General features: G+C 27.7%; 52 protein-coding genes (2 of these 52 cut by a window edge). 43 read left to right on the top strand and 9 right to left on the bottom strand.

The features are described 5' to 3' along the window. The 5 genes from ACYUDJ_RS05770 to ACYUDJ_RS05750 form a co-directional block, all read left to right on the top strand. A protein-coding gene (locus tag ACYUDJ_RS05770; protein WP_003489261.1) for an ABC transporter permease crosses the window boundary here: on the top strand, positions 1 to 793 show its 3' portion. Its footprint begins 227 nt before the window's first position; the window shows 793 of its 1020 coding nt (coding positions 228-1020); its start codon lies off the left edge, out of view; it ends in the stop codon at positions 791 to 793. A gap of 20 nt (positions 794 to 813) precedes the next feature. Further along, on the top strand, positions 814 to 1701 hold the full coding sequence (locus ACYUDJ_RS05765; protein ID WP_042386360.1) for an ABC transporter ATP-binding protein: 888 nt from the start codon (positions 814 to 816) through the stop codon (positions 1699 to 1701). A gap of 3 nt (positions 1702 to 1704) precedes the next feature. Continuing rightward, a complete protein-coding gene (locus ACYUDJ_RS05760; protein WP_003489265.1) occupies positions 1705 to 2481 on the top strand; it encodes an ABC transporter permease in 777 nt (258 codons plus the stop codon). Between the two features lie 469 nt (positions 2482 to 2950). Continuing rightward, a complete protein-coding gene (locus tag ACYUDJ_RS05755; protein ID WP_003489267.1) occupies positions 2951 to 3673 on the top strand; it encodes a response regulator transcription factor in 723 nt (240 codons plus the stop codon). Beyond that, a complete protein-coding gene (locus tag ACYUDJ_RS05750; protein WP_003489268.1) occupies positions 3663 to 5084 on the top strand; it encodes a sensor histidine kinase in 1422 nt (473 codons plus the stop codon). The genes ACYUDJ_RS05755 and ACYUDJ_RS05750 overlap by 11 nt, the downstream gene beginning before the upstream one ends. A 523-nt stretch (positions 5085 to 5607) precedes the next feature. On the opposite strand, the gene ACYUDJ_RS05745 is transcribed toward ACYUDJ_RS05750, so the two are convergent. From ACYUDJ_RS05745 to ACYUDJ_RS05720, 6 genes are all read right to left on the bottom strand, one after another. Continuing rightward, entirely contained in the window at positions 5608 to 6378 is a 771-nt protein-coding gene (locus ACYUDJ_RS05745; RefSeq protein ID WP_003489270.1) for an ABC transporter ATP-binding protein, read from the bottom strand. Continuing rightward, on the bottom strand, positions 6379 to 7446 hold the full coding sequence (locus ACYUDJ_RS05740; protein ID WP_003489272.1) for a FecCD family ABC transporter permease: 1068 nt from the start codon (positions 7444 to 7446) through the stop codon (positions 6379 to 6381). It abuts the gene before it with no gap. Between the two features lie 12 nt (positions 7447 to 7458). Next, positions 7459 to 8481, bottom strand: a complete 1023-nt coding sequence (locus ACYUDJ_RS05735; RefSeq protein ID WP_003489274.1) for an ABC transporter substrate-binding protein — start codon at positions 8479 to 8481, stop codon at positions 7459 to 7461. A 556-nt stretch (positions 8482 to 9037) separates the two neighbouring features. Continuing rightward, the gene (gene dhaK, locus ACYUDJ_RS05730; RefSeq protein WP_003489277.1) at positions 9038 to 10798 is read right to left on the bottom strand and encodes a dihydroxyacetone kinase subunit DhaK; all 1761 of its coding nucleotides are present in this window, start codon (positions 10796 to 10798) and stop codon (positions 9038 to 9040) included. A 10-nt stretch (positions 10799 to 10808) separates the two neighbouring features. Then, complete coding sequence (locus tag ACYUDJ_RS05725) at positions 10809 to 11939, bottom strand: glycerol dehydrogenase (protein ID WP_003489279.1); 1131 nt, start codon at positions 11937 to 11939, stop codon at positions 10809 to 10811. 498 nt (positions 11940 to 12437) lie between these two features. Next, positions 12438 to 13484, bottom strand: a complete 1047-nt coding sequence (locus tag ACYUDJ_RS05720; RefSeq protein WP_042386363.1) for a PocR ligand-binding domain-containing protein — start codon at positions 13482 to 13484, stop codon at positions 12438 to 12440. A 366-nt stretch (positions 13485 to 13850) separates the two neighbouring features. On the opposite strand from ACYUDJ_RS05720, the gene ACYUDJ_RS05715 reads away from it, so the two are divergent. The 13 genes from ACYUDJ_RS05715 (at position 13851) to ACYUDJ_RS05655 (ending at position 22168) form a co-directional block, all read left to right on the top strand. Further along, entirely contained in the window at positions 13851 to 14378 is a 528-nt protein-coding gene (locus ACYUDJ_RS05715; RefSeq protein ID WP_042386365.1) for a GNAT family N-acetyltransferase, read from the top strand. A gap of 240 nt (positions 14379 to 14618) precedes the next feature. Continuing rightward, positions 14619 to 15083, top strand: a complete 465-nt coding sequence (locus ACYUDJ_RS05710; protein ID WP_042386366.1) for a GNAT family N-acetyltransferase — start codon at positions 14619 to 14621, stop codon at positions 15081 to 15083. 218 nt (positions 15084 to 15301) lie between these two features. Continuing rightward, entirely contained in the window at positions 15302 to 15745 is a 444-nt protein-coding gene (locus ACYUDJ_RS05705; protein ID WP_003489286.1) for a GNAT family N-acetyltransferase, read from the top strand. Positions 15746 to 15889: 144 nt separating this feature from the next. Then, complete coding sequence (locus tag ACYUDJ_RS05700; RefSeq protein ID WP_003489289.1) at positions 15890 to 16483, top strand: DUF1349 domain-containing protein; 594 nt, start codon at positions 15890 to 15892, stop codon at positions 16481 to 16483. A gap of 117 nt (positions 16484 to 16600) precedes the next feature. Further along, positions 16601 to 17044, top strand: coding sequence for a DUF3788 domain-containing protein (locus ACYUDJ_RS05695; RefSeq protein WP_003489291.1), 444 nt, complete (start codon positions 16601 to 16603; stop codon positions 17042 to 17044). A gap of 231 nt (positions 17045 to 17275) precedes the next feature. Continuing rightward, the gene (locus ACYUDJ_RS05690) at positions 17276 to 18118 is read left to right on the top strand and encodes an aldo/keto reductase (protein ID WP_003489293.1); all 843 of its coding nucleotides are present in this window, start codon (positions 17276 to 17278) and stop codon (positions 18116 to 18118) included. An 84-nt stretch (positions 18119 to 18202) separates the two neighbouring features. Continuing rightward, positions 18203 to 18535: a TfoX/Sxy family protein gene (locus ACYUDJ_RS05685; protein WP_003489295.1), complete on the top strand. Its 333-nt coding sequence runs from the start codon at positions 18203 to 18205 to the stop codon at positions 18533 to 18535. 194 nt (positions 18536 to 18729) lie between these two features. Then, complete coding sequence (locus ACYUDJ_RS05680; RefSeq protein WP_003489297.1) at positions 18730 to 19584, top strand: GNAT family N-acetyltransferase; 855 nt, start codon at positions 18730 to 18732, stop codon at positions 19582 to 19584. Between the two features lie 204 nt (positions 19585 to 19788). Next, positions 19789 to 20106, top strand: coding sequence for a PadR family transcriptional regulator (locus ACYUDJ_RS05675; RefSeq protein ID WP_003489300.1), 318 nt, complete (start codon positions 19789 to 19791; stop codon positions 20104 to 20106). A gap of 1 nt (position 20107) precedes the next feature. Continuing rightward, positions 20108 to 20722 (top strand): DUF2812 domain-containing protein, encoded by a 615-nt coding sequence (locus ACYUDJ_RS05670; protein WP_003489301.1) that lies wholly within the window; start codon positions 20108 to 20110, stop codon positions 20720 to 20722. 141 nt (positions 20723 to 20863) lie between these two features. Next, on the top strand, positions 20864 to 21046 hold the full coding sequence (locus ACYUDJ_RS05665) for a hypothetical protein (RefSeq protein WP_003489304.1): 183 nt from the start codon (positions 20864 to 20866) through the stop codon (positions 21044 to 21046). 55 nt (positions 21047 to 21101) lie between these two features. Further along, positions 21102 to 21641: a signal peptidase II gene (locus ACYUDJ_RS05660; RefSeq protein ID WP_003489306.1), complete on the top strand. Its 540-nt coding sequence runs from the start codon at positions 21102 to 21104 to the stop codon at positions 21639 to 21641. Positions 21642 to 21676: 35 nt separating this feature from the next. Beyond that, positions 21677 to 22168, top strand: a complete 492-nt coding sequence (locus ACYUDJ_RS05655; protein ID WP_003489308.1) for a hypothetical protein — start codon at positions 21677 to 21679, stop codon at positions 22166 to 22168. Positions 22169 to 22595: 427 nt separating this feature from the next. On the opposite strand, the gene add is transcribed toward ACYUDJ_RS05655, so the two are convergent. Continuing rightward, positions 22596 to 23603 carry an adenosine deaminase gene (add, locus tag ACYUDJ_RS05650; RefSeq protein WP_042386368.1) on the bottom strand — a complete coding sequence of 336 codons (1008 nt, stop codon included), beginning with the start codon at positions 23601 to 23603 and terminating at the stop codon, positions 22596 to 22598. A gap of 894 nt (positions 23604 to 24497) precedes the next feature. Between add and ACYUDJ_RS05645 the strand changes: the two genes are divergently transcribed. Continuing rightward, complete coding sequence (locus ACYUDJ_RS05645; RefSeq protein ID WP_003489315.1) at positions 24498 to 26666, top strand: YhgE/Pip domain-containing protein; 2169 nt, start codon at positions 24498 to 24500, stop codon at positions 26664 to 26666. Positions 26667 to 26691: 25 nt separating this feature from the next. Continuing rightward, positions 26692 to 28851 carry a YhgE/Pip domain-containing protein gene (locus ACYUDJ_RS05640; RefSeq protein WP_003489316.1) on the top strand — a complete coding sequence of 720 codons (2160 nt, stop codon included), beginning with the start codon at positions 26692 to 26694 and terminating at the stop codon, positions 28849 to 28851. Positions 28852 to 29242: 391 nt separating this feature from the next. On the opposite strand, the gene ACYUDJ_RS05635 is transcribed toward ACYUDJ_RS05640, so the two are convergent. After that, positions 29243 to 29545 (bottom strand): hypothetical protein, encoded by a 303-nt coding sequence (locus tag ACYUDJ_RS05635; protein WP_003489317.1) that lies wholly within the window; start codon positions 29543 to 29545, stop codon positions 29243 to 29245. A gap of 205 nt (positions 29546 to 29750) precedes the next feature. On the opposite strand from ACYUDJ_RS05635, the gene ACYUDJ_RS05630 reads away from it, so the two are divergent. The 5 genes from ACYUDJ_RS05630 (at position 29751) to ACYUDJ_RS05610 (ending at position 36757) form a co-directional block, all read left to right on the top strand. Beyond that, positions 29751 to 30506, top strand: coding sequence for a DUF4184 family protein (locus tag ACYUDJ_RS05630; RefSeq protein WP_003489318.1), 756 nt, complete (start codon positions 29751 to 29753; stop codon positions 30504 to 30506). 268 nt (positions 30507 to 30774) lie between these two features. Beyond that, complete coding sequence (gene recQ / locus ACYUDJ_RS05625; RefSeq protein ID WP_003489319.1) at positions 30775 to 32904, top strand: DNA helicase RecQ; 2130 nt, start codon at positions 30775 to 30777, stop codon at positions 32902 to 32904. Positions 32905 to 33292: 388 nt separating this feature from the next. Next, on the top strand, positions 33293 to 33724 hold the full coding sequence (locus ACYUDJ_RS05620) for a ferritin-like domain-containing protein (RefSeq protein WP_003489320.1): 432 nt from the start codon (positions 33293 to 33295) through the stop codon (positions 33722 to 33724). A gap of 399 nt (positions 33725 to 34123) precedes the next feature. After that, positions 34124 to 35914 carry a methyl-accepting chemotaxis protein gene (locus ACYUDJ_RS05615; protein WP_003489322.1) on the top strand — a complete coding sequence of 597 codons (1791 nt, stop codon included), beginning with the start codon at positions 34124 to 34126 and terminating at the stop codon, positions 35912 to 35914. 27 nt (positions 35915 to 35941) lie between these two features. Further along, a complete protein-coding gene (locus ACYUDJ_RS05610) occupies positions 35942 to 36757 on the top strand; it encodes an alpha/beta fold hydrolase (protein ID WP_003489324.1) in 816 nt (271 codons plus the stop codon). A gap of 331 nt (positions 36758 to 37088) precedes the next feature. Here the strand turns inward: ACYUDJ_RS05610 and yfcE are convergent, their stop codons facing one another. Then, entirely contained in the window at positions 37089 to 37634 is a 546-nt protein-coding gene (yfcE, locus tag ACYUDJ_RS05605; RefSeq protein ID WP_003489326.1) for a phosphodiesterase, read from the bottom strand. A 641-nt stretch (positions 37635 to 38275) separates the two neighbouring features. Here yfcE and ACYUDJ_RS05600 point away from each other — a divergent pair. The 18 genes from ACYUDJ_RS05600 to ACYUDJ_RS05515 all read left to right on the top strand — a co-directional run. Further along, positions 38276 to 38659 (top strand): response regulator, encoded by a 384-nt coding sequence (locus tag ACYUDJ_RS05600; protein WP_003489330.1) that lies wholly within the window; start codon positions 38276 to 38278, stop codon positions 38657 to 38659. Positions 38660 to 38773: 114 nt separating this feature from the next. Then, on the top strand, positions 38774 to 41248 hold the full coding sequence (locus ACYUDJ_RS05595) for a WG repeat-containing protein (protein ID WP_042386372.1): 2475 nt from the start codon (positions 38774 to 38776) through the stop codon (positions 41246 to 41248). A 374-nt stretch (positions 41249 to 41622) separates the two neighbouring features. After that, positions 41623 to 41838 (top strand): DUF2997 domain-containing protein, encoded by a 216-nt coding sequence (locus ACYUDJ_RS05590; protein ID WP_003489333.1) that lies wholly within the window; start codon positions 41623 to 41625, stop codon positions 41836 to 41838. 1 nt (position 41839) lies between these two features. Continuing rightward, a complete protein-coding gene (locus tag ACYUDJ_RS05585) occupies positions 41840 to 42661 on the top strand; it encodes a helix-hairpin-helix domain-containing protein (RefSeq protein WP_003489335.1) in 822 nt (273 codons plus the stop codon). Continuing rightward, entirely contained in the window at positions 42661 to 43266 is a 606-nt protein-coding gene (locus ACYUDJ_RS05580; RefSeq protein ID WP_003489337.1) for a 4Fe-4S single cluster domain-containing protein, read from the top strand. Before ACYUDJ_RS05585 ends, ACYUDJ_RS05580 begins: the two co-directional genes overlap by 1 nt. Before the next feature lies 1 nt (position 43267). Further along, on the top strand, positions 43268 to 44941 hold the full coding sequence (locus ACYUDJ_RS05575; RefSeq protein ID WP_042386374.1) for an AAA family ATPase: 1674 nt from the start codon (positions 43268 to 43270) through the stop codon (positions 44939 to 44941). Between the two features lie 14 nt (positions 44942 to 44955). Next, entirely contained in the window at positions 44956 to 45726 is a 771-nt protein-coding gene (locus ACYUDJ_RS05570; protein ID WP_003489341.1) for a hypothetical protein, read from the top strand. A 480-nt stretch (positions 45727 to 46206) separates the two neighbouring features. Next, positions 46207 to 47730 carry an L-lactate permease gene (locus ACYUDJ_RS05565; protein WP_003489343.1) on the top strand — a complete coding sequence of 508 codons (1524 nt, stop codon included), beginning with the start codon at positions 46207 to 46209 and terminating at the stop codon, positions 47728 to 47730. A gap of 27 nt (positions 47731 to 47757) precedes the next feature. After that, positions 47758 to 49032, top strand: a complete 1275-nt coding sequence (larA, locus tag ACYUDJ_RS05560) for a nickel-dependent lactate racemase (protein ID WP_003489345.1) — start codon at positions 47758 to 47760, stop codon at positions 49030 to 49032. Between the two features lie 42 nt (positions 49033 to 49074). Further along, positions 49075 to 49863: an electron transfer flavoprotein subunit beta/FixA family protein gene (locus tag ACYUDJ_RS05555; RefSeq protein ID WP_460289534.1), complete on the top strand. Its 789-nt coding sequence runs from the start codon at positions 49075 to 49077 to the stop codon at positions 49861 to 49863. Between the two features lie 29 nt (positions 49864 to 49892). Next, positions 49893 to 51095, top strand: a complete 1203-nt coding sequence (locus tag ACYUDJ_RS05550; RefSeq protein ID WP_003489349.1) for an electron transfer flavoprotein subunit alpha/FixB family protein — start codon at positions 49893 to 49895, stop codon at positions 51093 to 51095. Between the two features lie 59 nt (positions 51096 to 51154). Then, entirely contained in the window at positions 51155 to 52552 is a 1398-nt protein-coding gene (locus ACYUDJ_RS05545) for an FAD-binding oxidoreductase (RefSeq protein WP_003489352.1), read from the top strand. A gap of 268 nt (positions 52553 to 52820) precedes the next feature. Next, positions 52821 to 53537: a LytR/AlgR family response regulator transcription factor gene (locus ACYUDJ_RS05540; protein ID WP_003489354.1), complete on the top strand. Its 717-nt coding sequence runs from the start codon at positions 52821 to 52823 to the stop codon at positions 53535 to 53537. A gap of 246 nt (positions 53538 to 53783) precedes the next feature. Continuing rightward, positions 53784 to 54821, top strand: a complete 1038-nt coding sequence (locus ACYUDJ_RS05535) for a sensor histidine kinase (protein ID WP_242651519.1) — start codon at positions 53784 to 53786, stop codon at positions 54819 to 54821. Between the two features lie 186 nt (positions 54822 to 55007). After that, on the top strand, positions 55008 to 55151 hold the full coding sequence (locus tag ACYUDJ_RS05530) for a cyclic lactone autoinducer peptide (RefSeq protein WP_073860740.1): 144 nt from the start codon (positions 55008 to 55010) through the stop codon (positions 55149 to 55151). After that, positions 55151 to 55735: an accessory gene regulator ArgB-like protein gene (locus ACYUDJ_RS05525; protein WP_043031706.1), complete on the top strand. Its 585-nt coding sequence runs from the start codon at positions 55151 to 55153 to the stop codon at positions 55733 to 55735. The genes ACYUDJ_RS05530 and ACYUDJ_RS05525 overlap by 1 nt, the downstream gene beginning before the upstream one ends. 159 nt (positions 55736 to 55894) lie before the next feature. After that, positions 55895 to 56803 carry a hypothetical protein gene (locus ACYUDJ_RS05520; protein ID WP_003489362.1) on the top strand — a complete coding sequence of 303 codons (909 nt, stop codon included), beginning with the start codon at positions 55895 to 55897 and terminating at the stop codon, positions 56801 to 56803. A 751-nt stretch (positions 56804 to 57554) separates the two neighbouring features. Then, positions 57555 to 57671, top strand: the start of a protein-coding gene (locus ACYUDJ_RS05515) for a MarR family transcriptional regulator (protein ID WP_003489364.1). Its footprint extends 354 nt past the window's final position; 117 of the gene's 471 nt are visible here — the first part of the coding sequence; its start codon is at positions 57555 to 57557; the stop codon falls past the right edge of the window.

Genomic DNA, 57671 nt, shown 5'->3' with positions numbered 1-57671 from the left:
GTCTAATGGAAAAGATTCTATGGAAAAAAGGATAGCAGAGGATTCTAAAAAGAAAATAGAAAATATAAAAGATAATGAATATAAAGAGGTTAATTTTTGGAAAGTTTTTAGTTATAGAAGTACTCATTCAGTTGCTAGTTTTTTTATGTTGATAATGATCATGTTAATTGTTAGTAATATTTATATTAATGAAAAGATATCATCCGTAGATAATTTGATTTTATCATCTAAAAATAAATTTAAATGTTTATATTCAAAAATGTTTTTAGCTATATTAATACCTGTTATATTTTATTCAGTATATTTAGGATTGGAATTTTTAATAACAATAATTCAATATGGCACACCAGTAAATGGAAATTTACAAGCCTTTAGAATAGTGGATAATTTTATTCTTCTAAAGGGTGACCCAACAATAGTAAATTATGTTTTATCAAGAGTTTCTGTAATGTATCTAGTATTAATAAGTATATCTTTAGTTATATTCTTATTTTCATCTACATTAAGTAATTCTTTAGCAGTAATAAGCGGCGGAGCTATATTTATTGTATTGGGTAAAGTATGTATGCTTCTAAAGTTCTTACCTAAAAAGCTATTAATGATATTAGACAAAGTTAATTATATTGATATGCTTAGTTATTTTGATATAAATATAGGAATGAACTGGGGCAATATATCTATAATGGGTAATAATTTTGATCTTATAAATTTTTCAATAGGAATAGTTGGTTTAATAATATTACTTAGCATTTTATTAATAATAATAAACTTTAAAAAATTTATAACTAATTAAAATATATGGAGGAATGGAAAATGAATAAATTAGAAATAAAAAATTTAAATAAAAGATTTGGAGTAAAAAAGGCTACTGATGATATAACAATAACTTTAGAAAATGGAGTTTATGGATTATTAGGACCTAATGGAGCAGGAAAAACAACTTTAATGAAACAAATAACCACTTTATTAACACCAGATAGCGGAGAAATAATTTTTAATGGAAAGAATATTAAAGAAAATGAAGATGAATATAGAGGATATATAGGATACTTACCACAGGATTTTGAAGCATATAAGAATTTTTCAGCTAAAGAATTTTTAAGTTATATGGCTGCATTAAAGGGATTAGATAAAGGACAAGCTAAGGATAAAATTGATGAACTCTTACACTTAGTTGGATTATATGATGTTAGAAATAAAAAAGTAGGAAAATTTTCAGGAGGTATGAAAAGAAGAGTTGGAATTGCACAGGTCTTATTAAATGATCCCAAAATAATGGTATTAGATGAACCTACAGCAGGGTTGGATCCACAAGAAAGAAGCAGATTTAGAAATCTTATAGCGGATATATCAAGGGATAAAATAATAATTTTATCTACTCACATAATTTCAGATATTGAATCTGTAGCTAAAGAAACAATAATGATAAAAAATGGTGCACTCTTAATGCAAGGAACCCATGAAGATATATTAAGAGGGATGAAAAATAAGGTATATGTAATAAGAACTAAAGATGAAAGAGAAATTGCACAAATACAACAAAAATATAAAATAGTTAATTTCCAAAGGGGAATAGACCATACTGAAGTTAGAGTCGTGTCAGAAACAATACCTAGTTTTAAGGATGTAGATATTGCTGAACCAAAATTTGAAGATGTATATATGTTTTACTTTGATTTAGAAGATACTAAGGAGGTTTAATTCATGGGAAGAATTATAAAATTTGAAATGAAAAAAATGTTGTTAAGATTAGGGGTTATAATTCCCTGGATTTTAGTAGCACTACTTTCTACAATTCTATTAAATACTGCGGGAAATGATGTTGTTGAAATTTATTCAAGTGTATTTGATAAGAGTTATGGTATAGCTCCATTAATAGGATTATTGACTTTTACAATTGTTTCAGGATCATATACTAAAGAATATGACAACAATATGGTAGGACTTATAAATAGTACAGAAAATGGTAAAAAAAATATAGTTAAAGCTAAAGCAATAGCGGCTGGAATATCTGTTTCTATAGTTAATCTATCAATTGTCTTAATAATATATTTAAGTGCATTAAGAAAAACTGGGGGAAAAGGACTAGAACTTCCATTAAAATCATTATGGTATTTTGGAAACAGTGGATCAAGCATTAAAGTTTATCAAATGATGATAATTATGATTTTAACTATAATAATAGGATCTTTTATATTTGCACAAATTGGATTGTTTTTATCATCAATAAGTAAGTCAGCAGTTATACCATTTATATTTGGTGGATTAATAATGGGAATACCTTACTTGTTAGAAGGATTTCTTATACGTGCAGGTAACAATGGTAGCATTTTGCCTTATACACCACTTTGGGGAATGTATTCTTGTCAGATAGTAAGATATAAAGCTTCCATGGGGATGGCATTAGGAACTTTAGCAATAATATTTGTAATTGTTATGACAGTATTATCAAAAGCAAGTAATAAGGCCTTTTCAAAATAAAAAGTTAAAAGGGTATGTTTTAGAAAAGATTTGATTTTAACACAGCAAAGATTAAAAATACACTAATAAACAGAATCTTTTTGCTAAGCAGTTCTAAATCTGATTTCATTAAAAATTTTCTACATGGTCAAGGCGCTATTTGTGGCTTAACTTATGGCACCTCACATCCTGTGAGTAATTACAAAAATTTTTAATGCCTTCCTAGATTTATAACTACTAAAGCTTAATTACATGTTTATTACGTGTATTTTTTTCTCTTTTCTTATATTAAAATTAAATCTATTTTAGTGTCACAGAGATTTAGAATTTTTATACTGTTGTAGATTTTATAAAAATATGTTGTTATGGTTTAATATAATTGATATAATGTTTAAAATTTTGTTATACTAAAAATAAGTTTGTTATAATAAATTTAAGCTAATAAAAATTTAAATTTATACTAAATTTAAAAAGAAAAAGAGGGAGTTACATGGATACAATATCTCTAAATAATAAAAAAATACTAATAATTGATGACGAAGAGGATATAGTTAGATTAATAAGAACAGTACTTAAAAAAGAAGGATTCCAAAATATATATTATGCTACAAACTTAGAAGATGGGTTAAAAGAGTTTAATAAAGTAGAACCAGATATTTTAATTTTAGATGTTATGCTACCAGATGGGGAAGGGTATGAATTATGTAAAACCATAAGAGCTAAATCTAAGGTTCCTATATTATTTTTATCTGCTAAGGGTGAAGAAATAGATAAAATATTAGGATTTGCTATAGGGGGAGATGATTATATAACTAAGCCTTTCAGTACAAAGGAATTAGCTTATAGAGTAAAAGCCCATTTAAGAAGATATTCTTATGTAGATGAAGTTAAGGAAGAAAAAAATATTTTATCCTTTGGGCCCTTTGAGCTAAATATAAGTAAGGCAGAATTTAAAAGAGATGGGGAAATTATAGAATTAAAACCTAAAGAACTAGCATTAATAACTTTTTTTGCAAAACATCCAAATCAAATAATAAGTAAAGAAAAAATTTGTGATAATGTTTGGGGGGAAGATTATTATGGATTTGACAATACAATAATGGTCCACATTAGAAGACTTAGAGAAAAAATTGAAAAAGAGCCATCAAGACCAGAATATTTAATAAATGTTAAAGGATTAGGATACAAATTGGTGATAAAAAATGAAAAATAATATGAAGTGGAGAATTACAGGCAGATTTTTAGTAACAGTTATTTGCGTAGTTATAACTGTAGTCATAATAAATATTGTATCTTTAATTGGACTCGCAATTTATAGAAATGCTAATGAGATTAGCTCTAAAAAATATAAAATTGAAGATTCAGTTAGAAATTTTTCTTCGAATATTAAAGAAGCAGATAATAAAATATATATTGATGATAAAGGCAAAGCTATATTAGATAGTAACAATGGTTGGATACAGATTGTAGATGCTAACAATAATGAAGTTTATAGTTATAAAAAGCCTTCTTATATAAAAAATAAACCTACTGCTGCAGAAATAGTAAATTTACATAAATATAAAACTTCTGATAAACAAAATGAATTGTCTACTAATTTTGTAGCTGAAAAAGATATAGGAAATAAAAGATTAACTTATATTATAGGATTTGAGGATAATGACATAACCAAATATGTAATTACTACTAGGAACTCAGAAGTAATCCAACTTATAAAATCTGCTACAATAATAATTATTATTGTAGATGGAATTATAGCCCTAATTTTTGGATACCTTTTTATTAGAAAATTAACTAATCCCTTAGGGGAGATATTGCTGGGCGTAAAAAAATTAGAAAATGAAGAATATGATTTATATTATGAGCCTAAAGGAATGTATAATGATTTATATTATAGTTTAAATAATTTATCAGATAGATTACAAGAGAATAAAAGGAATAGAAAAAAGCTAGATAATATGAGAGAAGAATGGATCTCAAACATTTCTCATGATATAAAAACTCCATTAGCTTCTATTCAAGGTTATGCAGAAATAATAAAAGATGAAGATTATGATTTTACAAAAGAGGAAATAGGAGAGTACGCTGAAATCATAGAAAATAAATCTAAATATATTAAAGAATTAGTAGAAGATTTAAATCTATCTACTAGATTAAAAAATAATACTTTAACTTTAAATAAGGAAAAAATTAATCTAGTTAATTTAATAAAGGATATTATAATAGATATATTAAATGATACTAGATATGAAAATAGGGAAATAGATTTTCACTGTGAGAATGACAATATTGAAATAAATGGAGACAAAATTCTTATAAGAAGAGCTATAATTAATATTTTATTTAATGCTATTGTGCACAATAGTGAAGATGTAAAGATAGATGTTACACTAAAAAAACAGGATAAGATAAGTATAATTATTGAAGACAATGGTAGGGGAATAAAAGGAGAAGAGTTAAATAGAATTTTTGATAGATATTATAGAGGAACTAATACGGGAGAGCGCCACAAAGGATCAGGTCTTGGAATGGCTATATCAAAAGAAACAATTGTTGCCCATGGAGGGGATATAACTATTGAAAGTGAACTAGGCAAAGGAACCAAAGTAAATATATTAATATAATTAAGAAAATAAATATATAGAAAAATAAATTAGAATACTTTATTTGTGAACTAATATTTAAGCGTGAAGTAAACGGGACTTTTGTTTAGAGGAAAGAGTACTTTGGGAAGAGTACAGATACAATTAGCAATGGACAATTGACAATAATCAGATATTATTCAGTATTTTTTTAAATATATATCGAATTTTAATATACTAAAGTTTATAGTTAGAGTATATATGGGGAAGGATTCTATTCTACTTTGTTATGTAAAATCTACAATTTTAGTTTTAGAACTTTAAAAGGGGATACAAACTTCCCTTGGTTTAAAAATATGGATATATGGTGTAACAGGCATCCGAACGAGATTAGAGATTTTTAGCTGTTTTTTCAAAATATATGTATCTTCTAAATTATTGTTTGAGCATTCAGCGAGTTATAATTTAGAAGCATATATTTTAAGAAAGAACAGCTTAGAATCTCTTATCGAAGTAAGTGTCTGGTACACCATATATCCTTTTTAAAACCAAGGGTGTGTACACCTTATTTACAACACGTTAGGTAACTCACATTTAATTTATTATTATATGGATTCCTATAGATATGAGCTTCTACTTCAAAAACTTCTCTAAACATTTCCTCTGTAAATACTTTTTCTACAGGGCCATGGGTAACTATTTTACCTTTCTTCATTACATATATATAGTCACAGAATGTAGCGGCTATATTCATATCATGAAGGGTTGTAAAAGTTGTAATATCCAAATGTCTTAACATATGAATTATTTGAAGTTGATATTTTATATCTAAGTGGTTAGTAGGTTCATCTAATACTATAAGATCTGTATTTTGGCACAAAGCCATAGCTATCATAACCCTTTGTTTTTCACCACCAGATAAACTTAAAAAACTTCTATTTCCGCATTCCTCAAGGCCTACATTTTTTAGAGATTTTTCTATAAATTTTTCATCTTCTTCATCTACACTGGCAAATCGATTGTTGGAAGAAAATCTTCCCATAGCTACTATTTCTTTTACACTAAAATCAAATTCTAATGAATGTTCTTGCATAACTACAGCCATAAGTCTGGACAGTTCTTTGTTTTTCATTCCATAGATATTTTTATCATCTATATACACAGATCCTTCTTTAGGAGTTAAATATCTATATATATTTTTTAATAATGTAGTTTTTCCGCAGCCATTTGGACCTATTAATCCAACAAAATGGTTTTTCTCTACATTTAAATCTATTCCACGTAAAAGCTCTTTCGAACCTATATCATATTTTATACCTTCTAATTTTAATTTCATTTACTTACCTCCAAATCTATAGGTGCTTTTTTGCATTAAATATAGGAAGAAAGGACCTCCTAGAAATGCAGTTATTACTCCTATAGGAACTTCCTGTGGAGATAATATAGTTCTAGCTATAGTATCTGTAATTACCATTAATATTGATCCAATAACAATACCAAAGGGTATTAATTTTTTATGAGAAGAACCTACCATTTGCCTTGCTATATGAGGAACTATAAGGCCTACAAATCCAATTACTCCTGTAAAAGCTACTATAGTACCTGTTAAAAGTGTAGAAGCTATCATTATAAATCTAATTATAAATTTAGTATTTATACCTATATTTTTTGCTACGGCTTCACCTAAAAGCATAGCATCTAAATCTTTATATAATAACATACTTAAAATGGCGGTTATAAGCATTATTACAAGAGAAAACTTTACTTGATTATAGTTTGCTCCTGCTAAACTACCAATAGTCCAAAATACTGCGCTTTTAACTAAGCTATCATTTTTGGCAAAGGTTATTATAAAGTTTGTTACTGCAGTAAATATAGAGGATACAGCAACTCCAGTTAGTATTAATTTAGTTTTAGAATACACTTTACTTACTCCGGATATTTTAAATACCATAATAGATGCAATCAAGGAACCTAAAAATGCTCCCAAGGCTATTCCAAGATGTCCAAAAGAACTTAAAACACCTAATACTATGGATAGGGTAGCCCCTGCAGATGCACCAGAGGATATACCTAATATGTATGGATCTGCCAGTGAGTTTCTAGTTAAAGTTTGCATTAAAATTCCCACAAGGGCTAAAGCACCACCAGAAACTATAGCTAGAAGCAATCTCGGAAGTCTTAATTTAAAAACTATATTATCAATATTATTTGGCCAATCTTTAGCAAAAATTTCTTTGTTTAATATGTTATTTATAAGGGATTTAAAGGTTACACCTACATCTATTTTTACAGAACCAAAGGTTATGCAAACTGTAGTTATTACAAACAAGGCTATAATTAATAGAATAAATTTTAAAGTGCAATTATTTTTGCACTTTAAAGTTTTTTTATTATTATTCATTTTTATCACCAACTAAAATTTATCTGGGTAGAATTCTTTAGCTAATTTATTTACAGTTTTAGGAACTCTTACACCAGGATATAATTCAGTTAATTCAACTTTTATAAACTTGTTGTTTTTTATAGCATTTACATCCTTTAAAGCAGGATTTGCTTTAAGAGCTTTAACCTTGTTTTCAAAGGTATCTCCACCGTTTCCAACAGAATACTCTAAAACCATTATTACATCTGGATTTCTTTTTATTATTTCTTCCATAGATACTTCAGGGTAATCTTTTTTCATATCGCCGAAGACATTTTCACCCTGTGCAAGTTTAATTAGTTCGTTATTTATACCTTTTCCAACAACTACAGCTTTATCTTTTCCAGAGTCATATCCTAAAACTTTTACTTTTTTATCAACGTTTTTAATTTTGTCCGTAGTTTCTTTTAGTTCTGATTTCATTTTTTCTGTTAATTCTTTAGCTTTATCTTCCTTGCCAAAGATTATTCCAAGATTTTTAAAATCTTCATAGATAGAATCAACCGTTGCATCTGGACTTACAGATCTTGGAATATAAGCTTTTATTTTATTTTCGTTTAACCAGTCTATACTACCAACACCTTTATCATTGAAGTCGCCACCCCAACCTATTATAAAGTCAACTCCATTTGATAGTATTTGTTCTTTAGATGGATAAGTTTTACTCATAACGGGTACCTTATCATAGGCAGGTTTTAAATCTGGTAGTATATTGTTTTCTGCGTATGCAGTACCAGCCATTTTGTCTTGTAATCCCATAGATAACATCATTTCGATCATACAATTTGTTACCGCTAAAGATTTTTCTGGTTTTTTATCATAAACCATTGAAAATTTGTTTGCACTATCATCATGTCTACTAGTTTGTACAAAATCTAGTTTTAGTGGCTTATCAGCAGATTGTTCAGTTTTAGTACTGTCACTATTTGTGCTAGTACTTTTATTAGAGCAACCAGTAATACCTCCTACCAATACTAATGTAGATAATGTGATAGCAATTAATTTTTTGTTCATAAAAATTCCTCCCAAAAACCTTTACTTTGTTTTTTGATTAACAATCAATCATAAAATGTGTGCATAAAATATAATTAATCGTCAATAAATGACAGGAATTTTACATTGCCAAAAATAATTTTATCATAGCAGATAAGAAGTATCAACCCATTGCTTTATCATAGGAAAGCAATGGGTTATTAAAATAATTTAATAAGTTATCCTAACTTATTATAACTTCAATTTATCATAGCGATAGTAAATAAAATATAAAATATTTTTAAATTAACTTGTAGAATTATTGTTGAAAAGTAACAACTTAAAATAGCATATAATAAACAGATTTATAAGCTTTAGAGGGAATTTTTACTCCAAGTAAAGCTTATAAAATGCTAGCTCGCTCTTTACTTTCATTTTTAAGAAAGTGGGAATATTAGAGTGAATAGTCATCGAATAAATGAAATATTTTAAAAAAGGGTAAAAATAAAAACTCCAGTAAAAATAAGGTATTTACTGGAGTCTTTAGGTTAAATTTTAAATTATAATAATTGTATGAGTTATTATAATATTAGAAGGCTTATTTTAATGAATTTGATATTTCTGTAAATATAACTCCTAATCCATAAGCACCTGCATCTGGGTAACCAATACTTCTTTCACCAACTGTGCCTGCTCTACCCATACGTGCTACTATTTCTTCAGTCATTTTTGCACCTTTAACTGCCGCAGCGGCACCTTTTTGGAAGGCTTCATGGATAGAAGTATTGTTATTAGCACTTTCACTCCACAAATCAGCACAAGGAACTAATGCATCAATTAAAGTTTTATCTCCAACTACTGCTCCTCTTCCAAAAGAACGTTCTCCTGTAGCTTGTATTCCTTTTACTGCTGCTTGCATCATTTCAGCAAAATCTGAAACTGATAATTCTTTTTTATCTCCGACCTTTTTTCCAGCGGATCTAAATGCTGATCCCCATATTGGACCTGATGCTCCACCACAATGCTCCATAATTATTAAAGAGCATTCGTTTAAGAATTTACCAATAGTCATATTATCTTCTTTAAGTATAGCTTTCCATTCTCTTTTTAATTGTTTAAAGCCTTTTGCTACACTCATACCAAAATCACCATCACCAGCATGAGAATCTAATTCACAGAAATGAACTTCATTTGCTATTATTACTTCACTCATCTTATCTATAATATAAATCATATTATCTAAAGTGATTTTTTCATCTTTAATTTCACTGTGACAATCACATGTTTCTAAATCAAAAGTAACTTCTTTTATAGCATCATTATTGTTTTCTAAAGCTATATATTGAACCGGTTCAACTGGTCCTGAAACTTTAAATGCAGGAGTGTCACTTTCTTTTGATAATAACTCTTTAAGCTCTTTATCTAGTTTCATAATAGATACTGAAGCACCTTCCATATCTATACTAGTCATATAGTTTCCTACAAATATTCTATTTATCTTTATATTTCTCTTTGCAAGCTCAGCAGTAACTGAATTATTAAAAAGATATAATTCTTGTAGAGGGGTAGCACCAAAACCATTAATTAATAATGCGACTTCTTCATTATTTGATCCATCTATTTTCATGTCTTTTAATATGGAATCAACAATTTTTTTAGCTAATTCATCTGCTGTAGCAATCTTTTCTCTCACTATTCCAGGTTCACCGTGGATTCCAACACCGAATTCCATCTCATCTTCTGCTAATTGAAAAGTTGGAGTTCTTTTAGCAGGAACTGTACAAGATGATAATGCAAAACCTAAACTTCTAACATTAGCTATGGCTTTTTCGGCAATTGATTTAACTTCTTCTAAAGATAAACCTAATTCGGCAGCTGCACCGGCTATTTTATGCACTAGTACGGTACCAGCAACCCCTCTGCGTCCTACAGTATATAAACTATCCTCAACAGCTATATCATCATCAACTTTTACATAATCAACTTTAATACCATCTTCACTAGCTAAATGTGCGGCATTTTTAAAGTTCATAATGTCTCCACTATAATTTTTTATGATTAATAAAGTTCCTTTTTCACTGGCTGTAGCTTTTATAGCTTTATACACTTGAATTTGGGATGGAGAAGCAAACACATCTCCGCATACTGCTGCATCCAGCATTCCTTTTCCAATAAATCCGGCATGAGCTGGTTCGTGACCACTTCCACCACCACTAATTAAGCTAACTTTATTTTTGTTTATATTCTTTTTTTTCATTATTTTATATTTTCTAACAAACTCTAATTCTGGATGTGCCATAGCTATTCCATTACACATTTCCATAACTACAGTTTCAGGTTTATTTATTATTTTTTTCATATTTACACCTCTATTTATTTGATTTATATTTTTTACCTAATGTATCTGCTGTTATTATTGCTGCGGCCACTGCTTCTGGAGTTACCTTAAACGGCATAGAGTGCATTGATTCTTCTTCTATACAAGATTTTTTAGCTACTTCCATAAGTTCTTCATCAGTAATACTGTCTACACCAATATCTTCTAAACAAACAGGAAGTCCAATTTCTAAGCAGAAGTTTATTACTTCGTCGATTTCTTCTTTTGGTGCATTTTCAAGAACTAATTGAGCAATTGTTCCAAAGGCAACTTTTTCTCCATGAAAGTATTTATGAGTTCCCTCTAGTATAGTTAATCCATCATGGATTGCATGAGCAGCTGCTAAACCAGCACTTTCAAAACCTAGGCCTGATAAAAGAATATTTGTTTCTATTATGTTTTCTAATGCTTGTGTTACTAAATTACAATCTGATGCTATTTTTGCTTTTACACCATCTTCTAGTAATGTTTTATAACAAGCTTTTGCAAGTGTTAATGCTGTGTTAGTTCCTTTTGCTGGTGGACATAATCCTTCTCTAACACCACAAGGTAAACCTGCATTAACATTTGAAAAAGAATTTGAAGTTGCTCTTGCTTCGAAATATGTTGATAATGCATCACCCATTCCTGAAACTAAGAATCTTGTTGGAGCATTTGCAATAACTGTAGTATCTATTAAAATTACAGTTGGACTTTGCCAGAAATAAGCGTAATCATCAAAGGAACCGTCTGGTGTGTAAAGTACAGCAGAGTGACTAGTTGGGGCATCTGTAGCTGCTATTGTTGGAACAATTATTAGTGAATTACCTTTAGCAACACATTTTGCTGTATCGATAGCTTTACCACCACCAAGTCCTATAGTGCATGCACATTTATTATTTTTTGCAATTTCTTGTAATCTTGCAACTTCTTCTCTTGAACATTCTCCACAGAATTCACTTTCTACAAAAGTAATTCCAAATTTTTTAGCAGTTGAATCTAATTTATCTTTAACACGCTTTATATCATCTTTGTGAGCTATTAATAGAGCTGATTCCCCAAAGCTCTTTACAAAATAACCTAAGTTTAATAATTCATCTTCACCTTGAACATATTTAGTTGGACAAATAAATGCTTTTCTCATTATAATCTCCCCTTAATTTGTAAAAATATTTTTATTTTTTAACTTGTCTTTATTGTAATATCGTTTACATAAATATGCATTGGACTTACATGACAAAAAATTATGATTAAAAATCGTATTTTTTTGTGGTTGAGTAAATTTGTTGTAATTTCATATCTTTTCATTGTTTAAAATGGGATATATGTAAAAATATTAAAGGGTAAATATGTAAAAGGTTACAATTGAGAGGAAATATTCAGAATATATAAAAAAGGGAAAAAATAAAAAAGACTTAATTTTAAAGACAAAAAATACATTTATAAACTACTTTAGTTTGTTAAGAAATTCTAAATTAGTAGGTTCATTAAATGTATTTTATATATTAAAATTAAATCTATTATAGGTAATGTATGAAGAATATTTTTTTGCTTTTTCAATGATTTATATATATAAATATAAATAGGATATTTTAATACTTTTTAATTCTTATAGTAATTTGTATATAGAAAGTGTTACATATTAATATTTTTTATTTTTTTTACAGTACTTTCCATATACAAAAGGGGTTACACCTTCATATTTTTTGAATATTTTTATAAAATAGCCTGTTTCATTAAAGCCAAGTTCATCACTGATTTCATTTACATGCATATCTGTTTCTTCTAATAAGTTTTTTGCCCAATCTATTTTTAGATTAGAAACAAAGCTTGAAAAACTTTTTCCTGTTTCTTTTGCAAATAGCCTACTAAAATAACTAGGACTTATATGGCAAACCTCTGCCATTTTTTTTGCAGTAATATTTTCGCTTTTATGATTATAGATATACTCAATAGCAGGCTTTAATGTATTGCTTACTGAAATATCTAAATTATCACTTGAAAGATTTTCTTTTACATAAGAATTTAGTAAAGCATTAGATATTTCTTTTTTTGCATGTTCAATATTTTTCATTGTATATCCTGTTAAGGTGTTTGAATCTATTTTTGATTCAGACGTTACAGTTTTTTGATATATTTCTGAAATTAAATTTTTATTTAAAGCTTCTTCTACTAAATAATTGCATAAAGAAAATAACATATTAGCTATTTCTTTCACTTCTTTTAATGATAAAACAGGAATTTCATCATAATATTCTTTAAATTCTTCTAAGGCGTGTCTAGCTATAGAATTTTTAGGTGTTATAACTATTTGTTCTAAAAAATCTGAAGCATTATAATCAGATAGTTTTATTTGCCCAGCCATAATTGCTCCAATATATTTGCCATCTACAATTATTGGAATTGCTATATCCACTATATTATAATGACATAAATATATGTATGGTTTATTTAAACGAACTGCTTCTAATCCACCCCTTGAATCACATTTTTGACAATACTTCACAAGATGTGGATTTGATCTTACTGCGCTGCAAAACCTATTACAACCACTATGTTTTGTAACTGGATTTCCCTTATAATCCACGATTATTATAGCCGCCTTAGTAACTAATGATAAAGAGTCCTGTAGTTTAACCCATTTTTTTAGATCTATGACCTTATCTAAATTCAAATTTTCCTTAATCAATTTTATTTGCTCCCATAAACTCATTATATATTAACAAAATAACTCTATATAATTAATTATTTTAATTATATAAAGTACTTTTTTGTAATGAATGTATCATTGTATTATATTTTATCATAACATTATAAATCATAAAATTATATTTATATATTATGTGTGTTTTAATTATAGATTTATAGTTTAAAATCAATTAATCTTAAAAATACTTAAAGTAATTAATTGTGGATTAAATGCTTTTATGAGTAAATATATACATTATATTGAAATTAATATTTATAATGTATACAATTAAGCTATGATTTAATACATATTTGTAAAATAGTGCAAGGGTTATTTATATTCTACGTTGATTGGAGAGATATACATATGGATATGATTTTTGAGCTAGGAAAAGTAAATGATATTGATGAATTAGAACAGCTTTATAACGATTTGAACGACTATTTAGAAAAAGGAGTAAACTATCCTGGATGGATAAAGGGTATATATCCAGTTAGGCAAAATGCAATTGATGGAATTAAACATGGTAATCTATATGTATTAAAATATAATAGAAAAATTATTGGTTCTGTTATCTTGAGCCCTGAACCTGAATCTGCATATCATAAAGCTAAATGGGAATTTGAGTCTGACTATTCAGATGTTTTAGTTGTATATACATTTGTAGTGCATCCTAAATTTTTGAAATGTGGTGTAGGGAAATCATTAATGGATTTTTCTATTGAACACAGTATTAAGTTAGGAGCTAAATCAATTAGGTTGGATGTTTATGAAGGTAATATACCTGCCATTAAGCTATATGAAAAATGTGGTTTTAAATATATTGATACAGTTGACTTACGACTTGGAAACTATGGGTTAAACTGGTTTAGATTATACGAAAAAATGCTGTGAGATAATGAGCATAAATATATATATGAAAGGTTGTGTTTGTTATTAAAAAGAAAATAAATAATATAGTTTATGTAAAAATGAACTATTCAGTTGAAATAAAAGATTCACAAAATAAATCAATAGGAGACTCTTGAGATATACCAATAACTCTTACTGTTAAAGTCACAGGAGATAGTTGGTATATCATTGAAGAAGAACCTGCATAAATTTAAACTTTTAAAAGACTAGGAGGATCTTACAATGAACATAAGAATGTATAAATTAGAGGATTGTAGAGAAATCTTAGAATTATTTTATAATACTGTTCATTCAATAAATTCAAGGGATTATAGCCTTGAACAACTTGATGTATGGGCACCTAAAGAAATTGATATTGCTTTATGGGATAAATCTCTTTCACAACATTATTCTATTGTGGCTGAGGAAAACGGTGTTATCATAGGATTTGGAGATTTAGATGCAACTGGATATCTTGATAGACTATATGTTCATAAGGATTATCAAGGTATTGGTGTAGCAACTACAATTGCTAGTGAGTTAGAAAGTTATGCACAGGAAAATCATATCAGTATTGTAACAACTAATGCCTCTATTACAGCCAAACCTTTTTTCAAGAAACGAGGTTATGAGGTTGTAAAAGAACAATATGTTCAACGGAATGGACAATTTTTAAAAAATTTTATTATGAAGAAGGTCTTAAGATAATGATCATAGTATAATAAAATTAGGATTTAGTACATATTTGTGTTTAATTATAAATATATTCATGAAGATAAAAATGGGCATTTATATAAAATAAATATAAACAAGATATTTTGAAAATGTGGATTTATGTATGGATGAAATAATTAGTTTTTTAGGCGATTAAGATATACTTGTAAAATAAAAAGAAGTAAAGCTTATTTACGTAATAGGGGGATACCATGGAAATTAAAATAATAAAAGAGAATAAAAGAAGTTTTTTAGATTTATTACTTTTAGCAGATGAACAAGAAAGTATGATTGATAAATATTTAAACCGTGGGGAAATGTTTGCTCTATATGATGAAGATTTAAAAAGTATTTGTGTAGTAACTAAGGAAAAGGAAGGCGTATATGAGATAAAGAATATAGCAACATATGAAAAATATCAGGGACAAGGTTATGGAAGTCAGTTAATTAAGTACGTATTTGAATATTATAAGGATAAATGCAAAACAATGCTTGTAGGTACTGGAGATAGTCCATTGACAATTCCCTTTTATAAGCATTGTGGATTTAAAATTTCTCATAGAGTTAAAAATTTTTTTATCGATAATTATGATCATCCTATTTATGAGAATGGGATACAACTAATTGATATGGTTTATTTAAAAAAGGATTTCTAAAGATCTTGAGAATAATCCTTATTTTTATAATTATGGACAAAGTTATCACAATAGGCTATACACATAAAATAGTGTAAAAAGAAAGGAAGTGAGTATTTAGTAGGGATGTGTACTTGTAACACACTCTCTAACTAAAGATAAATTATGTTTAGATTTAATACAAAAGAAGCCAAATGGTTTTTTGAGCCTAAGAATTATTTAATAAAAGAGGATAGGGTTGAAATAATAACAGAGCCTAACACTGATTTTTGGCAAAGAACTTATTATGGATTTAGAAATGATAATGCTCATGTTCTTTATGTTACAACAGATGAAAAGTATTTTTCCTTTACAGTAAAGACAGATTTTAATAGCACAGCATTGTTTGATCAATGTGGACTTGCCATTTATCAAAATAGTGAAAATTGGGCAAAGGCATGCATTGAATTTCATGATAATAATACTTCATGGCTTGGAAGTGTTGTAACTAATCATGGATATTCTGATTGGGCAACTATGGATATTGGATCATCTGTAAAATCTATGTGGTATAGGTTAAGTAGGAGAGGAAGTGATTACTGTTTTGAAAATTCCTTTGATGGTGTAAACTTTAAGCAAATGAGAATTTTTCACTTATTTGAAGGAGCAAAAGAAATTAAATTTGGTTTGCTTGCATGTTCACCAAGCAAAAATTCTTTTAAGGTTACATTTACTGAAATGAAAGTAACAGATTGTCTATGGGAAGAACACAAAGCATAATTTTAGGAAGGGATGATATGAACATATAATACTGCTCCTTATATGACATAATGTTGTCATAATTGATTTGATATTATATAAACAAGAAAATTATAATATTAAGGGGGTAATACAAAAATGGATCTTGAAAGAATGTATAATAAAGAACCATTACCGACCTATGATGAAATGAGATGTTTTATTGGCAATAGTGCAGTAAAAAACTTTGATAAAATAGTTACCTTTATCGAAGAAAATTATGACTTTAATAAAGAAATACATTATGGTGGAAAAAATTATGGAGTATTGATAAGGTTTAGGAGAAGTGGCAAAACATTGTTATCATTATTTCCAGAAAAAAATGCTTTTTCTTGTGTTCTTGTGTATGGTAAAAAAGAGATTGAACAATTTGAAAGTAGAAGAGATGAATTTAGTGATTATATGAAGCGAATTTTTAATGATACTAAGCATTATCATGATGGGAAATGGTTATTAATAAGGATTCAAGATGATAAATATATAAATGAATTAATAGAAATGATAAAAATTAAGAAAAAACCAAAGAAAAAACATATTGTATAAGTAAGAGTATGCTTTTTGAAATAGAATTGTAGTATACAAACTAACTTATGCAGGCTATTAAGTTGTGTTAAGTAATTATGAAAAAATAGCTTTAAAAATCATACAATTACTATTTGTAAGTTTTTGATATTGATTTCTCTCTTATTTCTGGGAAGTAATGATTTTTGCTGAAACTATTATATTTCGATAGGTTGAGAAAACAGAAATATAAAAATTGTAAGGAGTGATTTAATGCAAGATATAAAAAGTTATACAATTTTAAATAACGGAGTAAAAATGCCGTGGCTTGGATTTGGTACTTATAAGGCTGAAAATGGAAATATAGTTATTCAGTCAGTAAAAGAAGCACTTAGAATTGGATACCGTCATATAGATACTGCTTCTTATTATGGTAATGAAGAGGGAGTTGGCACCGCAATAAAAGAAAGTGGAATTCCTAGAGAAGAGATATTTTTAGTAAGTAAAGTTTGGAACTCAGATCAAGGTTATGAAAAAACTTTAAGATCCTTCGAAAATTCTATAAAAAAACTTGGCACAGACTATCTTGATCTATATTTAGTTCATTGGCCTCAATCTTTGACTAAAGAAACATGGAAGGCTTTAGAAAAACTTTATAAAGAAGGACGTGTAAAAGCTATTGGAATAAGTAATTTTTTAGTTGATCACTTAAAGTGGTTATTAGAAGATGTTGAAATTATGCCAATGGTAAATCAGGTAGAATTCCATCCTCAGCTTATTCAAAAGGAGCTAATGGAATTCTGCAGCAAAAATAATATACAGTTAGAAGCATGGTCCCCATTAATGAGAGGTAAAGTATTCGAAATTGAACTTTTACAGGATCTTGCTAAAAAATATGAGAAAACAATATCTGAAATTGTACTAAGATGGGATTTACAAATGGGTGTAGTTACTATTCCTAAATCAGTAACTCCATTAAGAATAAAAGAGAATGCAGATATATTTGATTTTGAAATAAGTAAAGAAGATATGGATAGAATTCAACAATTAGACAAGGGATTAAGGGCAGGATCAGATCCTAATAAAGTTTTCCCATGTTCCAATATATCTAAATAAATATTGTATAAAATTAATATTTTTAGTCTATATAATGAATAAAAGTTATACTATGAAAAAGTTTTAGATAATAGGGGGATGAATATGGCTTCGAATATAGAATTTGTAGAATACGTTTGTGATCAAATAGGTGACGCTGGGAATATAACTTATAAGAAAATGTTTGGTGATTACGGAGTTTATTGTAATAACAAAATAATAGGATTAATATGCGATAATCAATTTTTCTTAAGGATAACAAAGGCAGGTAGAGATTTATTAAATGAAGTCATAGAAGCACCTGCTTATGAAGGTGCCAAGCCCTCATTTCTTATTGAATCCTTAGATAATAGGGAATATTTAAATAAAATTGTGTTTGCAACTTATAAAGAACTTCCTATGCCAAAATCTAAAAAGAAAAGAATTAAAAATAGCTAAATTAAAATTTACAATTTAAACAATTATAGTATTATTTAGCATAATTTCTTATCAATAATATAATATTTTATAATTATATATCTAAAGAGAATAGAGTCTGGATATAAAAGAATAATTATATATTTTAGGTGCTTAAGAAAGAAGCATTAAGAACCATGTTTATATAATAATTTTTAGATAGGAGAGAATAAGAAATGTTTAGTTATGATACCCTGGAAAATATAGGTATTGAAAAGTTGCACGAGACATTTTTAAATGCATTTTCTGATTATCAAGTAAAAATGGATTTACCTATTTTAAAATTTCAATATATGCTTCAACGAAGAGGTTATGTTGCTAAAGCCTCTATAGGGGCATTTAATGATGAGACATTAGTTGGATTCGTTTTAAATGGAGTGAGAAATTGGGATGGGAAATTAACTGCTTATGATACAGGAACAGGTGTTATAGAAACTTATAGAAAACAAGGCATAACAAGTAATATGCTACTAAATGTAAGACAATTATTTAAAGAAATGGGAGTAGAGCAGTATTTACTTGAAGTAATTCAATCAAATACATCTGCACTTCAACTTTATAAAAAACAAGGCTTTAAGATTTTAAGGGATTTTGAATGTTTTCATTTAGATAAAAATAAATATAATCCTATAACAACTTATAAGGTTGAACATGTTAATACGATTAATTCAAATGATTGGAGAGAACTAACAGAGTTTTGGGACTTCGTACCATCTTGGCAGAACTCTATTGATTCCATTAATGTTGTATCAGATGCATTCATATATTCTATTGTACGGTTGGATGATAATACTGTTGGCTACGGAGTTATTGATAAGAAAACAGGAGATATTCCACAAATAGCAGTAAACAAAAATTACAGACGTAAAGGAATTGCAAGGAGTATCCTTACAGATTTAATGAAAAATACAGAATCATATAATATTAATGTTATAAATGTAGATGGAGAATCTAGATCTATGAAAGATTTTTTACTGAAATTAGGATTTGAATGTGGAGTTAGTCAATATGAAATGATTTTAAAATTATAACTTTTATTAAAGTCTTTATTGAAAAGCTAAAAATAGCCTTTTCAAAGTGTATCGAGATTTTTATAAAATAGAGTAATATTTATATTAGCTTTATGACGAAAAAGTCATAAGGCTTTTTTAATATTGACATATACAGTTAAACTGTATATAGTAAAAGTATATAGTTCAACTGTATACCTGTAAAATGTATAATTGGAGGAATTTATGAATAGAAATAAAAATTTACCACTAACAGAAACAACATATTATATTCTTTTAGCATTATTAGAGCCTGGTTATGGCTATATTATAATGGAAAAAGTTGAAGAATTAAGTAACTATCAAGTTAAGATAGCAGCGGGAACTCTTTATGGAGCCATTGAAAATTTGTTGAAACAAAAACTAATAAAATTTGTAGGTACAGAAGATAATAGGCGAAAAGTTTATGTGATTACTCAAAAGGGAAAAGAAATTTTGCTTTTGGACATTGAAAGAATGCATCATATGATTAAAATAGCAGAAAGTAAATTTGGGGGGAATTAATATGAGGAAATTTAGGATTTTTGCTGATTATAATAGAGAAGAAAAGTGGTTAAATGCAATGTATAAAAAGGGTTATGAATTAGAAAATATATCTTTTGGGTATAAATTTTATTCTATAGAACCACAAGATACTACAGTTAGAATTGATTATAGAATTTTTAATAAGAAAGAAAGCTTTATTGATTATTGTACTTTATTTGAAGATAGTGGTTGGAAACATCTAGCTGGTAGTAAAAATTCAGGAGTTCAATATTTCAAAAAAATTCATGAAAACAGCCAAGAAGATATATTTTCAGATGATATATCCAAAGCAGCAAGATATAAAAGATTATCTAATAAGTCCATTATATCAGCAGTGTGTTTTTTATTGATGTCTGTAGCCTACATATCCAACGGAAATATTAATGTTAATTTAATACTTAATCCTAAATTACTGTATTATACACCAGGATTATGGGAAAGAACTGGTGTACCATTTTGGGGAGGTTTCTTATTTGAAACACCCTTTGCACTTGGAAGAAGTATTGTATTCTTAATTCCTCTAATAGCGGTTTTCTATGTTTATTTAGCAATTAAAGCTAGGATGCTATATAACAAAGGGAAAAAATCTAATTAAAGATTAGAAAATTAATTATTTAGTAATACCTTTCATAATATTTTTATTAGTAAACATATAGATTATATCGAAATTAAAGGTAGTAATGTATATAATTAAGCTGTTAATTACAAGATATTACAATGTTAGGGGGAGTAGAAAATGAAAGATATTATCATAAGTTCAGGACTAATAATTGGTGTTGTTATGCTTGTTGTAAGTAAGAAAATAAAAAAATATAAGCACGTAAATTCTATAGGAAAAGTTATTATCTTAGTTTGTTTAGCAATGGCTGTTCCAGATTTTATAAGGGGTTTTATAGACGGAATGACAGCTGTACAATAAGTAGTGATTTTAGTATTAGTGCTTATTAATTACTAAAAAGTAGGGGAATAGGAATATGAAGAAAAGCCTAAGAGTGATGTTGCTAGTGTTAGCATTAGTTTTAATTGACCAAAGTATAAAAATTTATATACATAATAATTTTATGGATAAAGAATTTTATATATTTGGCAGCATACTTGGATTTAAACCAATTATTAATATAAAATATTCATACTTTAATTCTTTTAGTAATATGGGGATAAGTTTATTGGCTCATATAGTTTTAAATATAGTAATACTATTACTTTTTATAGCAATCTTTGATTTTATTAAAGAAAGATATACTGCTCACAAAATAGTGTATTGTTTATTTGTTTTGGTATGTGCAGCATTAATTTGTTCCTTAATAGATAAAGTTTTTTGGGGAGGAAGTTTAGATTTTATTTTCTTCAAAAATTTTTTCATATTTGATTTAAAAGATGTTTATATTAGTATTTTTCAGATTGTAGCAATGTTATGTGTCATATTAAATTATAAAAAATTAAAGTCTATTAATGAAAAAACTATTTATAATGATTTCAAATCATATATAAGATTAAGATGTTTTAAAAACTAAGTTTAATTGTAAATACGTGAAAGAAGGCAAAGAAAATGAAAAAAAGAACCAAGCTAATTATCTCTTGTTTAGTATTTATAATAATTGCAGGATCAAGATCAGTATATAAAAATTATTTTGTTAATATTGATTCGAATAACTATTTATCAACTAGAGATGAGTCTGAAAGAAATGTTTACAGTCTAGAAAATGATATAAGTAGCAAAAATGCCTACAGTTTTGATTTTAAGAAATTTGATGGTAAGTGGTCTGTGATGGAGGTTAAATCCAATAAAGGTAATAAAATAAATATTAAGGATAATACAAAGATAACTAAGGGTAAACTTTTTATTGTAGTTCTAGATTCAGAATACAATATCATAACCAAGAAAGATGAAACAAATCAAAAAGGAGATATAAATTTTACAATACCTAAAGATGGAAAATATTTTATTAGAATTGTAGGTTTAAATGCAGGAGGAAAATTTGATATAAGCGTAAATTCTGCTAAAAATATAGATATTTCTCATATAGATTTTTTTAGTTAATTTAACTTGTTGTATTATTTAAATTTTATTAATAATCAAAAATAAAAATAATATATTACATAATGACCTCAGTAAGTTTATATAAAATAAAACTTGCTGAGGTTATTGGCTTTATTATATTAAATTTGGTTGCTAACGCAAATGGATTTGGCGCAAATTTAATTTATATAAATTTTAAGGAGTTATTCTATCTTCCCTTGGTTTGAAAAATGGGGATATGTGGTATAAAAGGCATTAAAGCAAGATTAGAGATTCTTATTTGTTTTTGCAAAATATATGTATGTTTCAAATTATTGTTTGAGCCTTCAGCGAGTTATGATTTAGAACCATATATTTTAAGAAAAAACAAATTATAATCTCTTATTGAAGTGAGTTGCCGATCTCGCCGCATATTCCTTTTTTAAACCAAGGGTAGTATAACTTTCTTTTAAGCCGTAATTTCTGTAAAATATGATTTAAGCAGTTGTTTTGTTTCATAGGATGCAAAGGATGCCTCCACTGCATTTAGATATAGTATTTTATAATCTTCTATAGATAAATCACAAAATTTATTAAGCATTTCTAGTTCCTTTGTTATGGTAGTATTAGATACAGTCATATTATCTGTATTTATAGTAACCTTAATGCCATCTTTTAGAAAATCCATAAAAGGATGGGCTTTATAGTTTTCAGAAGCCTTAGTATGAAGATTACTTGTTGGACACACTTCCAGTGGAATATTTTTTTCTTTTACAAGTTTATAAGCTTCAGGAGAATTTTTAATATATATTCCATGGCCTATTCTTTCAGCATTTAAAAGATTTATAGCCTCTAAAACATTTTCCCCCACACCAGCTTCACCGGCATGTATAGTTATTCTATATCCATATTCTTTTGCTAGTTTTAAAACCTCTACATATTTTCCTGGGAAATGAGGTTCTTCACCACCGCAAAGATCTATAGCAACCACACCTTTGCCAATAAATTTAGCTCCTTTTTTTACAACTTCAAAGGCTGAGGGAATATCCATATTTCTCATACAACCTAATATTAGATTACCTTTTATATCATAAAGTTTTTCAGCCTCTTTAATTCCTTCTAATATACTTTCTATAATTTCTTCAATAGTTAACCCTTTTTCAACATGTAAAAGAGGAGCAAATCTTACTTCTATATATTTTACATTATCTTTTGCAGCATCTTCTAATAACTCAAAGGCTATTCTTTTTAAATTTTCCTTTGTTTGCATAACTTTATTAGGGATAAAAAACTTATTTAAGTATTCATCTAAGGAATTACAATCATCCATTATAGAAACATAATTTATAAGCTCTTCTCTATTATAGCTGGGAAGAGGAATATTATTTTTTTTAGCTATATCTAATATTGTGTCTACTCTTAATGAACCATCTAGATGGCAATGCAACTCTATTTTAGGAAGTTTTTTTAGATTCAAATTAGTCACTCCTTACTATTACCTTTTGAGGTAATTTTTTATAATAAGTCTATTAAAATGTTAAGCTTAATTATAATTTATTATTGAAATTGTGTAAAGGATAGCTCTCCAAAATAAAATATATTTAAATTTAAGCCTAATATACTTAATTAAATAACTCAGTTTTATAAGAAGTTTTAAATTTATCTGTGTTAAGAAACTAAATACTATTTATTATAATCTGCTAGGAATAAATAATCCATAAATAGTTATAATTTACATATAAGTAAACTATAATATAAAAAATATATAGTTATAGGCATTTATTTTGAATTTAATCATATAAGTTAACAATAGGCTGTTGAATAAAGAAAAAATATGTAATATTATAAAAAGATGATGCTATTGAAGCGGATATTCTATTAAAAAGAATAAAATATTATTTATTGTTTTAGAAAGTTTACAGTGTAATAATACATGAAATCCAAAAAAAATGACAGCTATTAGGGTGTGATTAATAGTTTAATCAATTATATCATATTTCTGATATAATTAATGAGTATTGAAGCCATCAAAAATAAAGTAAAGGTAATAATTTAAGGCTTAGAGCTTAGTACATATAAAATGCATGTGGAAGTATCATAAATTATTTTAAATATATAAATAAAATATTAGATACTATAAGCTAAGAAATGATAGAATATTTATGTAAGTACAGTAAGATTAAATCAAAGAATAATAATTAATTATATAAGAAAAAAGATTATTTTAAGATTAAGGTTAATTAATCAGTCAATAAATGTGTGAACAAGCTATACGTTTCACGGCTGTTTATAACTTAAATATAAAATTTATTAACTATGATATATTCATCTACTTTGGTTTTTATAAAGAATTGGGAGGAAATAATTTGGAATGAATAGATTTAAAAACATAATTAAGGTATATAAGAGAGATATTAAAAGTTTAAATAAGAATTTTATTGCAATAATCATAATATTAGGAGTTTGTGTATTACCATCACTTTACGCTTGGGTCAATATTAAAGCTTGTTGGGATCCTTATGAAAATACAAGTACAGTACCTATAGCTGTAATTAATAATGATAAAGGTACAGATTTTGAAGGTAAAGAGCTAAATGTAGGAAATGAGATGGTGAAAAAACTTAAGAGTAATGATAAAATTGGATGGAAATTTACTAATAAAAAGGAAGCGGATATGGGTGTTATAGATGGTACATATTATGCCAGTATAGAAATACCAGAGGATTTTTCAGCGGATATAGTTAGTGTTTTATCAGATAATCCTAAACATCCAGAAATAATTTACAAAGTTGATACAAAAGAAAATCCTGTTGCGGCGAAAATAACTGGAATGGCTAAAAATACACTAATAAATGAGATAACTACCACTTTTATTACTACTGTAAATAAAACTGTATTTTCTTCTATAAATGGAATAGGTAAAGATCTTGAAAAAAACAAAAATGAAATAATAAAACTTAAAGAATCTATTATTTCAATGAATCGAAACATGGATTTAATTTTAACAGGATTAGAAAGTGTAAATACTAATTCTAAAAATCTAAATGAATATTTAAGTGTAGTTAAAACTACTTTCCCAGAAATAACTAAGGGGCTAGAAAATATTAATTCTAAATCTTCAAATACAAATGAAACAATAAATCAAACTAATAATATATTTAATAACTCCTTAAATAATATAAGCGTTATATTAAGGCAGGCTATATCTACTAATAATCGTGTTCAATCAGTATTAGATAATTTAATAGTTTTAAATAATGAATCTTCAAGTAACGAAGCAAATAGCTCTATAGCAAATTTAATTATGGATATAGATAGTACAAATAAAAATGTTGATTCTATGATAGAATTCCTTGAAAAAATAAACAACACAAAGCCAAATACTGAAGTGTCAAAATTTATAGTATCCCTTAATAATGTTAAAGGAGCTTTAAATGAAGAAAAACAAAAATTATTAAAGATACAAGAAATTGCTTCAAATTCTAGTAAAGTAAATGAAAATTCAATAAATGAATTAAAAAGAAATATATCTAATACAAATAAACAAATTGAAAGTGTAATGAATGTTTTTAATTCAAATATAAGACAGGAATTAGGTTCTATAATTAATAATTTCAAAAATTCTATTCAAGATGCTAGTAAACTTATAAAGGCAGGTAATGGATTAAATACACAAATAGAAAAGTTATTAGCTACATCTACAAAGGGAGCTGATTTATCAGCAAAGCTAAGCAAGGAATTAATTGATAAGTTAACAGAATATAAAGGGGTAATAGGTGAAATAAGTAAAAAATTAGAGTTGGTTAGTAATGATGATTTAATACAAATAATAAGTGTACTTCAAAATAATCCTATGCTAATGTCACAGACCGCAGCATATCCTTTTAATATTAAGGAAGAAGCAGTATATACTATACCTAATTATGGGTCTGCAATGACTCCAGTATATAGTGTGTTAGCCCTTTGGGTTGGAACTTTAATACTGGTATCTTTGTTAAAAACAGAGGTGGTGGATTTTGAAGGTAGTGAGAATATAACTATAAGACAAAAATACTTTGGTAAAATGCTTACATTTATAACTTTAGCTGCTATGCAAGGGTTTATAGTAGCTGTGGGAAATAAGGTTATACTAGGAGTTTATACAGTTAATTTTCCGCTTATGCTTGCGTTTTCTGTAGTGTCATCCATTATATTTGTTATAATAACGTACACTTTGGTGGCCATATTTGGTAAGTTTGGTAATGCTCTAGCAATAGTATTTATGATATTACAATTAGCAGGTAGTGGTGGAACTTATCCAATACAAGTGGATCCGTTAATATTTAGAATACTGCAACCATTTTTCCCATTTACTTATAGTATAGGAGGTTTTAGAGAGGCAATAGGAGGACCTCTTGTATCTAGTGTAATATTAGATTTTATAATGCTTATATTAATGGGAGGCATATTTGTTTTAATAGGATTTTTCTTAAAATCTCCATTACATCATAAAATTAGTAAGTTTGACGAAGACTTTAAGGCTTCAGGAATATCAGAATAAATAGAGAAAATAAAGAGGTGAGCATATGAAAAAGGTATTTAGAATATTTTCAAGAGATCTAACAAATATAGTTAAACATCCTGCAGCCATTATAGTAGTATTAGGATTATGCTTTATCCCTTCTTTGTATGCATGGATTAATATAGAGGCTTGTTGGGATCCCTATGCTAACACAGGAAATTTGCCTATAGCTATAGTTAATAAGGATGAAGGTATGATGGTTAGGGGGAAATATACAAATGTAGGAAATGGTATTGTTCAAAATTTAAAGGGAAATAAAAAAATGGGCTGGGTTTTTGTAGATGAGTGGCAAGCAAATTATGGACTTAATGAAGGTAAATATTATGCTCTTATAGAAATACCTTCTAATTTTACTAGTGGACTAGCAAGTTTAAAAACTACAGATCCCCAAAAACCAAATATTATATATAGAGTTAATGAAAAATCAAATGCTATAGCAACTAAAATAACCAATGCAGCAAAAGGAAGCTTGGCTAAAGAAATTCAAACTAATTTTGTTTATACAGTAAACAAAGAAGCTTTTAAATTATTGAATACTACAGGCGGTCAATTAGAAAAGAATAAATCTAAGATACTTGGCATAAAATCTACTTTAGAGCTTGGAAATAAAAGTATTGGAGAAGTAAAAAATATAATAGATGATGCTAGTAAAAATTCAGAAAACTTAAAACAGTATTTTAACGATACAAAGGACAAGCTACCACTTATAACAGATCAAATAAATAATTTACAGAAGGCAACAGAAGCTAGCAAAAACCTAGTAAATGATACGGAACGAGATTTAAATGGTATAGCAAAAAATATTAATAATGATATGATATATAGAGAAAGCACAAATAATAAAATTAGTAGCATATTAACAAATTTAAAAGAGTATAACAATGTTAGTAATAATTCAGAAATGATTAAACTTGTAGATGAAGCATCAAAATTATGTGATTCTATAAATACTAATATAGATGGGACTATAAAATCATTAGAAGTAGTAAATATTTTAAAACCTAATAAAAAAATTGAGGAATTAATAAGTAGTTTAAAAAATTTAAAAGAAAAAGTTAATAGTGAAAAAAATAAATTAGGCGAACTAAAGAATAAAGTTTCTACTTCAAACAATAATAAACAAAATATAAATCAGGTTGTAGAATCTATATTTCTATTAAATGATGAGATAAATAAAAATATGAGAAATACATCCAATATTTTTTATAATCAAACAACTATGATAATAGAAAATACTGCTAAAGGATTAGATAATAGATTAGATACAGCTAATGACATATTAGATACTACCAAATTAGTAATGCCTCAATTAAAGGCCTTGGGTGATTTTGGAGTAGGAACTAGTGATGCAGCTTTAAAGGATGGAAAAAAAATAAATGATAAATTAGCAGAATTTAAAAAAACAATAAATAAACTACAGGAAAAAACATCTTCTTTAACTGAAGATAATTTAGACAAAATAATAAATTTAACTCAGAAAAATCCAGAACAAATGGCTTCATTTATATCTTCTCCAATAAATATTAAAGAAGAGGAGATATATAACACAGGCATATTTGGAGTAGGGCTAACTCCATTTTATACAGTTTTAGCTATATGGGTAGGGGTTCTATTAATGAGTTCATTGATATCTGTAGAAGCAGAAGAATTTGAAGGAGAGAAAAAGCTTACTCATCTTCAAGTATATTTTGGAAAGTTGCTTTTATTTTTATCAATAGCCATAATACAAGGAGTTATTGTAACTTTAGGTGATGTATTTATTTTAGGAATAAAACCAGCAAGTATGGGATTATTGATGGTATTTACTATAGTAACAGCTATAACTTTTACTTTTATAATATATACTCTAGTATCTATTTTTGGGAACCTTGGAAAGGCTATTGCAGTAGTTATAATGGTATTTCAAATAGCTGGTGCAGGGGGAATATATCCAATACAAACTAATCCTAAAATATTTGGTGTATTACAGCCTTTATGGCCTTTTACTTATGCCATAGCAGGATTTAGAGAAGCTATAGCAGGGCCTGTACGAGCTGCTGTAATTAAAAATTTAGGAGCTTTATTTATATTTTCTATAGGTTCATTATTATTAGTTGTTCTTAAGAAGCCTTTACATAAGGTTACTGAATATATGAATGATAAATTTATAGAAACAGGATTATAAGGAAATTATGACTTAAAAGGGTCTTATATCACCCTTGGGTTAAAAAAAGGATATGTGGCTAGAAAGGTAACTCGTGACCATAAGGACTTCTAATTTGTTTTTCCTTAAAATATATGGTTTCAAATTAAACTTAATGAACGCTCGAACAATAATTTGAAACATACATATATTTTGCAAAAACAAATAAGAAGATCTAATCTTACTCGAATACCTTTTACACCACATATCCTAATTTTTTAAACCAAGAGAAGTTAGCATAATTAAATCTGTTCTCTGTTCATTATACTCTGTACTTTAAATAAGGAAAGTGCGTGGCACTTTCCTTATAATATGTAAAAATAGATTAGAGTTGGAAAATCAAGATAGAAAAGTTTTAAGTTTTGATTATATATTAAGGTCCGAAAATTAAAACACCTAAAGTCATATAGATAAAAGGTAATAGAAATAATAAAGTGTTAATAACAATACCTAGCTTACCCCATTTATTAGTTTCAATTCTTACTGATAATATTCCCAAAAGAAAGCCAAGAGGACTTATAAATATTCCAAAGAACAAAGGGAGGCCTTCCCATTTTTGCCATGGAGTTATTTTAAAAAGCCAATTTAATATTGGTAAAATAACAATTATAGACACAATTAAAGAAACAATTGCAAGTAGAGTAGCGGAACGTTTAACTGAAGGCTTTTTTCCCATATAACTATACTCCTTGTATTTATTAATTTATATTTAAATTATACATTATATATGGTTTAAAAATCCAGATTTTATTTTTATATTTTATAAAATTATATTTTTATAATGTGTTAAAATAGACTATATTTATAAAAGCTAAAAATTAGTTGACTTAATAAAAATAATTATAATAAATAATTATATAGATTTTAGGAGGACAGAAATAATGCCCTTTACTTTTTCACATCCAGCAATAGTTTTACCCTTAGAAAAGAAATGGAATAAATATTTTAGTTTTACTGCCTTAATATTAGGTAGTATGAGTCCTGATTTTGAATATTTTATAAGATTTAAACCTATGGCTACCATAGGACATGGATTAATAGGTTTCTTTTTATATAATTTACCCTTATGTTTTATTTTGGCTTATTTATTTCATAAAATAATAAAAAAACCATTAATAGTTCATATGCCAAAACCAATAGATAGTTGGTACTATAATACTGCATTAAAACCATGGACAATAAATTTCTTAACACAAGTTCTAGTATTTAGTTACTCAGCTATTATAGGTATGATTACTCATGTACTTTGGGATAGTTTTACCCACAAAGGTAGAAAATTTGTTATACTATTTGAAGGATTAAGAAAAAATATAGAAATTTTAAATTATGATATACCAGTATACAAAACACTCCAGCATGGAAGTACACTTTTAGGAGTAATATTTATAATTTTATATATTTATTCTAAAAGGAATAAGCATATAAATTGGAAAAGAATTAATAGAATTCCTGCCATAAATAATAAAGAAAAGATATTTTATTTCACAACTATTTTTTGTACAGGCTTAATAGTTTTACTTGTATATATTTTTTTATTAAACATCAGTTTTTCTATAAAGAATATAGGATCTTTTATAGTACCTTTTATAAATGGTTTGTTTATAGGCACCGTAATTGCATCTATAAAATATAAATAGAAAATTTTTAAATACTTTTTTATAGAAATATTAAAGAAAAGTTGGGTATAATTTTAGACAAGTAGAACAATATAAATTTCTTATTAATAAATTTATACTAAAATTGTACTTTATAAGAAGAACTTATCTATGTTTTGGCAGTGATTACATACAGTATAAGAATTCTAAATACCTGAAACTGAACAATTGAACAATTATAACATCACCCAATTTCATAAAAGCTGTGAGTATTTGAAATGGGATAAATATATGAAATGGAAGTGAATTTATGTTAGAGGGAGCTAAAAATTTACTAAAAAAACATTTTGGATATAATGAATTTAGGAAGGCTCAAGAAAAAGTAATAGAAAGTATTTTGAAAAAGGAAGATACAGTAGCTATTATGCCTACGGGAGCAGGAAAATCTATATGTTATCAAATACCTGCATTGATTTTTGGAGGGGTAACGGTAGTAATATCTCCTCTTATTTCTCTTATGAAAGACCAAGTGGATTCCTTAAAAGAAGTTGGAATAGAAGCTACATACATAAATAGTTCTCTAAATAATTTAGAAATAGAAGAAAGAATATTTAATGCAAGGGAAGGACTTTATAAGCTTATTTATATAGCTCCAGAAAGATTAGAATCTGATAGTTTTGTAAGAAGTTTAAATAACTTAAATATAGATTTGGTAGCGGTAGATGAGGCGCACTGTGTGTCTCAGTGGGGACACGACTTTAGGCCAAGTTATACAAAAATAAGTAGTTTTATAAGAAAATTATCTAAAAGACCTATTGTAACAGCCTTTACAGCTACAGCCACAGAAACCGTTAGATACGATATATTAAATAGTTTAGAACTTCAAGATCCTAAGGTATTTGTAACAGGCTTTGATAGGGAAAATTTAAGTTTTTCTGTTATAAAGGGAGAAGATAAAGAGAAATTTATATTTGACTATTTGGAAAATAATATAGGCAAGGTAGGTATAATATACACATCTACAAGAAAAGAGGCAGAAAGTTTATATAACAAAATAAATAAAAAAGGCTATAAAGTGGGAGTATATCATGCAGGATTAAATGATGAAGAAAGAAAAAGAACTCAAGAGGATTTTTCTTTTGATAATATAGAAATAATAGTAGCTACTAATGCATTTGGTATGGGTATAGACAAATCCAATGTAAGATTTGTTATACATCATAATATACCTAAAAATATGGAAGCCTATTATCAAGAAGCAGGTCGTGCTGGGAGAGATGGAGAAGAAAGTGAATGTATATTATTATTCTCTCCTAATGATATTCGCCTTCAAAAATATTTTATAGATGAAAGCTTTTTATCTCCGGAAAGAAAAAATAATGAATATAATAAATTAAGAGCTATGGTGGATTATTGCTACACCTCAAAATGCTTAAGGTCCTATATATTAGAATATTTTGGTGAAGAACCTTTAGAAGAAAAATGTAATAATTGTAGTACTTGCAATGACAATAGAGAAGAAAAGGATATAACCTTAGAAGCACAAAAGATATTTTCCTGTGTTTATAGAATGAAGGAACGTTTTGGGGTAAATATGGTAGCGGATGTACTTAGAGGGTCAAAAAATAAAAAGCTCTTATCCTTAGATTTAGATGGCTTATCCACTTATGGTATTATGGAGGAATTTACTCAGAAGGATATAGTGGCTTTAATGAATAAACTAATAGCAGATGATTATATGGTAACTACAGATGATAAATTTCCCGTTGTAAGATTAAGAGCAAAATCCTATGATGTGTTAAAAGGAAAAGAAGCTGTAGCTATAAAAGTTAGTAAAATAGAGAAGAAAGTAAAAGCAGACAATGAGTTGTTAGATAGACTAAAGCAGTTAAGAAAAGCAATATCTCAAGAGGAATCTGTACCACCATTTATGATATTCCCCGATGCTACTTTAAAAGAGCTTAGTGAATACATGCCTACGAAAGAGGAAGATTTATTAAAAATTAAAGGGATAGGTGAAAGAAAAGCTGAGGTTTATGGAGAAAGATTTATAAAATCTATTACAGAATATATGGACGAAAAGGGAATAGATTTTAATAATATGGATAATTATGAAGGTACTAAAAGTAATAAGGAGTCTAAAATAAAGACCCATGTATTAAGCTATAACCTATATAAAGAAGGAAAAAGCATAAAAGAAATTGCAGATGAGCGGAACCTAAAGGCTATAACTATACAAGAGCATTTATTTAAGTGTCTGTCAGAAGGTATGGAAGTTGATTTAGATAATTTTATAAAAAAAGATTATGAGAGGCTCATATTAGACACTATAAAAAAAGTTGGTGGAACAAAGCTAAAACCAGTAAAAGATGAATTACCACCAGAAGTGGATTATATGTGTATAAAATCCGTATGGTATAAATATAAAGATATAATTTAAAGCAAAGCTTTTAAAATAGATTTAATTTTAATATAGCAAATATAAAAATATATGTAATAGACATATGAATAAATTTTAGAAGTTCTTAGTCCGGCAGAATTTGAAATTTTTATAATTCCTCACAGGACGTGAGGAGCCGATGATGAAACCAAGGAGGGTGCCTCCATTGGGTAAAAAATTTTTAATGAAGCCAGATTTAGAACTTCTTAATGAAATGAATTAGTTTATGAATATATTTTTTATATTTGCGGTTTTAAAATTAAATCTATTTTTATGACAGTGTAGAATAATTTTAGCTCCTTTTTCAAAAACTAGTAAAAGATTTGCTAATTAATATTTGATTATAAAGTAATTAGTAAATAAAGTTAAATGAGAAAGGGGTATTTTAATGGATGAATTAGACATAATAAATGAAAATCAATTAGGTATAGCCGCTCAAAATGAAAATATTAAAACTGATTTAGAAGGTCAATTTAGAGCTGAAACTGGGGAAGTTGGTTTATATATAGCAATGGCAAGAGTAGCTCAAAGACAAGGGTTCCCAGAAATAGCAGAGGTATTAAAAGTAATTGCTACAGAAGAGGCAGAACATGCAGCGAGATATGCAGAATTAAATGGAAAAATTTCTGACTGTACAAAAGAAAACTTACAAAAAATGCTACAGGGCGAGATAGGATCAAACAAAATGAAGAAATCTTTAGCTGTAAAGGCTAAAGAAGAAAATATAGATGAAGTACATGATTTTATAGATGAAGCTTCTAGAGATGAAGCAAGACATGCAAAGATGTTAAAGGGATTATTAGATAGATATTTTCAATAAATTAAGAATAAAAAATTATAATGATTATTAAAAAGGACTTTATCAAATTTATTTTTGAAAATTTGATAGAGTCCTTTCTCTAATATTAAGCAAATATAGTTAGATTACTTACTTTAACTATTAAATATAAAATTTAATAATATAAGTAATTATTAAGAAAAAAATATAAATATTGACAATAATTGAATCATATTGTAAAGTTATAACTAAATAAAGGATTTTTGGATATATTAAGTAACTTTGAGGTTTGATTGCCAAAAAATAAAAATCATTTCTCTAGATAAAAATAATATTAGTTTTTTGTAAAAGTTTATTTGTTTAAGCGTGGTTTAGTTAAAATTGTGTTTTAAAACAGAAAAATAATTTAGAAAAAAATACATTGTTTAAAGGGGCGAAAAAATGAGGGCTAAAAAGTTATTTTGGAATTTAACTCTAAAATTAGAGAGTATAACCTATGCAGTAGTTATGCCAGTAGCAATTATAGGCACTATGCATATAGGAAAATTTTATGGACAAAGATTTTGGTCAGGAGTTTTTTCTTTAATATCAGCTATAATTATTAATATACTTATAGGAATATATATAAGGAAAAAGACTTTATATGATAATTTGAAAATCTTGTATGGGAAAAGAAATCTTACAGAAGAAGAATATGGTCAAATAAAGAAGGATCTATTAAAGTTTCCTTTAAAAGAGGGAATAACTATGCTTTTTAGATGGTTACTAGGGGTACCTAGCATAATGTTAATAGCTAATTTATTTATGAAAATAGATTTAGCTCAGTATTTTGTAGCTTTCTTAATAGGATTGAGCTTATCTTTCACAGGTTTTATGACTAATTATTTAAATTCAGAAAAATTACTTATAGATATATTTATAGAAAAGAAATTAAATACATACAAAATAGATGAAAATAATTATATAAAATTTACTATTGGTAATAAAATATATGGTGCTATTTTTAGCATGTTAATATTGGTTAGTTTTTCATATTTATATACATCATACAACATATATATTAACACTATTAGAGTTAGTCCATTAGTTTATTATTGCGCTTGCTTAGCAATGATGATATATGTGGTAGCAGTATTTTCTTATATATTTTCAAATAATATAAGAACTAATATAAATCAAATGGAAAAAGCTATAAATAAAATATCAAATAAAGATTTATCTATAGAACTGGCAAGAATAACTTCAGATGAAATAGGAAATATAAATAGAGATATAGATGTTATGAAAGAAAATCTTAAAGATTTTATAAAAAATATATTAACACAGTCAGAAGAAACAGTTAATTTTGTTCAACATTTAACTAAAGCTTCAGAAGAAAATACTAATGCCATGAATGAAATTTCAACTTCTGTAGAAGATTTAGCTAAAGGGGCTTCTATTCAAGCACAAGACTCACAGCAGGCTGTAGAAAAATTGTCTACATTAGGACAAGAAATAGATAAAACAAGTGAAAATTCTAATAATGTAAGAAATTATATGAACGAAGTTAGACAAGCATCAAAAGGTGGTATAAGTGCTATAGATAACTTAGTAGGAAGGCTAAAGGAAAATATAGGGGTATCTAAATATATATCTAATAATATAAAAGATTTAGCTTTAAAATCTTCATCTATAGGTGATATAGTGGCTACTATAAATAATATAGCAAATGAAACAAATTTATTAGCTTTAAATGCAAGTATAGAAGCAGCTAGAGCAGGTGAAGCAGGTAAGGGTTTTTCCGTAGTTGCAGATCAAATAAAGAAATTAGCAGAACAGACAGAAGTAGCTACTAAAAATGTAAAAACTATAGTAGAAGAGATGCAAGGAGAAATATCAAAAGCAGAAGAAAATGAAGAAAAATCAGAAATAATAATAGAAAATACATCAGAAGCATCTAATGAAGCTATAAATTCATTTCAGGTGATAAATAAATCTGTAGATGAAATGATTAATGAAACTTATGTATTGATAGAAAGTATAAAGAATATAGATGAAGAAAAAAATAGTGTACATGCATTTGTGGAAAATATATCTAGTGTATCCGAAGAAACAGCATCCTCTACTGAGGAAGTAAGTGTTATAGTTGAACAAGAAACAGTTACTATAAATGATTTAGCTACAATGTCGGCAAAATTAGAAAGTTTAGCTAAAAACTTAAAGGATGAAGTAAATAAATTTAATTTAGATTAGTTTAAAAATATTAAAGGGGGATTTTTTATGTCATATTTTTTAGCCAATGATAATGTTAAAATTTTTTATGAAGTAAAAGGAGAAGGAAAACCAATAATATTTATACATGGCTGGACTTGTAATCATAGCTTTTTTAAAAAACAAGTAGAAACATTAAGTAAAAATTATAAAGTTGTAACTTATGATCTAAGAGGTCATGGAGTATCAGAAAGACCTGAAAATGGTCTAACTATGAATAGAATGGCAAAGGATGTAAGGAATCTTATAGAACACTTAAATCTTTCTGATGTAACATTAGCAGGTTGGTCTATGGGAACAACTATAATACTTGAATATGTAAGACAATTTGCTTGTGATAAACTATCTAATATATGTTTTATAGATATGACACCAAAAGTTGTAGTAGAAGGAGATTGGCATATGGGGCTTTTCGGAGAGTTTAGCCATAAAGATAATTTAAATCATATAGCTAATGTAGCAGGAGATTGGCCAAAGGTTATAGAAAGTTTTGTTCCATCTTTATTTGCAACTTCAGGTTGTAGAATAAAAGAAGATATGGATTGGGTATTTGAAGAAGTAAGAAAAAATACTCCTCATGTAGTAGTAGATTGTTGGGTGTCTATGTCAAATGAAGATTATAGAGAAGAACTTTCAAAAATTACAATACCTACGTTAATAACAAGAGGAGAAGAAAGTGCATTTTGTACAAAGGAAACTTGTGATTATATGGAAAAAGAAATTAAAAATGCAAAATGGATAGATTATTCAAAATGTGGTCACATATTGTTTATGGAAGAGGCAGAAAAATTTAATAAGGATATAGTAGAATTTATTGAAAAGTAAAATTATTATTTGTGTATAAAAATAGATTTAATTTTAATCTAAAGATATAAAAAAATACTTTTTAAATTAATTCATTTCCCTAGTAATTTTTACTGTGGGTATATTAAAAATTACTAAAGTTTACTCATATGCTTATTGCTTATGTTTTTTATTTTTATTATATTAAAATTAAATCTATTCTATTTTTAGGTACTATCTAAAATTTTTAAAATTTTATCCTATTTCTGAGGTACTAGATAACTTCTTAACCTAAAGGTATAAGAAGCAGTAAAAAAATATAATTTTTTAAAATAAATTTTCACTAAATTTAAAAATCACTTCATTTAGGAATTTATATTAATGAAATCTCTTTAAAAATATCTCCTTCTAAGGTTTTTATTTTAAATAGGTTGTCATTAAGTATTCCATAGCAATGGGGTGTATTTTCCTTTGGAAATGTAATGGAACCAGGATTAATCATAAATATATTGCTTGTTTTTTCGGCTAAAGGTATATGAGTATGACCATATATTAAAGCATCTCCATTACTTATATTAGGTATATTATCTTTATTAAAAATATGGCCATGAGTTAAAAATAATCTTTTACCATTATATAAAACTATAGAATAATCACTCATAATAGGATACTTAAGAACCATTTGGTCTACTTCGCTTTCACAATTTCCTCTTACAGCTATAATTTTATCCTTATAGGAATTCAAAATTTCTGCTACCTTTTTAGGATCGTATCCTTTAGGAAGGGGATTTCTAGCACCATGATAAAGTTCATCACCCAATATAATTAGATAATCTGCTTTTTCTTCCTCAAATATATGTAAAACTTTTTCTAAATAATAGGCTGAACCATGGATATCAGATATAAAAAATAATTTCATATAAATAACTCCTTTCTTAATAACAAAGTATAGATATAATTATATATTTTTTTTATTTTTATTAAAAGTAATTGTTGAAAAATTTATATAATAAGAAAAAAAGTAGTAATTACTTATAAGAGAGTTTATATTTAAAAAATTATTATATTGTATATCATAAGAAATATAATTTATTGTATTATATATATATCCAATAAAGAACACTATATCCAGTTCTTTCTCTGTTGAAAAATATAATAAAGTGGTTTATAATTAGAGTGTTATTTATTACATTAAAACCTAATAAAAGTCATAAAATAACAATTTATTACAAAAATACATAAATAAAATTTAAAGAATATTTTATAATAAAAAGAAAATAATTATATTAATATTAAATAAAAATTTACTTTAGTATGATTTTAAATTATGCTAATATTATAGGTATAAAGATATTAATAAGTTGTGATTTAAATTGTCAAATAATTTTTGTCTGTATTAAAATATTATATTTATTTCAAATAAAAAGGCAATTATTGCAACTTATTGTCTAAGCTATAATTATTAATATTTAGTACAATTTTAATCTAATATTGGTATCTTTATTTTATTGATTTGCGATGGTAGATGCTTATTAATAAGTAAGGGGGAGGTTATAAAAAATGAGTAGCTCACAAAAGAATATATTAGTTATTGATGATTCTGCAAGTATTAGAAGTTTTGTAAGAAATATTTTAGAAAAAGCCAACTACAAGGTTTATGAAGCTTGTGACGGTGAAGAAGGCATTGAGGTATATAAAAAATGTGGAAACATTGATTTAGTAATGACAGACATATATATGCCTAAAAAAAGCGGTTTAGAAGTTGTAGTAGAATTACAAAAAAAATATAAAGGTACCAAAATAATTGTTTTTTCTGATGGGGGAAAGGATAATTTTACTAATGATTCAGGAGTATGTGAGGCTCTTGGAGCGGCTTACTTTATTAAGAAAGATTTAATTAAAGATAAGTTACTTGATTTAGTAAATATAATATTTTCAAAATAATTATTATTAAAATTATAGTATAATAACTAAATATAATAAGGTTATTTTAAGTAACCTATAATATACACCTTTCATATAATGCTGTTAAAAGCACTATATGAAAGGTGTATTATTTTGTTTGAAAGAAATTTGTTTAATATTATTAATAAGTACTTACCTATAGGCTCTGAAATAATAGTTGAAGAAGATAATAACAATGAGCCTTTAATAATAAGAGCTGATTTAAATGGATATGGATTAGGAGAAATAATTGTAGGTTATAGATGGCAAGGAGAAAATTATATTATGGTGTTAGAAAAGTACTATAATCACTGGTGTGTAATAGATAATATAAAGGGAAAGGGTTATGATATTTCTTATTTAAAAGTGGCACCTATAACAGATAATACAATAGATAATTTAATTATAGGATGGAGAAGAGGTGCTATATGGTCTGAGTTAGATATACTTCAGTGGACGCCCTATGGTTTTAAAAGAGTAATAGATGAGGGGATATATTATAGTAAAATTGAAGTGGAAAATATAAAAAGTGTAAAAGCTATGAATGGTAAAAATGAAATAGCTTTATGGTTACATGACACAGCAGAAGCTTATAAAGTGGAAGTATATAGATGGAGTTTGGGGAAATTAGTAAAAGCCGAAGATGTGTATCCTTATTATTTTGAGAAAGTAATTGATTTTTATAAAAGAAAAGTAAAGGAAGAACCAGACTTCCCAGTATATTGGTATTACTTAGCGGATGCTCAGATTAAAGGAATGATGTATGAGGATGCTTTGAAATCTATAGATAAAGCTTTAGAGCTTCCTAAAGCTTATCCTTCTAAAAGGGAGTTATTAAAATTAAAGGATTATATATTATTATTTATAAAATGCAAAAATATAAGCTTATATCCTGCACCTATAAATACTATTAAGGGTGTTAAATGGGGATATATAAATGAAAAGGGAGAATTTCTAATTAAGCCTATATATGATTTAGCCTTAGAATTTCAATGTAATGGACTTGCAGTTGTGGAAATAGATGATTTTTATGGAATTATAGATGAGAATGGAGATTATATAGTAAAGCATAAGTATGGCTTTATAAGTGAATTTTCAGAAGGAAGAGCTATAGTTATTGATAATGAAAGATTTAATATAATCAATGAAAAGGGAGAGGAATTGATTTCTAAAACCGAAAATTATAGTTATATAGGAAACTTTAAAGAAGGAAGGGCTCAATATGGCATTATAGATCCTAATAAAGGATATCTTTATGGGTACTTAGATAGAGATGGAAAGGAAATTATACCAGCACAATATGAGTATGCAAATGATTTTTATAAAGAAAAAGCTGTGGTTAGAATAAAAGAAAATGAATATGCTCTAATAAATGTAGATGGAGAAATATTAAATAAATATGAATATGCTTCTGTAGGAAATTTAAGAGAGGGTCTTTTATCTTTTAAGGAAGATATGGGAGGAAAATATGGCTTCATAGATGAAGATGGAAATGTAGTTATAAAACCGCAATTCACCTATGCTCAGGATTTTAGTGAAGGAAGAGCTGTGGTAAATGCCTCTGGAAATACTATAAATAATTATGGTGTAATAGATAAAGAAGGAAATTATATAATAACACCTAAGTATAATGACATAATTTTATTAGGAGATAATAGGATGGCTGTTGGAATAGCTATAGATAAAACATCACCTTTTATAGGATCTAAATATGCTATTGCAGATACAGAGGGCAACATATTAACAGATTTCATCTATTATGGAGTTTCAAATTACAAAAATGGAATAGCTTCTGTTTATGATAATAACAATACATTTTTTATCGATAAAGAGGGCAACAAAGTGGAAAACTTACCTGTAGTAGAAGGCAGTGGAACCTTAACTATAGAAAATGAATTAATAAAAGCTTATGTGGATTATAGAATTTCTTACTTTGATACAGAAGGAAATTTAATATGGGAAGAAAATTCAGTTATTCATTTAAATGATCAGTACAAAGTTATAGAAGAAAAATATAAACCTAATAAGGATTATTTAGTATACTATCCAAAGCTTAAGGGAATGGAAGATAAGACTTTAGAAGATGAGGTTAATAATAGGCTCAAAATTTTATCAGAAGTAAAACCTATAGAAGAAAATGTTCAATTAGAATATAGTTATTTAGGAGATTTCAAAATAGAGTTTTTTAACAAAAACTTATTAGTATTAGAGCTTCATGGATATAATTTTCCTTTTGGAGCAGCCCATGGTATGCCAAATAAAATATATACAAAAATAGATTTAACTACAGGAGAATTTTATGAACTAAAGGATTTATTTAAAGAAGATAGTAATTATGTGAAAGTATTAAGTGATATAATAGGAGAACAAATAAAAAATAATCCAGAATACTCCTATATATTTCCTGATAGCTATAATGGAATAAAAGAAGATCAACCTTTTTATGTATCAAAGGATGCATTATATATATACTTTTATCCCTATGAAATTGCACCTTATGCTGCAGGATTTCCTACCTTTAAAATACCTTATGAGGATATAATGGATATAATCAATGAGACAGGAGAATTTTGGAGGTCCTTTAATTAAAAATAAGAAAAATTTATTTTAGATAAAATAAAAGAGACTATAAAAAATAAAAAGACTATGAAGAAAAATATATAGTAAAATAAAAGTTTTACAGTACTACTAAGTTTATTTTAAACTAAATAAAAATATATGAAAAGGCTATGAAAAAATTAATGAACTTCATAGTCTCTTTATAATTTATAAAATATATAAATTATAATACAATTTTCCCTAAAATATATTAAATTTATCTAAATATATTATATAATTTATTACCAAAATATTATGAATTATAGATACTATATAAGTTACGTAGAGGAATTTCAAGTAAATTGTTGAATATAACAATATGGAATTAAATTTAATTATTAACAATTGACATAGGAGGGAGAATTTTGACAAAACAAATAAAACTTAGAATATATCCTGATGGAATTGTTCAAGCAGAAGTAGAAGGCGTAAAGGGTAAAAAATGTACTAATTATATAAGTATAATTGAGAATCTTTTAGAAGCTAAGGTAGCAGATTCAGAGTATACCTCTGAATATTATGAAGAAGAGGTTATTGAAAACTATGAAGAAGATAATATAACACTAAAGGAAGGGATATAATATGGCTGTAACTCAAAAAGGGAATAAGTGGGAAATGCAAAAATCACTATGGATAATAAGTAGTTTTGTTTTTTTAGTAAATGGAATGGGCATGTATTTTGCGGGAAAAAAGACAAAGGTAAAAAAATGGTATAATTATGGATTAATATATACAGCAATATCATGGATAGGCTTAATTATGGGTGGAGAATTGACAGGATTTCTACAAAGTATAGGCTGCATTATATTTCTTTTAGATTATATAGCTTGTATTGTACATTCTTTTAAAATAAGAAAAGAATATTTAATTAGGCGTGAAATTTTAGAATACAAAAATGATGTAGAGCAAATTGAGATGAACTCTATGAGAAGTAAAATTGCTAAGGAATATGGGTTAGATGATATAAATTCAAATGATCCAATTAAAAATACATCACAGAATGATTTAGTAAGAGAAAAATCTAATATTAATACAGAAGCTAAAATAGAAAATTTTCATATGAAGAATAAAGAAGAAAATATAGATAATATTCCACCAGTAATGCCCAAAAAAGTAGAAAGTACAGTAAACAATATGGGAAATAGTATAAATAATGAGGGACTTTTAGATATTAATTTATGTAGCGAATTAGAACTTTCAAGGCTTCCAGGTATAGGACTCATATTAGCTAAAAAAGCAGTTAATTTGAGAAATAGCAAAAATGGTTTTGATTCAGTAGATGAATTTATTGAAATGGTAGGAGTTAAACCACACTTTGTAGATACAGTAAAGATTATGATATGTTGCAAATCAGTTAAAACGGTTGAAGCTGTGAAAATGTCTGGAAGAAGAGTAGATTTTTAATGGAAATTAGAATACATAGAATTTTACCTAAAACTGAAGTAGAAGGTCCGGGCACCCGATGCTGTATATGGGTACAGGGGTGCCCTATTCATTGTAAAGGTTGTGGTGCTAAAGAAACTTGGGATTTCAAAGGAGGAGAACTTTTAGATACGGATGAAGTATTTAATATTATAAAAAATTCTAAGGAAATAGAAGGAGTAACTTTTTTAGGAGGAGAACCCTTTGCTCAAGCTTCAGCGGTATATGATATAGCATTAAGAGTTAAAAATATAGGTTTAACAGTTTTAATCTTTACAGGATATACCTATGAGCATATTTTAAAATCTAACAAAAAAGAGTGGAATGATCTTTTATCTGTTACAGATCTTTTAATAGATGGACCTTTTGATGAGACCAAATTTGATATTTCAAGGCCTTGGGTAGGTTCTTCTAATCAAAATTATAGGTTTTTAACTTCTTCTTATAAGCATTTAGAAAATAATCTGAATTCTATAAAAAACAAAATAGAAGTGAGATTACATAAAAACGGTACAATTTTTTTAAATGGTATGGGTGATTTCAATAGTTTAAAAAACAAATTAAAAAATTTAGAGGAGGGTGAATAAAATGAGTATAGAGAATAGCAATAACACAGAAAGAACAAAAAAATATTTAGCAAATATGTTTAAAGCGAGATTTCCTTATGTTTACATATCTACCTGGGAAGAGGAGAGAGCTATATCAGTTATAAATTCGGTTGCGAAGGATGCTTCACTTATAAAAACTCCTAGAACAACTTATATATGGAGCCAAACAAATGGAATGGCTATAGAAAATCTTAAAGGAAAAGAGGAAACTAAACAGCCATTAAAGGCACTAGAATTTATAGAAAAATGTGAAGAACCAGCAGTTTTTATTTTAAAGGATTTCCATGTATTTTTTGGAGTACAAGGAAAAAATATAGACTATACTTTAATAAGAAAAGTTAGAGACTTGGTAACAGTACTTAAGGCAAGTCCCAATCCTAAAAGTGTAGTATTTCTTTCACCTACAGTGGTATTACCTAATGAACTTCAAAAAGATATTACTATTTTAGATTTTGATCTGCCAACTATAGATGAAATTAAGAGTATGCTTGATGAAATGATTTATGTAAATGAGCAAAGCGGAAGAATTGATATGAACCTTAATGAATCAGAGAAGGAGAAAATTTGCAAGGCTGCATTGGGACTTACTCTTCAGGAAGCGGAAAATGCTTTTGCAAGAGCTATGGTTCAAGATGGAAAGCTTAATATTGATGATATTGATGTGGTTTTAGAAGAAAAATGTCAAGTAATTAAGAAGACAGGAATACTTGAATTTATAAAAAGTGACTTGAAAATGGAGGATGTAGGAGGACTTGAAAATCTAAAAAGATGGATTTTAAAGAGAAACAAGTCTTGGCTTGATTCTGCTCAAAAATACAACCTACCTGCACCTAAGGGAGTATTAATAACAGGGGTGCCAGGTTGTGGTAAGAGTTTAACTGCAAAAGCTATAAGTGCAATGTGGCAACTTCCACTTTTAAGATTGGATATGGGGAAAATATTTAGTGGCGTTGTAGGAAGTTCTGAGGAAAATATGAGAAAAGCAATAAAAACGGCGGAAGCAGTATCCCCATCTATACTTTGGATAGATGAAATAGAAAAAGGATTTGGTGGGGCTAGTTCCTCAGGAGATAGTGGAACTTCTATGAGAATCTTTGGAACCTTTCTTACTTGGATGCAAGAAAAGACTAAGCCTGTATTTGTTGTGGCAACAGCCAATAATATAAGCAATCTTCCTTCAGAACTTTTAAGAAAAGGAAGATTTGATGAGATATTTTTTGTAGACTTGCCTACAAAAAATGAAAGAAAGGATATATTTAGACTACATTTGAAAAAAAGACTTACCAATGCAGAGGTTTGTGAAGAAGTTAGTATTACAGAAGAATTATTATCTAATCTTGCAGATATAACAGAAGGATTTGTAGGAGCAGAAATAGAACAAGCTGTCATAGCTGCACTTTTTGAGGCCTTTTCAGAAGATAGAGCTTTAAGAGTAATTGATTTAGAAAGAGTAATAAAAAATACAGTTCCACTTTCAGTAACACAAAGAGAGCAAATTATAAAGATTAGAGAATGGGCAAATGTAAGAGCAGTTGCTGCCACAGCAAAAGAGGATAGAAGTGAGTATTTAGAAGTAAATGAAGAAAAAAAAGGTGAAAAAAAGGAAGAGGATGATATAAGAATATCTAGAGGTGGTAGAACTATAGATTTTTAAAGGAGGTATAAGCTATGTCTATATCATTAGCATTAGTTCCTGCAGTTTTGACTCTTAAGGTTGTTATGAATGAAAAAGACCTTGATAACTGGGTAGAAGATTCTAAAATAAATATGCCAACAACATTAAAAGATGAGAAAGAGATTATTAAAACTGTGAAGCAGGCTGGGTATAAAATAAATAAACATGGAGATTTAATTAAGACAGAGATAAATGGAGAAAAAGAATTTGTTACTTGGGAAAAAGAAAATGGAATATGGAATGTTGTATTTTCAAAATATGACTCCAAAGAAATGATAGTTGATTTTATAATGAATTTAAATAATAAAGCAGGTAGGAAGGTTATATATAAGTCAATTGAAGATATGGAAAATAGGAATGAAAACTCAACAACAGTAGAAGAAATATTAGAACTTCCTAAGGTAGAGAAAGAAATCTTTCCTACAAATTTTAAAGATAAGGAGTTGCTTTTAAAAACTCTTAAGGAATGCGGAGCTTGTCCTAAAGAATTAGCTGAGGAAAAGATTCAGTGTAATACTAAAGAGTGTCAATTAATTTTTCATAAAGAAGATGGTGGAAGTTATAATGTTGAAATTGAAGATACATCTTCATTAAAAAATGTTTATCATCATCTTAGTATAATAGATGAAGAATATAAACATAATGTACAAGAGTATACCTATAAAAAGGTAGTTGAAAAATTAAATGAAACAGATATGTATATAGATAATGAAGAGATACTTGAAGACAATTCTATACTTTTAACTGTTAACATAGGAGAGTAAAACGTGCAATAGGAGAATATATGACGAAATATATTATAAAGTGAATATTATTTTTAAAAAAAGATATACACAAATTTATTTTGTGAATATCTTTTTTTACTTATTAAAATGAAATAATATAGTTAAGTTAAACCAATTAAGGTATATATTTAAATAAATTACAAATTAATTAATAATACTAGAAACTGTCAATTTGATAGGTTTATATATAAATAAAGATGAGGTAGTACCATATTACAAATAGTAAAATATGAAAGTTAAGAAAATAACTTATTTCATTAATTTTAAAAAGTGAAGAGTAAAAATAAAAAAAAATTTTATATATAGTATTTTTGAAAACGTTACAATGAAAGGAGAAAGTCGCACTTCAGGAAATTTTAACCAAAGTTAAGAAAATAACTATTATAGAAATCTTATGAAAAATGGAGTAAACTGAAAGCAATAAGAGGTCGTACCATATTACCGTAAGGGGGAACCTATATGAATATGTATCTAACGTGTTTCATTGCTTTGGTGCCTATAGCTTGGTTAATGGTTTCATTAGGAATTTTAAAAATGCCAGGTTATAAAACTTGTCCTGCAACATTGGTATTAACTGCAATTTTAGCAGCTATAGTATGGAAAATGCCAATTTTAGATGCAGCTTCTGCTGCTTTAGAAGGAACGGCATTGGCTTTATGGCCTATAATACTTGTAATCGTTGCTGCAGTATTTACCTATAATTTATCAATTCATACTAAAAGTATGGATACTATAAAAAAGATGATGACTTCAATAACTACAGATAAGAGAATTTTGGTTTTAATACTTGCTTGGGGATTTGGCGGATTTTTGGAGGCTATAGCAGGGTTTGGTACTGCAGTTGCTATTCCTGCAAGTATAATGGCAGCACTTGGATTTGACCCTGTTTTTGCAGCTATAATATGTCTTATAGCAAACACTACACCTACAGCTTTTGGAGGTATAGGAATTCCAGTAACAACTCTTGCTAAGGTAACTAACATAGATGTAATTCAACTTAGTTATGCAGTAGGATTACAGTTATCAGTTCTAATAGTCATAATTCCAATAGTTTTAGTAATGTTAACAGGAAAAAGTGTGAAATCTATTAAGGGTGTCTTTGGAATAGCCCTAGCTTCAGGCCTTTCATTTGCAATACCAGAATTATTAATGGCTAAGTATATGGGGGCAGAATTACCAGCTATATTAGGGTCAATAACATGTATGGTAGTGACTATAGCTATGGCAAAGATATTTTATAAAGATACTGCTTCTAAAAATGTAGAAAAAATACCTTTCAAAAAGGCAGTTATAGCATGGTTACCCTTTATATTAGTCTTTGTTTTCATAATTTTAACTAGTCCATTGTTCCCAGCAATAAATAAGGGATTATCTCAAATACAAACAACTCTTTACATTTATACAGGTGCTCATGCTAAGCCATTTACATTCTTGTGGCTTGCTACACCAGGAACATTAATTATAATAGCTACTTTTATAGGAGGATTAATACAAGGGGCTAAGTTTTCTGAAATAGTTTCAGTATTAGTAAAAACTATAAAGCAAATGAGTAAATCTGCAATAACAATAATAGCCATAGTAGCTATGGCAAAGATTATGGGATATAGCGGAATGATAAAATCAATAGCAGTTGTGTTAGTAGCAGTTACGGGTAGTTACTATCCTTTAATATCACCTATAATCGGGGCTTTAGGAACTTTTGTAACAGGTAGTGATACTTCATCTAATGTATTATTTGGAGGACTTCAAGTTGAAGTAGCTAAGACTTTAGGATTAAATCCGTACTGGCTTGCAGCAGCTAATACTGGTGGTGCTACTGCTGGTAAGATGATATCACCACAAAGTATAGCAGTGGCTACAGCGGCTACTGGACTTGTTGGAGCAGAAGGTAAAATATTAAATGCAACTATAAAATTTTGTATAGTTTACGTAATCGTTTTAGGAATCATGGCTTATTTTATGGCACCTGTGTTTGGATTCTAATTGCTTAACTAATGAGGAGGATGAAATATGGCAAAGATAAAAATACCATATCACAAGAGAATGATTGAAATAGAGATAGAAGATAAAAATTTAGAAGGGATTTTAGAATCAAAGGCAGACAAATATAAAAGAAATTTAAGTCAAGAAGAAATTGTTGAGGCTGCATTGGACAATCCTATACAATGCGAAAAATTAGAAGATTTGGTAAAGGGAAAGAAGAACATGGTTATAATAACTAGTGATCATACAAGACCAGTACCAAGTAAGGTAACAATGCCTATACTTTTAAGAAGAATAAGAGAGGTTAATCCTGATATAGATATAAAAATATTGATTGCTACAGGTTTTCATAGAGAATCAACAAAAGAAGAACTTATAAATAAATTTGGCGAAGAAATAGTTGAAAATGAAAATATAGTTATGCATGTATCAACTGATGACAGCACTTTAGTGAAGGTTGGAACATTACCATCTGGTGGAGAGCTCATATTAAATAAATTAGCAATGGAAACAGAACTTTTAATAGCAGAGGGATTTATAGAATCACATTTTTTTGCAGGATTTTCAGGTGGAAGAAAGAGTATATTACCTGGAATAGCTTCTGCAAAAACTATAATGGCAAATCACTGTGGTGAATTTATTGCTAGTCCTAATGCTAGAACTGGAATATTAAAAGATAATCCAGTACACAAAGACATGCTTTATGCCGCTGAAAAAGCTAGTTTAGCTTTTATATTAAATGTGGTAATAGATAGTGAAAAAAAGGTTATAAATGCCTTTGCAGGACATAGACAATATGCCCATGAAACAGGATGTAAATTTGTACTTGAACTTTCAAAAGTTGAAAAGGTAAAAGCAGATATAGTGGTTTCAAGTAATGGAGGATATCCATTAGATCAAAATATATATCAATCAGTAAAAGGTATGACAGCTGCTGAGTCCACCTGTAGGGAGGGCGGAGTAATAATAATGGTAGCAGCTTGTAACGATGGGCATGGAGGCCAATCATTTTATGATAACTTAGCTAATAGCAAATCACCAAGAGAGCTTTTGGATAGAATAGCAAAAGTTCCCAGATGTGAAACAGTTCCAGATCAATGGGAGTTTCAAATATTAGCTAGGATGTTAGATAAATTTACAGTTATTTTGGTTACAGATATGTGTGAGCCTAATATGATTAAAGCTATGCATATGGAGCATGCATATAATTTTGAAGAAGCTTTAAATAGAGCTTATAAGCTAAAGGGAAAAGACGCTAAAGTAGCGGTAATACCCGATGGCGTTTCTGTAATCGTAAGATAAAAATTTATTATTAAACATAAATAGATTTTGGAGGTAATTTATATGGATATTTTAGTATGTATAAAACAAGTTCCGGGAACATCAAAAGTAGAGGTGGATCCAGTAACAGGAGTATTAAAAAGAGATGGTGTAGATTCAAAGATGAATCCATATGACCTATATGCTTTAGAAACAGCATTAAGACTTAAGGAAGAATTTGGAGGAGTTGTAAAGGTAATAAGTATGGGACCTCCTCAAGCAGCAGAAGTTATAAAAGAAGCTTATATGATGGGAGCCGATGAAGGAGTACTTCTTTCAGATAGAAAGTTTGCAGGAGCAGATGTTTTATCAACATCTTATACCATATCTCAAGGTGTAAGAAAAATGGGTGAATTTGACTTAATACTTTGTGGAAAACAAACTACAGATGGTGATACGGCTGAAGTTGGACCAGAGATGGCAGAATATCTAGATATAGCTCATATAGCAAATGTAATAAAAATAGAAGAAATTAAAGATGATTCTATAGTAGTGGAAATGGACATGCCAAACACAATAGAGGTAGCAGAGGTAAAATATCCATGTCTTTTAACAGTAGAAAAAGATATATATGAGCCAAGACTTCCATCCTACAGAAAGAAACTAGAGACAAAGGACAGAGAAGTTAAAATGTTAAGCTTAAAAGATTTTGAAGATAAAAATGAAAATATGTATGGATTAAATGGATCACCAACACAGGTAGAGAGAATATTCCCACCAGCAGTAAATACAGATAAAGAAATGTGGACAGGTACCGGAGAAGAATTAGGCCACAAGTTAGCAGAAAAACTTAAAGTAATGAAATTCGTATAGAATAAAGTAATACTAAGGAGGATTTTAATATGGGAAAATTAGTGGTAAATCAAGAAAAATTAACTCCTTCAATTATAGAGGAATTAGTTAAAATATGTCCTTTTGGAGCACTAGGAGAAAATAGTGGGAAAATAGAAATTTCAGCAGCCTGTAAAATGTGTAAGCTATGTGTTAAAAAAGGGCCAGCGGGTGTTATGGAGTTTGTAGAAGAAGAAAAATCACATATAGATAAGAGTCTTTGGACAGGCATAGCTGTATATGTAGATCATGTAGATGGAGATATTCATCCAGTAACTTATGAGCTTATAGGTAAAGCAAGAGAATTAGCGAATAAAATAAATCATCCAGTATATGCAGTATTTATTGGCCATGATATAAAGGAAAAAGCAGAAGAAATTCTTCACTATGGAGTAGATGAAGTATTTGTATATGATAATGAAGAATTAAAAGATTTTAGAATAGAACCATACACTAAAGCTATGGAAGATTTCATAAATAAAAATAAACCATCTACATTATTAGTAGGCGCAACAACAATAGGAAGATCTCTTGCACCAAGAGTAGCAGCTAGATTTAGAACAGGACTTACAGCGGATTGTACAATATTAGATATAAAGGAAAATACAGATTTAGTGCAAATAAGACCAGCTTTTGGTGGAAATATAATGGCACAAATAATAAATCCTAATAATAGACCTCAACTTGCAACAGTAAGATATAAGGTTATGGACGCACCAGAGCGAAGTAAAGAAAAAATCGGAAAAGTAACTCTTTGTAGCATAGACAAAGGCCAGTTAGACTCACAAATAAAAGTATTAAAAGTAACAAAGAAACAAGTAGAAGAAAGCATATCAGATGCGGATATAATAATTGCAGTTGGAAGAGGACTTAAAAAAGAAAAAGATTTAGATATGATAAATGAACTGGCAGAATTAATAGGTGCTCAAATAGCTACAACAAGACCATTAATAGAAGCAGGATGGACAGATGCAAAACGTCAAATAGGTTTGAGTGGAAGAACAGTAAAACCTAAACTTATAATTACTTGTGGTATATCAGGAGCCGTACAATTTACAGCTGGAATGAATAATGCAGATTGTATAGTAGCTATAAATAAAGATCCGAAGGCATCTATATTTAATGTAGCTCATTATGGAATAGTAGGAGACATTTATGAGGTAATACCAACACTTATAAATAATATAAAAGAAGGTAAAGCATTAGCCGTATAATTTCTAGGGTATTAAGGATTAATTGACTAACTGATAATTCAATTTTGGAGGTAATTATTATGGAGTATAAAAAATTAGATATTAAAGATATAGAGTTTCTAAAAAGTGTAGTAGGGCAGGAAAGAGTATATACAGGCGGAGATATAAATGAAGATTATAGTCATGATGAACTTGGTGGAATAAGTAAAATGCCTGATGCCATGGTAGAAGTTTTAAGCACAGAAGAAGTATCAAAAATAATGGCATATGCTTATAAAAATAATATTCCAGTAGTTGTAAGAGGATCAGGAACTGGACTTGTAGGTGCATCTGTTCCAATTCATGGTGGAATAATGATAAATATGACAAAGATGAATAAGATATTAGAAATAGATGAAGAAAATTTAACTCTTACTGTAGAGCCAGGAGTTCTCCTTATGGAGATTGGAAAATTTGTAGAAGAGCATGATCTTTTTTATCCGCCAGATCCAGGTGAAAAATCAGCAACTATAGGTGGAAATATAAGTACTAATGCTGGTGGAATGAGAGCAGTAAAATATGGGGTTACAAGAGATTATATAAGAGGATTAGAAATAGTTCTTCCAAATGGTAAAGTTCTTCAAATTGGTGGAAAGGTAGTTAAAAATAGTTCGGGATATAGCATAAAGGATTTAGTTTGTGGTGCAGAAGGAACTTTAGCTATAGTTACAAAAGCTATATTAAAATTATTACCATTGCCAAAGAAGGCTATAAGTTTGCTTATACCATTCCCAAACTTAGAAATGGCAATAAATACTGTGCCAAAAATAATAAAATCAAAAGCAATACCAACTGCTATAGAATTCATGCAAAGGGAAGTTATATTAGCAGCAGAAAAATTTTTAGGAAAGAAGTTTCCAGACAATTCTTCGGATGCGTATTTATTGCTAACCTTTGATGGAAATACTAAAGAAGACATAGAAAAAGATTATGAAAAGGTGGCAAATATTTGTTTAGAAGAAGGAGCCCTTGATGTATATATTTCAGATACAGATGAAAGAAAAGAAGCAGTATGGTCAGCTAGAGGTGCATTCCTTGAAGCAGTCAAAGCATCTACTACAGAAATGGATGAATGTGATGTTGTAGTTCCAAGAAATAAGGTGGCAAGTTTTGTGAAATATACAGATGAACTTCAAGAACAATTTGATGTAAGAATAAGAAGTTTTGGTCATGCAGGAGATGGAAATTTACATGTATATGTATTAAGAGATAACTTAACTAAAGAACAATGGGACAGAAAGTTAAAGAATGTATTTGAATGTATGTACAAAAAATCTGTAGAATTAAATGGACTAGTTTCTGGAGAACATGGGATAGGCTTTGCTAAAAAACCTTATTTATTTGAGCAATATGGTGAGGAATACATGGAACTTATGAAAAATATTAAGTTAGCATTTGATCCTAAGAATATATTGAACCCAGGTAAAGTTTGTCAGTAAAATAATAGAGCTTTTTAAAGTGAAAAATGAAGAAACTCATGAATATTTTTCTAATTCGTGAGCTTCTTCATTTTTTATTTGTATGAAACATTAGTATTAGAATATATAATAGATGAATTTTTTTTATAAGTACTTGGATTATTGTGGAAAAAAACTCAAATATGTAGTAAAATTTACCATGATGGATAGTAAACTTCATCGTAAATTTTAAAAATAAACTTTATTACTTTAATTTTACACAGACTAGGAGTATGGGGAGGTTGCGTTTATGTTTAAAGTAGCAATTTGCGATGATGAGCCCGTTATCTGTGGGGACATTGAGAATGTTTTGTTAAATTATCAAAAATATAATTTTGAAGAAATAGAAATTGAAGTGTTTTATTCTGGAGAAGAATTATGTAGATATATGGAAAAGGGACAATCTTTTGATTTAATATTTTTAGATATTGAAATGAAAGAGATGAATGGTGTTGAAGTAGGAAGAAAAATACGGCAAGAAATGGATGATTATCTTACCAAAATTGTTTATATTTCAGGTAAAGACAGCTATGATAGGCAATTATTTGATGTACAGCCTATGCACTTTTTATCCAAACCAATTAATAGGAAAAAGATTATTGCAGATTTAAATTTAGCAATGAAATTATTACAAAAACAAAGGTTTGTATTTAGCTATAAGAAGGGATATGAAATATTAAGGGTACCTATTAAAAACATTATTTATTTTGAGAGTCTCAACAGAAAAATAAAGATAGTTACAACAAGAGGAGAAGATATGTTTTATGGAGCTATAGATGAAATATTTAATAGGGTTGCTAGATATCAATTTATTCGTATACACAGGTCATATATCATAAATTATATTCATGTAAGCCGGTTTAAATATGAGGAAGTTATTATGTCTAGTTCCTCCTGTCTTCCTATAGGACAATCAAGAAGGAGCGAAGTAAGAAAACTCCAGATTGCTTTTGAAAATGAGGGTTAAATGATGAATATTAATATGTATGACTTTTTATATATTACAACTAATATTTTCGGAACATACATCATTTTTAAGTTTATGATGGTGTTTTTTTCGCGTGAAGATGCAAATAAGAAAATGGAGATACATTCCTATGTGGGATATTTTTTTGCTATTTCTTTGGTTTACTTATTTATAAAAATTCCGATAGTCATGATGCTGTGTAATATTTTCTCTTTCTTTATAATATCCCTGAACTATAAATCTAACATGAAAAAAAGAATTTTTGTGGTTATGTTTATCTATTTAATTTTGATGTGTATTGAAATCATTGTGATTAATCTGCTTTCAGGATTGCAATTTGATATATTTGCAGAAAATAAATATTATTATGCTTACAGTTTAGTTATATTAAAATTAGCTACATATATTATAGTTTTACTTTTAAATAAATATAAAAAGTCGAAGCAGGGAGAGCAAGTACCACTTTCCTATTGGATATCCATTACACTTATTCCAATGGCATCTATGTATATTATATTATTACTTTTTCATTTGAATATTGCCAATATGACCTTTATGATTGTGGGGGTTATATTTATACTGATGATTAATTTTTCTACCTTCTATTTATATGAAGTAATTTCTTTAACCTGTGCAAAGCAAACAGAAAAGCTATGGATTATTCAGCAAAATAAGTACTATGAGAGGCAGTTTAATTTGATGAAGTCTTCCATGAAAGTAACGAAGGCTATAAAGCATGATCTAAAGAATCATCTATTAACAGTTTATTCTTTGTTGCAAAAGGAAAAAAGTGAAGAAGCATTAAAGCACATATCAGATATCATAGAAGTGTATAATAGCAAGGAAGAATATGTATATTCAGGCAACACCGCTATTGACAGCATTCTTAATTTTAAACTTCAGGAAGCAAGACAGAAGAATATAAGTGCATATCTTAATTTAAATATACCTGAGAGTATAGAGATTCCGTCATTTCATATGTCAATTATTCTTGGGAATTTGATGGACAATGCAATCTATGCAGTAGATAAACTAGAATGTAATAGATATATTAATTTTAAAATGAAATACACTAAGGGAAGATTGATTGTTAGAATTGATAATCCATTTAATGGAGAAATATTAATAAATGGTAACAAAATGCTTACAACTAAAGGGGATAGAAACAATCATGGTATAGGAATTGAGAGCATAAAAGTTATTTTAAAAAAATATGATGGCTCTATGGAAATACAGCATGATGACAATGTATTTTCAGTGACTTTGTTACTTTATATTAATTAAAAAAATAGCAGTGGCAACGGAATTGTAAAAGATTCTGCTGCTATTTTGTGGATTTAAAATATAAGTTTTATAAAAATCTTAGTTCACTGCAAAAGAATATATATTTCGCTGCAAAAGTCTGCACAGAAAAATAAAAGTGGTTTAATAGAAGTATGAAATAATTCTAACAGAAATGGAGGAGGAGCAGTGAGAAGTTTTAAAATGAAGATGGGTAAAATTTTAGCCAGTTTGGCACTGATGGTTACAGCCTATAATATAAACGCAGCTTGTATATTCCTTGTTCATCAACCTAAGATGCCAAAAGGCGCAGAAAAATTGCGAAAATTCTAATGGGATTTTCTATATCAGAAAAAGTTGTGGACAAACTCATTGATGGAAATATCATTGAGAGTGAGGATAAAGAGTTATATACATATGGATTCCATCAAGGATTTTTAATAATTTTTAATATCCTTACTGCCATAGCTATAGGCCTTTTATTTAAAATGGTATTGGAAAGTGTGATTTTTTTAATGGCATATATCCCCCTAAGATCTTATGCTGGGGGATATCATGCAAAAACACCCTTAAGATGTTATATGTTTTCCATAATTATTATGATAGTAGTATTTTTAGGAATAAATTTCATATATTGGAATAATTTTATTTGTAGTATTATAACCTTTTGTGCTACAAGTATAATATTTACTCTTCAACCAGTAGAAGATAGTAATAAACCCCTAGATCAAAAGGAAATAGATGTTTATAGAAAAAGAACAAAAATTATATTACTTGTTTTGATTGGAATAGGATTGATATTTTGGTTTGTTGATAATAAACAAATCTCAATAACCATAATAATGGCATTATTCATAATAGCTTTTATGCTAATACTAGGAAAAATAAAAAATGCAATTATAGTAAAAAATTATTAGAATTCAAACTAGTTATGTTTTTGTTTTGAAGATAACTTTTTTTATAAGTGTGATAAATAAATTAGAAAAAGAAGAAGGTAATAATAAAAATTGTACTAAGATAGAACTAATAACATGATTTTCAAAATTAAAGAAATATGAATCCTAGGGGGATTGACTATGTTAACAAGAAAATTAGTAAGCCTATTACTGATTGGTACAATTGGAGTGTTATTAGGTGCATGTTCTACAAATAGAACCTTAAATGATTTTAAAAATGGAAAAGATAGAGATACACTTGAAGCTCCTATTGTGCATGATGTTTATAACTATAAGGGAGAACCAAATGTTGATGTGTTGTCTATTTTTAACTCTAACGGTGATGTTAGAATTAGCAAATCAGACACTAATGATTTGAAGGTTAAGGCAAAGTTGGTACAAACTAAGTCAATGAAAGATATAGATAAAAAGTTAAATAATCTTGTCATTAAACCTAAAATTGAAAAGGATATAATTTTTTACGAACCCTTATATGCAAATAATAAAACTCGTAATTATTGGGATTGGGTTAAATCCAGTTCAAATGCAAATGGAATACAAGTAAATTTTGATGTGCAAATACCAAATACAATTAAAGAAGTACGTATTTACAGTGAATTAGGAAATATTGATTTACAAAATATTTCAGCAAAAATTCATGCTCAAACTAATATTGGTACTATAACTGGTGCAAATATAAATCCCTTGGACAGCGCAGTGTTTAAAGTAAATATACCTTCAGATGGGAAAAATGCATTAGACCTTGCATTATCTAGTATTGATAATGTGAATTCCATAACTGCAGGAGTCACATCAGGTAATATAATTTTAAATTTACCATCAGACTCAAAGTACAGTTATAACCAAATGGAGCCAGAGCAAATGCCTGTTACCTATCCTTATGATATGTATTCAAAAGAGCAATTTGAATATTGCAAAAAACATGGTTTAGCAATATTCAAACCAATAAAAATTAAACAAGGAAAAACAGCTATAAAAACAGTTACAAATAAAGAACGTTTACGTAAAGTTTTAATTAGACAACAATAATATTTATTACTATATTTATATATAAAATTGGCCTTTGTATTTTTTATATTGATAGTTTTTTATTAGCTTTCTAATGAAATCCCAATTTATATTTTATTAAAATGGAAAAGAAAGCAATTTACAATTGTTTTGTTCATTATTCTTTTCTACTTATTTTGTGGTATATTTGTTTTTAAAAAAATTCATTATATTTACTAGAGTTGAAAAGAGTAATGTTTAAATAGCTTAACATATCCAATATAAATTAAAGGAGGTTTTATTATAAGATTTAAGGTCTTGGAAAATGGAATGCTTAATTTATATATAATATAATTTTTATTGATTTAACTGCTGCATTAATATAAATTAAGGATTATTATGAAATTTAGAATTTTAGAAAAAGGAGAACTTAACTTTACAAAGCCCAATTTTTGATATTGGGCCAATTGTTTAGTAAGTTCTTTGTTGCATGTTTAATCATTCATTTCAATCTAAGAAAGTAAAAGTTGATAAAAAGCACAAATACCAAGATAGATCCCAATTAGTATATTCTTAGGGAGTTATTTAAATTCAATTTATAAATTATTGATAAAAAGCTATTTGAATTATTATTCTTATAGCTTTTTTGTATTCCATAAAAAAGTGAGCCTGTAATTGAATCATAAAATAAATTAAATTCTATAAAATTGTTGACATGGAAACAAAAATATATTAATATTGTATCCGGAGAAACAAAAAATTGTGTTATTGTTTTGTTAAAAATAGTAGGTAGGTGTTTGAAGTGGATAATATCAATAGTATTATGGAAGGTTTTAAAGAAATATATGAAAAAGAAGAAATCTTAGGAAAGATAGCATTTAGGGGGGAATATGAAAAGTATGGGGTTTCA

The organism is Clostridium sp. CTA-6 (genome assembly GCF_054768115.1).
This window is presented reverse-complemented; position numbering and strand designations above follow the sequence as displayed.

What these genes read in the sequence shown, in the direction of transcription:
- ACYUDJ_RS05765 (WP_042386360.1), top strand. Translation starts at nt 814, where the DNA reads ATGAATAAATTAGAAATAAAAAATTTAAATAAAAGATTTGGAGTAAAA.
- ACYUDJ_RS05760 (WP_003489265.1), top strand. Translation starts at nt 1,705, where the DNA reads ATGGGAAGAATTATAAAATTTGAAATGAAAAAAATGTTGTTAAGATTA.
- ACYUDJ_RS05755 (WP_003489267.1), top strand. Translation starts at nt 2,951, where the DNA reads ATGGATACAATATCTCTAAATAATAAAAAAATACTAATAATTGATGAC.
- ACYUDJ_RS05750 (WP_003489268.1), top strand. Translation starts at nt 3,663, where the DNA reads ATGAAAAATAATATGAAGTGGAGAATTACAGGCAGATTTTTAGTAACA.
- ACYUDJ_RS05745 (WP_003489270.1), bottom strand. Translation starts at nt 6,378, where the DNA reads ATGAAATTAAAATTAGAAGGTATAAAATATGATATAGGTTCGAAAGAG.
- ACYUDJ_RS05740 (WP_003489272.1), bottom strand. Translation starts at nt 7,446, where the DNA reads ATGAATAATAATAAAAAAACTTTAAAGTGCAAAAATAATTGCACTTTA.
- ACYUDJ_RS05735 (WP_003489274.1), bottom strand. Translation starts at nt 8,481, where the DNA reads ATGAACAAAAAATTAATTGCTATCACATTATCTACATTAGTATTGGTA.
- dhaK (WP_003489277.1), bottom strand. Translation starts at nt 10,798, where the DNA reads ATGAAAAAAATAATAAATAAACCTGAAACTGTAGTTATGGAAATGTGT.
- ACYUDJ_RS05725 (WP_003489279.1), bottom strand. Translation starts at nt 11,939, where the DNA reads ATGAGAAAAGCATTTATTTGTCCAACTAAATATGTTCAAGGTGAAGAT.
- ACYUDJ_RS05715 (WP_042386365.1), top strand. Translation starts at nt 13,851, where the DNA reads ATGGATATGATTTTTGAGCTAGGAAAAGTAAATGATATTGATGAATTA.
- ACYUDJ_RS05710 (WP_042386366.1), top strand. Translation starts at nt 14,619, where the DNA reads ATGAACATAAGAATGTATAAATTAGAGGATTGTAGAGAAATCTTAGAA.
- ACYUDJ_RS05705 (WP_003489286.1), top strand. Translation starts at nt 15,302, where the DNA reads ATGGAAATTAAAATAATAAAAGAGAATAAAAGAAGTTTTTTAGATTTA.
- ACYUDJ_RS05700 (WP_003489289.1), top strand. Translation starts at nt 15,890, where the DNA reads ATGTTTAGATTTAATACAAAAGAAGCCAAATGGTTTTTTGAGCCTAAG.
- ACYUDJ_RS05695 (WP_003489291.1), top strand. Translation starts at nt 16,601, where the DNA reads ATGGATCTTGAAAGAATGTATAATAAAGAACCATTACCGACCTATGAT.
- ACYUDJ_RS05690 (WP_003489293.1), top strand. Translation starts at nt 17,276, where the DNA reads ATGCAAGATATAAAAAGTTATACAATTTTAAATAACGGAGTAAAAATG.
- ACYUDJ_RS05685 (WP_003489295.1), top strand. Translation starts at nt 18,203, where the DNA reads ATGGCTTCGAATATAGAATTTGTAGAATACGTTTGTGATCAAATAGGT.
- ACYUDJ_RS05680 (WP_003489297.1), top strand. Translation starts at nt 18,730, where the DNA reads ATGTTTAGTTATGATACCCTGGAAAATATAGGTATTGAAAAGTTGCAC.
- ACYUDJ_RS05675 (WP_003489300.1), top strand. Translation starts at nt 19,789, where the DNA reads ATGAATAGAAATAAAAATTTACCACTAACAGAAACAACATATTATATT.
- ACYUDJ_RS05670 (WP_003489301.1), top strand. Translation starts at nt 20,108, where the DNA reads ATGAGGAAATTTAGGATTTTTGCTGATTATAATAGAGAAGAAAAGTGG.
- ACYUDJ_RS05665 (WP_003489304.1), top strand. Translation starts at nt 20,864, where the DNA reads ATGAAAGATATTATCATAAGTTCAGGACTAATAATTGGTGTTGTTATG.
- ACYUDJ_RS05660 (WP_003489306.1), top strand. Translation starts at nt 21,102, where the DNA reads ATGAAGAAAAGCCTAAGAGTGATGTTGCTAGTGTTAGCATTAGTTTTA.
- ACYUDJ_RS05655 (WP_003489308.1), top strand. Translation starts at nt 21,677, where the DNA reads ATGAAAAAAAGAACCAAGCTAATTATCTCTTGTTTAGTATTTATAATA.
- ACYUDJ_RS05645 (WP_003489315.1), top strand. Translation starts at nt 24,498, where the DNA reads ATGAATAGATTTAAAAACATAATTAAGGTATATAAGAGAGATATTAAA.
- ACYUDJ_RS05640 (WP_003489316.1), top strand. Translation starts at nt 26,692, where the DNA reads ATGAAAAAGGTATTTAGAATATTTTCAAGAGATCTAACAAATATAGTT.
- ACYUDJ_RS05635 (WP_003489317.1), bottom strand. Translation starts at nt 29,545, where the DNA reads ATGGGAAAAAAGCCTTCAGTTAAACGTTCCGCTACTCTACTTGCAATT.
- ACYUDJ_RS05630 (WP_003489318.1), top strand. Translation starts at nt 29,751, where the DNA reads ATGCCCTTTACTTTTTCACATCCAGCAATAGTTTTACCCTTAGAAAAG.
- recQ (WP_003489319.1), top strand. Translation starts at nt 30,775, where the DNA reads ATGTTAGAGGGAGCTAAAAATTTACTAAAAAAACATTTTGGATATAAT.
- ACYUDJ_RS05620 (WP_003489320.1), top strand. Translation starts at nt 33,293, where the DNA reads ATGGATGAATTAGACATAATAAATGAAAATCAATTAGGTATAGCCGCT.
- ACYUDJ_RS05615 (WP_003489322.1), top strand. Translation starts at nt 34,124, where the DNA reads ATGAGGGCTAAAAAGTTATTTTGGAATTTAACTCTAAAATTAGAGAGT.
- ACYUDJ_RS05610 (WP_003489324.1), top strand. Translation starts at nt 35,942, where the DNA reads ATGTCATATTTTTTAGCCAATGATAATGTTAAAATTTTTTATGAAGTA.
- yfcE (WP_003489326.1), bottom strand. Translation starts at nt 37,634, where the DNA reads ATGAAATTATTTTTTATATCTGATATCCATGGTTCAGCCTATTATTTA.
- ACYUDJ_RS05600 (WP_003489330.1), top strand. Translation starts at nt 38,276, where the DNA reads ATGAGTAGCTCACAAAAGAATATATTAGTTATTGATGATTCTGCAAGT.
- ACYUDJ_RS05585 (WP_003489335.1), top strand. Translation starts at nt 41,840, where the DNA reads ATGGCTGTAACTCAAAAAGGGAATAAGTGGGAAATGCAAAAATCACTA.
- ACYUDJ_RS05580 (WP_003489337.1), top strand. Translation starts at nt 42,661, where the DNA reads ATGGAAATTAGAATACATAGAATTTTACCTAAAACTGAAGTAGAAGGT.
- ACYUDJ_RS05575 (WP_042386374.1), top strand. Translation starts at nt 43,268, where the DNA reads ATGAGTATAGAGAATAGCAATAACACAGAAAGAACAAAAAAATATTTA.
- ACYUDJ_RS05570 (WP_003489341.1), top strand. Translation starts at nt 44,956, where the DNA reads ATGTCTATATCATTAGCATTAGTTCCTGCAGTTTTGACTCTTAAGGTT.
- ACYUDJ_RS05565 (WP_003489343.1), top strand. Translation starts at nt 46,207, where the DNA reads ATGAATATGTATCTAACGTGTTTCATTGCTTTGGTGCCTATAGCTTGG.
- larA (WP_003489345.1), top strand. Translation starts at nt 47,758, where the DNA reads ATGGCAAAGATAAAAATACCATATCACAAGAGAATGATTGAAATAGAG.
- ACYUDJ_RS05555 (WP_460289534.1), top strand. Translation starts at nt 49,075, where the DNA reads ATGGATATTTTAGTATGTATAAAACAAGTTCCGGGAACATCAAAAGTA.
- ACYUDJ_RS05550 (WP_003489349.1), top strand. Translation starts at nt 49,893, where the DNA reads ATGGGAAAATTAGTGGTAAATCAAGAAAAATTAACTCCTTCAATTATA.
- ACYUDJ_RS05545 (WP_003489352.1), top strand. Translation starts at nt 51,155, where the DNA reads ATGGAGTATAAAAAATTAGATATTAAAGATATAGAGTTTCTAAAAAGT.
- ACYUDJ_RS05540 (WP_003489354.1), top strand. Translation starts at nt 52,821, where the DNA reads ATGTTTAAAGTAGCAATTTGCGATGATGAGCCCGTTATCTGTGGGGAC.
- ACYUDJ_RS05535 (WP_242651519.1), top strand. Translation starts at nt 53,784, where the DNA reads ATGAAAAAAAGAATTTTTGTGGTTATGTTTATCTATTTAATTTTGATG.
- ACYUDJ_RS05525 (WP_043031706.1), top strand. Translation starts at nt 55,151, where the DNA reads ATGGGATTTTCTATATCAGAAAAAGTTGTGGACAAACTCATTGATGGA.
- ACYUDJ_RS05520 (WP_003489362.1), top strand. Translation starts at nt 55,895, where the DNA reads ATGTTAACAAGAAAATTAGTAAGCCTATTACTGATTGGTACAATTGGA.